The sequence below is a fragment of the Pseudarthrobacter sp. CC4 genome (genome assembly GCF_048957775.1).
GTDB lineage: Bacteria > Actinomycetota > Actinomycetes > Actinomycetales > Micrococcaceae > Arthrobacter.
Genome location: NZ_JARCCZ010000005.1, coordinates 57,052 through 113,944 on the forward strand (window position 1 = coordinate 57,052; position 56,893 = coordinate 113,944).

Genomic DNA, 56,893 nt, shown 5'->3' on the forward strand with positions numbered 1-56,893 from the left:
TCCATGTCGTAGCCGAACCGGCCGGGTTCGGGCCAGTCCACGATGCCGTGCAGGTAGGGGCCGGAACCGCCGCCCAGCCGGGTGACCAGTCCCGCCGTCGGACCATCTGCCGGAATGTACCGCAGCGCGTAGTCCGCGGTGTTGCGGCAGTGCGGCAGCAGTTCCCGGATCAGGGCGAGGTCCCCGGTGCGCAGATGGTACTCCTCGGCCCACTCGGGAATCATGAGGGAGAAATCCGGGATGTCGCGCTTGCCGTCCCCATTGGGGTATACCGCGTTGTAGCGGCCGCGGTCTTCGCCGTCTGTCCAGTACCGGGCCGCCGACCAGCCGAACTCCCGCAGCGCCTGGGCGGTATAGGCATGTTCCCCGAAGAGCGCCATCGTGGCGTAGGAGATGTTCACGGCGTCCGCCAGGAACTGGCCCTTCTCCCGCGTAGGGGTGTCCACGAACTGCTCCTGGACGCCGAACAGTGCTGAGTCCCGCAGCAGCTTGAAGACATCATTCAGGGCGGGATCCGAACTGCTGAAGCTCGCCTCGCCCGGGTGCCGGCCGTGCACCACCAGTGCGCCCAACCGGTTCACCTCTGCGGTGTCCACGCCGGGAAGCTCAAGGTAGCGGAAGCCCAGGTGCACCGTGGCCCGGAACTGCTGCGGGCCCGCCGACTGCGTATACGGGAAGGACATGTCCGTGTTCTGGCTTGCCGTCCTTCCGGTGTCCACCCGTCCGTCGGACCGGAGGGTGTAGCCGGTACGGATCATCAGGGTGCGGCCGGGAACGCCGTCCAGGAAGTCCACTTCGGGGCGCCCGGGAAGGACCTGGCCGAAGTCCGCCACCAGCGTGCCGTCGTCAGCCGCCAGAAAGGCCTTGGGCGCGGCGAATTCCTGGGCAAGGAAAGTGCGGCGCGGGTGCAGCCGGGGAAATTCCGGTGCCGGGTGGCCGCCGTAACTGATCGCGGCGGGCAGGTCATCGGCGGCGAAGGGAGCCGCGGCGGCAGCATGCCCGTCCAGGTGTTCCACGGGGTCGCCCTCGTCGTTGCGGTACCCGGACTGCCGGTAGGGCGCCTCGCCTGCGGTCCAGTCCGCTCCGGAGCCGAACACTTCCCGGCGGCCGTCCGTGTACTGCACGCTGATGTGGATCAGCAGGCCGGGCAGTCCGGCGGCGCGGCCTTGGCCCGGGCCGTACCAGTGGAGCAGGGCCGTCAGCGGAACAGCTGTGGCCGGAGGCTGGGCGGCGAGCAGCCCGGTGACGTCTGCGGCGTCGTAGTAGCCTTCGCCCGGATAGCCGAAGGATGTTGTGCTCAAGCAGGCGGTACCGGCCAGGGAGAGCTGCGCGTGGTGGTTCGCGGCCAGGAACACCCGCGCGCGGCGCACTGTACCGGTCAACGTCAGGGTGGTCCGGAACAAGGTCCATTCATCCGGCTGGCGGTGCGCCGTAGTGGAACTCCAGTGGGCCAGGCAGGCGCGGGCGTGGTCCCCGGCGGCGTTGAACTTGTGGTCCAGCAGCAGGGCGCCGGCGGTGGTGATGCGAAGGGACGCGTACTCGGCCTGGGTCCGCGGACCCTGGTGCAGGGCGAGTTTGCCGGCGGACCCGGCAGCGGCCGGCTCATGCACGGCCAAGAGTTCCACACCGTCCAGGGAGACTGTGATGGCCAGCCCGTCATCGGTGACCGCCAGGTCCTGCCACGAGCCGGACGCCAGGTCCTGGCGCGGCAGCCGGGCCGTGGCCAGCTCGGCGGTCTCCGGGGCGCCCGGGGCGGGAATGTCCCATTGCGGTGCATGCCGCAGGACCACCTCGCCCGCCGTGTTGAGTTCCAGCAGCAGGCCTGTGCCGGGTCCGTTGCTCCGCAGGATCAGTCCCGCCCATCCCATGGCCGGCCGGACGCGGGCTTCAAGGCGGAAGCTGCGGACAGGCGGGCAGGGAACCGGCAGGAACGGCGAGCCCGCCACCCGCAGGGCGTTGTCCAGGATTTCCAGGGGTGCGCGGCCGCCGGGCACCCTCCTGATCCAGTCCGCCTGCCAGGAAGGATCGGCAAGCCCGGTGCTGAAAGGCTGCGCCGCGGACCAGGCCCCGGGCATTCCTGTTGCGTCGCGGACCCGCACGCGCCAGGCATAGTCTGTGTCGTCGTCGAGCGCTGGCCCGCGATAGGGGACGCCCCGCTGGGCGGCGGAGGGGACCGGCCCCGAACTCCAAAACTTCACCCCTTGTGAGTCTTCCACCGTGATTTCAAAGCCGGTCTGCAGTGCGCGCGCCGGGTCTGCGCCCTCCTGCTGGGCGAGTTGCCAGCTGAAGGTGGGCCGCGGCGTGGCCGTCAGGCAGGCCGCGAGGCCGTCGGTCAGGAGGTTGACGGCGTGCAGCTGGCCGGTGGCGGTGGCTGGTGCTTTGCGTGCCGGGGCCTTTCCTGCCCACTGCCGGCGCATCAGGAAACCGGCAGGCTGAAGGCGTGAGGGGCACTGGTGGCCCACGGCAGGCCCAGCTCGCTGAACGTGGCATGCCCGCGGCCGGCACGGTCCAGTGCCGGCTCGATGTCAAGGACGACGGCGCGGGCTGCTTCACCTGCCCCCTCCCACCGGACGTGCGCATCACCGATGGGCGCGGGCGGCGGAGCGGTCCGGACCGCTTCCAGGACCAGCATGAATGCGCCGCTGTCCAGCAGCGGGCTGGTCAGCGGGGTTCCGCCGTTCCGGTGCGCCAGGAGGTTCTCGGTGAGGTCGTCGCGGCCATAGGTTTCCTCGGAGGTGCCGGCCGCCGTGGTGACGCTCAGGCGGTCCTCCGTGTAGTGGAACACGGCAGTTCCGGCTGATCCCTGGAGGGTGACGCAGGGCTCCACCGATTCCGTCGCGCAGATGGTGAGGGCGCAGGTGATGGGCAGGCCGGACACCGTGCGGATACGGATCACCGAGGTGTCATCGGACTCGATATCGTTGGCACGGTACAGCTCGGTTTCCACGGACACCACATCAGCCGTGGTCCGTGCCCCGGCGATCCTCAACGCCGTTGCCACGGCATGCGCCAGGGGATTGGTGGCCACACCGTCCACCACGTCCACGCCGTTGATGCTGCGCTTTCCGGCCCACCGTGAGCGTTTGTAGTACGCCCGGTCGCGGACCCAGCGGCCCGTGGCCGAAATGCCCTGGAGCGTGCCGATGGTGCCGTCCGCCAGCAGGTCTTCGATGGCCTGCAGGGCATGCGAACCGAGGCTCTGGAACCCCACCTGGACGCTTCTGCCCGATGCCGCGGCTGCGTCACAGAGCCGGTTGAAGTCCGCCAATGACGCAACGGGAGGCTTCTCCAGATAGAGGTCCGCGTCTGTCCGCAGGGCCGCCAGCGCCAGCGGGGCATGGGTCTGGATGGGGGTTGCCACGATGACCAGGTCCAGCGTCCGGGTGGCGGCGAGCAGCTCGGCCAGCCCCGGATAGACCGCGGCCGACGGCGGGAGGGAACCGGCTTCCGGCGGCTGCGGGTCCGCCACGGCAATGAGTTCGACGGCGCCTGCCGCCTGGAGCCGTTCAAGGTTGCGGAGGTGGTGGGTGCCGAAGCCGTGCACGCCGACGAGGGCCACCCTGGCTGCCCTGCTGCCGTCCATGGCAGGCGCCCAGGCCCCGGCGGACGCTTCGGCGGACGCTTCGGCGGGCGTTTCGGTGGAACGGGTGCCTCCTGGCGTTCCCATGGTTCTCCGTTCTGCCCGGCGGGCACTGGCCGTTGCGCGAGCAGGATTCAGCAAGCGCTTTCCACCAACCAGTGTGCGGGACGGGAAGGGGTGGAGTCCAGTTATGTAACGATTCAAAAATTGGCTTGACCCGACCGCCTCAGGGGGTCTAGATTTTCGAGAAACCGATTACTGGCGTGACGCGGACCACTACCGCCTTCGCCTCTGCAACGATGGAGAAATGGAGGGAGCTGCGCCATGCCGTCTGGATCCTTCAACGCCCGTGCCTACTCGTTCTTTGACACGCTCCTTTGGATCGCCTGCCTGAACCTGCTGTGGATCTTTTTTGCCGTGGCTGGCGCGGGCATCCTCGGTGCCGGTCCGGCCACCGCGGCCGCCCACATCGCAATACGAAAGCGGGTGCGGGGGAATGAGGCTCCGCTGGCTCGGAGCTTTGCTTTCCACTACTTCAGCAACTTCGGCAGAGCCAATGCCATCGCCCTGCCCGTCATGGGTGTGGCGGTAGTCCTGGCCATGAACTGGAACTACTTTTCGCGCTCCGGCGATGTCATTTCGCAGCTCGTTGCGGCAGGAATCTTCGTGGTGGCCATCTTCCTGGCCGGGGCAGCGTGCTACCTCTTTCCCATGTATGCGCGGTATGAGCTGCCCCTGGCCCAGTACCTGCTCACGTCGTCCCGTTTTGCCTTCCGCCATCTGGCTGGAACGGTCATCCTGCTGTTCATCTCCGCTGCCGCGTTCTATGCAAGCAGCACGGTCCCCGGCCTGATCCCGTTCTTCAGCGTCGGCGCCTGGCTGTTCGTTACAGGCTGGCTGTGTGACAGGTTCTTCAGCGCCAATGACGAATCGGTCGCCACGGCGGAAGCGGCCGCCCCCGATGATGCCGTGCCGGTGGCCTCAGTGGCCTGACCCGTCGTACCCGCCAGCAAGTCCTGCGCCGGTGCTCCGTCCCCTTGCCGCCGTCGGCCTCACCGCACTACTGAAACGTATCAAGATCCCTATGCCATGCTCGCCAACCAACCCCGAAGAAGTGGAAAAGGAACAAGATGATTACCAGAAAACTCAGCCTGGCCGCCGCCGTCGTGACCGCCACGGCCCTGACACTGACAGCCTGCGGAGCCGGGGAAACCCAGTCCGCTGACCTGGCCGCCATCAACGTGATGGCCCCCTTCCTCGAGGCGCAGCCGCCCTCCGCGGACGGCGCCGTCCAACAGAAGTTGGAGGAACTCACAGGGAAGGACGTCACCATCGCCTGGACGCCTAACGCCTCCTATGAAGACAAGATGAACATCACGCTGGCTTCGTCCGAGATTCCGCACGTCCTGGTGGTGCAGAGCAAGTCTCCGGGCTTCGTCAAGAACGCCGAAGCGGGTGCCTTCTGGGACCTCACGGATAAGCTCAAGGAGTACCCAAACCTGAAGTCCACCTCCCCGGCGGTGGAGCGGAACGCCAGCATCAACGGCAAGGTCTACGGCGTTTACCGCGCCCGCAACCCGATCCGCTCGGCTGTCATGTTCCGCCAGGACTGGCTGGACAAACTGGGCCTGCAAGCGCCCAAAACCACCGAGGACCTCTACAAGGTGGCCAAGGCCTTCACAGAACAGGACCCGGACGGCAACGGCCAGAACGATACCTGGGGCATCACCATCCCGAAGTGGGGCGCATTGGGGTCCAACAGCCCCTACGACATGATCGAAACCTGGTACGGCGCCGGCAACCGCTGGGCCGAACGTGACGGCAAGCTGGTCCCGAGCTTTGAGACCGAAGAGTTCATCGAAGCCAACCGCTTCGTCAAGAAGATGGTGGATGAGAAGCTCATCAACCCTGACTTTGCCACCTTCGACGGGACCAAGTGGAACGAGCCCTTCTTCAACGGCAAGGGCGGCATCATTATCGACGTCGACTCCCGTGTCAGCGTGCTGATCAACCTGTTCAAGCAGGCCAACCCCAACGACTTTGAAAACAAGGTCGGCTTTGTCGGCGGGCTCGAAGGCCCGGACGGTGAACTGCACACACATCCCACCGACGGTTACTCCGGCTTCCTGGCCATTCCCAAAACCAGCGTCCGGACCGAGGCCGAGCTGAAGACCGTGCTGGAGTTCCTGAACAAGATGAACTCCAAGGAAACCGCTGTCCTGCTGAACAACGGCATCGAGGGCGTGAACTTCACGGTGGAGGACGGCAAGGCCGCCACCATCAAGCCCGAGACCCCTGAGGGCAAGGTGGTCAACACCGATATCAAGAGCTACGCCCAGCTGGGAATGAACGTCACGGGCAACAACTTCTACCCGGTCAAGCAGGCCTCGGGCTACGAGCAGGAGGTCTTCGACAAGCGGGTCGAGGTCATGGCCGAGGACCTCAAGAGCGCGGTCTACAACCCGGCAGCAGCCTTCGTCTCACCCACGTATGTGGCCAAGGGCGCGCAGCTGGACAACATTGTGGCCGATGCCCGGATCAAGTACCTGGCCGGCCAGATTGATGAGCAGGGCCTGAAGGACGCCATCAAGCTGTGGAAGAGCAGCGGCGGCGACAAGGTCCAGGAAGAAATCAACAAGCTCTGGCAGGACAGCAAGTAAATGGCAGCCCCTGTCATTGACGCCCAGGCCGGGGAGCGGGCGCAGCCCGTCTCCGCTCCCCGGCCGCGGGGCAGGTTCTCCGTCCACTTCGCGCACTATAAGTGGCTGTACCTCCTGCTGCTGCCCGGCGTGCTCTATTTCGCCGTCTTCCGCTACGCCCCGATGTACGGGGTGTCGATCGCCTTCAAGGACTACGTCCCGTTCCTCGGGGTGAACGGCAGCCCGTGGGTGGGGTTCCAGCATTTCCAGGACTTCTTCGCCAACCCGGACTTCCCCCGGCTGCTGGGCAACACGCTGATCCTGGCGTTCCTGAACCTGGGTATCGCGTTCCCGCTGACCATCGTGCTGGCGCTGCTGCTGAACGAGGTCCGCCTCTCCATCCTCAAGCGCACCGTCCAGACCCTGGTCTACATCCCGCACTTTCTCTCGTGGACCATCGTGGCGTCGCTGAGTTTCCTGCTGTTCGCGCTGGACTTCGGCCCGCTGTTCCTGTTCCTGAACAACGTGATGGGCACGGACATCGACTTCCTGTCCGACCCTGCCTGGTTCCGGCCGCTGATCGTGCTCCAGGAGATCTGGAAGAACACCGGCTGGGGAACCATCATCTTCCTCGCCGCCCTGGCCACCGTGGACCAGGACCAGTACGAGGCCGCCATCATTGACGGCGCCGGACGGTTCCGCCGGGTATGGCACATCACCCTGCCCGGGATCCGCTCCACCATCATCGTGATGCTCATCCTCGCGATCGGGCAGATGCTCAACACCGGCTTCGAGCAGATCTACCTGATGACCAACGCCCTGAACCGCGATGTCGCTGACGTCTTCGACACCTACGTCTACTTCGTGGGCATCACCCAGGGCGCCTACTCCTATTCCACCGCGGTGGGACTGTTCAAATCCCTGGTGGGCATCGTGCTGATCTTCGGCACCAACGCCCTGGCCAAGCGGTTCAACCAGAGCGGACTGTTCTAATGAAGATTCACAACACCACCGGCGGCCGGATTTTCGACGCCGCCAACTACGTCTTCCTGGCCCTGATCGGCATCATCACCCTGCTGCCGTTCATTTATGTTTTCGCCGGTTCCTTCGCCACCGAAGCCGAGATCACCCGGCGGGCCTTCTTCGTCTGGCCCGAACAGTTTTCCCTGGGCTCCTACGAGTACATCTTCTCCACGCCCGCCTTCATCCGCGCCCTGGTCACCACTGTCCTGGTCACCGCCGTGGGCACCGGGGTCCAGCTGATCCTGACCGTCACCATGGCCTACCCGCTGGCCAAACGGAACCTCCGCGGCCGCAAGCTCATCCTGTCCCTGGTGGTCTTCGCCATGGTCTTCTCCGGCGGCATGATTCCCACTTTCCTGCTGGTCAAGGACCTCGGCCTGCTCAACAGCTACTGGGCCCTGATCCTGCCGGCCGCCATCAACCCGTTCAGCCTGATCATCATCAAGAACTTCTTCCAGGAGCTTCCCGCCGAGCTCGAGGAATCCGCCAAGATGGACGGCGCCACCGAGGTCGGGATCCTTTGGCGCATCCTGCTGCCGCTGTCCAAGCCGGTGCTGGCCACGTTCGCCCTGTTCTACGCCGTGGGCATCTGGAACGACTTCATGTCACCCCTGCTCTACCTGTCCGACAACTCCAAATGGACCCTGCAGATGTACCTGCGCCAGGTCACAGCCTCCTCCGACCTGCTCGGCACCGGCAACGTGGACCCCAACTACATCCCCCCGGAACAGGGCATCAAATTCGCGGTCATCGTGGTGGCAACCCTGCCCATCCTGGTCTTCTACCCGTTCCTGCAAAAACACTTCGCCAAAGGCATGCTCATTGGCTCCGTCAAGGGCTGATGGGGGAGCCGGACTACCAGAAAGCACAGCATGAAAATCCTGCTCGCCGGAGATTCCACGGTGGCCAACTGCCCCACGCATGAGTACCCCATGAGCGGCTGGGGAGCGCAGCTTGCGCCGCATGTCTACAATCGGGCGGCCGTGCACAACTTCGCCAAGGGCGGGGCAAGCACGGAGTCCTTCAGGGAGGAGGGGCTGTGGGGCCGGCTGCTTTCGGAAGCAGCCGAGGGGGACCTGGTGCTGATCCAGTTCGGCCACAACGACCAGAAGAGGCAACACCTCGCGGCCCGCACCGGTTACGCGGCGAACCTGCGCACCATGGCCGGGGACGTGCGGAGCCGCGGGGCGCTTCCCGTCCTGTGCACCCCGGTGGAGCGGCGGCACTTCCTGGACGCGCCGCCGTCGGACGCTGTTGTGGAAGGGATCCTGGAGCCGAGCCTGGAGGACTACCCGGAGGTGGTCCGGGAAATCGGCCTGGAGCTGGGGCTGCCGGTGGTTGACCTGAACGCGTGGACGCGCGGGCTTTACCTTCGCCTGGGACCGGAGGACTCGGCGTCCCTCTTCTGCCACTTTGCGCCGGGCACGCACGCCTACTGGCCGGAAGGGCTGGCGGACAACACCCACTTTTCCCGGCCGGGAGCCGCCCTGGTGGCGGAGCATGTTGCCGCGGAGCTCCAGGAGCTGGGGCTGGTCCCGGACAGTGTGTTAAGTACGACGGCGGGACGCAGCTAAGTGGGCACGCCTGGCTTGGGAACGCCTGGCCCGGGGACGAAGGTGCTCTACAGCAACGCACTGACCGGGCCGGGGGATGTCGCGGACTGGGTGGCGGAAGGGCCGCTGAGCGCGGGCGGGCATGGCGGTGCGCTGGAACTTTCGGGTTCGCTGGACGACGCGGAATTCGGGGACCACGCGCACTGGACGTTCTGGTGCCCGGTGGAGTTCCCGGACGGAGTCCGGATCAGCTGGGAGTTCCTTCCGCTGGAGGAGCCGGGCCCGGCCATGCTCTTCTTCGCCGCCCGGGGGCACGGCGGGCGGGACCTGTTCTCACCCGGGCTCGCACCGCGGACGGGGTACTACCCGCAATACCATTCCGGGGACATCGATGCCCTGCACATCTCCTACTTCCGGCACAAATACGCGTCCGAGCGGGCGTTCCGCACCTGCAACCTGCGCAAGAGCGCGGGTTTTGAGCTCGTGGCGCAGGGTGCCGATCCGTTGCCGCCTGCCGGGGACGCGATGGACTTCTACCGCCTGGAGGTGGTGAAGGACGGGCCACGCGTGGCTTTTTCCATCAACGGGTTGCCGCTGCTTGAGTGGCAGGATCCGTCCGGCAAGGTGCTTGGGGCCGGCCACCTGGGCTTCCGGCACATGGCCCCGCTCCGGGCGGCCTACCGCAACCTGGTGGTGGAGGAACTCTAGCTAGGGAGCGGGATCCGCCTTGTGTTTCGTCGGCCGGTAGCCGGCGAGTTCGGCGCGGACGTCACCTTCCTCGTGCTGGCCCTTCTCCTTGCCGAACGGCAGGGCCTTCAGCAGCGGGTGCAGGACGGCCATCACGGCGAGGCCCCACACGAGTCCCAGGACGGCTGAGCACAGGGTGTTCACGAGCCAGGCCAGGAGCCCGCCAATGCCCGCGATTCCGGCGACCGGGGCCTCAAGGGCATGGACCAGGTCATACGGAAGGTGCCAGCCGAGGTCGTAGGCCCCCTGCAGCATGATGTGGCCGCCAACCCACAGCATGGCGACTGTCCCGATCAGGGTGATTGCAGCCAGCACGGCGGGCATCCCCTTGACCAGCAGCTCGCCGAAGCGTTGCGAGCCCGCAGATTCCTTGGCGGCCAGGTGCAGGCCAATGTCGTCCATCTTGACGATCAGTGCCACCGCACCGTACACGAGCACCGTGATGGCGAGGGCCACGACCACCAGGATGACAGCCCGCGCCCAGATGGATTCGGCGGCCACCTCGTTCATCGAGATGACCATGATCTCGCAGGACAGGATGAAGTCTGTGGTGATGGCGCCCTTGACCACCTTCGCTTCCGCCTCCGGACCCCGCTGGACCGCCGGCGCTTTTTCGTCCGAGTGGTCACGGCGGAGCTTGTGCCAGACCTTCTCGGCACCTTCGAAGCACAGGTACGTGCCGCCCAGCATGAGGATGAACGGGATGGCCCACGGGAGGAAGGCGCTGATGAGCAGCAGGGCCGGGAGGATGATCAGCAGCTTGTTCCGGAGCGAGCCCCAGAAGATTCGCTTGATCATCGGCAGTTCGCGGGACGGGTCAGCCCCGGACACGTACTGCGGGGTTACAGCGGCGTCGTCGATGACCACACCGGCGGCCTTGGCTCCCGCCTTGGCGGCTCCGGCTGCGACGTCGTCCACCGACGCGGCGGCGATGCGGGCCAGGGCCGCGACGTCGTCCAGCAGGGCGACGAGGCCGCCGCTCACAGACCGCTCCCGCAGTGTTCGCGTTCCGTCGGCTGGGCGTGGCTGCCTGGGTGCAGGCGGGTGATCGGCATGCTGAGATTATACGGGGGCCGGGCAGCCGTACCGGCCCGGCTCCGCTGCGCACGGCCAGCATTCCTTCGACCTTTGTCCCCAACCGCGGCCGGTCAGGCCCCGGCGACCGGGAGCACCATCAGGTAACCGGTGGGCAGTTCGCTGCTCCAGCGCCGCGGCTCGCGGACCACGAATTGCGTTGCCAGCTCCTCCGGGGTGAGCAGGCTGTTGGGCGCAGGCGACGGGCCCCACTGCCCGCTGCCGTGCGGGTAGAGGGGATCCTGGACCCGGACGCCGGTGACGGAGAAGTCCTGGAACCGGGCGGGATCGCCGATCGACTCGAAACCGCTCATCACCCATGCGTGGCGGCCGCGCCACATGACCAGCCCCACCGGCCGGCCCGTGGCGGCGATGGCGCGCGCCGCCGTCCGGAGCGCGGTCCCGTAGTCGGCGATGCTGACCACCGTGTACGGCCCCATGCCAACCTCCGTCAGCACCTGCGCCCACCCGAGGGGGTTGGCGCCGTTGAACGAGTTGGACGATCGGGCCCGGGCCATCTCCCAGAGTTCTCCCTGCTGGGTGGAATCCGCCCACGTGCCGCCGCCCGTGTCGTCGACGAGGTTGTGGGCCATCTGGATGCTCGCTGCCACACACCAGTCAAAGGTGTACTGCGGCACGAAGTCGCCCTCCTGGTAAAGGTTGAGGGAGAACGGCTGGGGTTCCGGCGGTGCCGCGGGTACCGGCGACGGGGCGGGCGGAGCCGCTGACGCCGGTGGCGGGGCGGTCAGCGCGGCCGATGCCGGCGCCGGGGAGGCCGGGCTCGCTTGCCCGGTAACGGCGTCGTTGATGCCGACGGCGGGCGTGCAGGCCCCGAGGAAGGCTGCCAGGACGAGGAGCCAGGCCAAGAGACGGGGGCGGGCGCCGGTCATGCTTCAGTCTAGCGCCGCGCGGCGGGGCAGGCCCTGGCCCGAGGCCCGGTTCGCGCCCCGACGCCGGCCAGGAACCCGGACCCTCAGAAGGCGTACCGGATGCGGCAGTATGGTGCGATCCTCCCAACCAGGGCGGTCAGTTGCCGCACGTAGCCGGCCTTGGTTCCGGAGCGGTAGCGGACGTTGGTGAAGCCGTTGAATGAGACCTTTGCCTCTTGGAGGTCCGGGCGCCACAGCACGCTCTCGGCCTGCGGATGCCAGCCGAGGTTGACCTCGTGGAGCCGTTCATTGTGCGTCAGGAAGATGACTTCCGCCGCCAGCTGGGACTTCGCAGCGGCACTCAGCGTCGCGTCGAGTTGGCAGAGCAGCTCCTCCCAGTCGCTGAGCCAGGTGTCCGTAATGATGACCGGGGAAAAGTTCACATGCACCTCATAGCCGGCAGCGACGAAGTCGTTGATGGCCGCCATGCGTTCGCCCACCGGCGAGGTCCTGACGTCGATCGACTTCGCCAAAGCCGCGGGCATAAGGGAAAAGCGGATCCGGGTGTGGCCGCCGTGGTCCCAGCCCAGCATCGCCGGGTTGACGTACTTGGTGGCAAAGGACAGCTTGGCGGTAGGCAGGTCGCGGAAGAGCGTGACCAGATCTTCCACGTTGTCGCTGACAAGGGCGTCCACGGAGCAGTCGCTGTTCTCACCGATGTCGTAGACCCAGAGCTCCGGATCGCACTGGTTAGGCTCAAGCTTGATGCCTTGGCGCGTAACGTGGCGCTCCAGTGACCCCGCGATCTGGTCGATGTTCGCGAACACCGTGACGGGATTGCTGTACCCCTTGTGCCGGGGCACGTAGCAGTACGCGCACGCCATGGCGCAGCCGTTCGCGGTTGAGGGCGCAATGAAGTCTGCGGACCTGCCGTTCGGCTTGACGGTCAGCGCTTTCTTGACCCCGAGGACCAACGCCTCCGTTTTGATCCGGGACCAGCGCGGCACGTTCGTTTCATCACCGTGCACAGCCGGGATGTTCCAGTGGTTGTCGACAAGCACGACGTCGGCGTCCGGCCACCGTTCCACGATGTCCCTGCCCCGGGGCAGCTCCAGTGCGGCAGGCTGCGCGTAGATGCGGCGGATCTGCAGCAGCCGGTTGAAGTCCATGATGGCCATTCTTGCAAGTCGAGGGGATGGCCGCGGGCAGTTAAGCCCAGGGCCTCGCCAGGCTATGGTGTCCAGCGCCAGTTCCTCAACAGCCACGGCAAATCCATCCATGTCGAACCAGTCAACGGGCAATGCCTCCTGCGTTGGCACAAGGCCGGCCGCCGCCTCGGAGGCATACGGCAAGATAGGAAGATCATGGGAGTGCGCCTAGGGAGGGAGGCAGGTTATGGAGCCTGTAATTGTCGACGGCGGCAAGGGAACGGTGGAGCTCCGCTCCGACGGCATCATCCACCTGATCTGGGAACCCAGGGTCCGGATAGAACTGCAGGACGCACGGGCAGCCATGGCTGCCGTCAACCAGATAGCGGGGGACAGCACTTACCCGATGCTGGTGGACATGGCCACCACCGAGGACGTCACCAGGGCAGCCCGTGCTGTCTTTTCCATCCCGTGCGCTGCCAACCGGATCGCGCTGCTGGGAGCAAGCCCGGTAGACCGGATCATCGCAAACTTCTTCCTGGGCGTGCACATCCCGCCCTGCCCCACCCGTTTCTTCACCTCCCGGACAGAGTCCATGAAATGGCTGCAGGAAGGTGACTGACCGGGCGTTGCCTGCCAACCGGGCAATGCCTACTTAACCGGACGGTGCCATATCAGCCGCCGGCGGAAGTCCCCGTGCTCTGCCGGACCACCAGTTCCGGCGTGAAGACCACCGAACGGTGCGTGGGGTTCCGGGACCCCACTTCTTCGGCGAGAAGTTCGATTGCCGTGCGCCCCAGCGCCTCCGTGGGCTGCCGGATGGAGGACAGCGGAACCACGGCCGAGACGGCGAAGTCAATGTCGTCATAGCCAATCAGCGCAACGTCCTCGGGGATGCGGAACGTGTGGGTCATGGTCAGGGACTGCATGACCCCCAGCGCCAGGAGGTCGTTGGCGCAGAAGATGCCGTCCGGCAGCTTTTCCCGGCCCCGCTCCACCAGTGCGTTCCCCACGCTTCGCCCGGCCAGGACCGTCATGGCGTCCGATGCCAGAACCTCCAGCGACGCGTCGGGTTCTTCCTTGACGGCACGCTGCGCGCCCTGCAGGCGGTCCGCCACCTGCCGGATGGAGGTGGGGCCGCCCACAAAGGCCAGCCGACGGCGGCCGGTGTCCAGCAGGTGCCGCGCGGCAAGGTACCCCCCGGCGTCGTCGTCCACTGCTACGGAGCTGAACTTTGCCTCGTCAGCCAGCCGGTCCACCAGCACGGTGGGCACGCCGCGCTCGCGGAGGAGGTCAAGGCGCTCCGTCACGTCACCCACCGGCGAGATCAGCAGTCCCTGGACACGCTGTTCCTGGAAAAGATCGATGTAATTGGCCTCCCGGCCGGCGTCGTGGCCGCTGTCCCCAAGCAGCACCGCACTGCCGTGCAGGGCAGCGGCGTCCTCGGCCGCACGCACCACGGAGGTGAAGAACGGGTTGCCTACGTCCAGGACGATCAGGCCGATGGTGCGGCTGTGGCCGGCGCGCAATTGGCGGGCTGCGTCGTTACGGACGAACCCCAACTCATCGATCGCCTTGAGCACCCGGTCCTTGGTCCGCTGCGAGACCCTGTCAGGGTAATTCAGCACGTTGGAGACCGTGCCCACCGCCACGCTGGCATGGTTGGCGACGTCCTTGATACTGGCTGAGCGGTTCATGATTCTCCGTGCTGCTGCGCGATGTGCCAGGCGTCCGGGCCGCCCCGTGGACGGCTTGTCCGGAATGCTTGACACCTACTCCAGTTCAAGAGTACTTTGAATCGTAACAATGAAACGATTCAAAGTTTCCGCGAGTTTAGGAGGGTCCAACATGAGGGTGTGTTTCCGCTCCTCGATACAGCCAGCGCTGATTGACGAATACCGGCGGCGGCATGCGGCCGTGTGGCCGGAGATGCTGCGCGCCCTCAAGGCCGCGGGCTGGAACAACTACTCCCTGTTCCTGGCCGGGGACGGGCTCCTGGTTGGCTACGTGGAATGCGACGATTTCGATGCCGCCCGCGCCCGCATGGCCCTGACCGAGGTCAACGCCCGGTGGCAGGCGGAAATGGCAGCGCTTTTTGAAAACTCTGGCCAGGCTCCCGATGAAGGGTTCCAGGTCCTGGAGGAAGTCTTCAACCTTGACAGCCAGCTGGCCGCGGCACAGGCCTCCACCTCCTAAAGCCGGCGGGCCGGCAAACAACAGGCTCCAGCAGCGGGGCGGCATCCAGCAGACCAACAGCATCACAAGACACCGGAAAGAACCATCATGAATGACGTAGCAACGGCGCTGGGCAGGCTCGGGGAGCTTGCCATCGAGGTCCCTTCGTGGGCATATGGAAATTCGGGTACGCGGTTCAGGGTGTTCGGCACGCCCGGCACCCCGCGCACTGTGCAGGAGAAGCTGGCGGACGCCGCAAAGGTCCATGAACTGACCGGCCTCGCGCCCACAGTGGCGCTGCACATCCCGTGGGACAAGGTGGATGACTACTCGGCTTTGAAAGAGTACGCGGCCGGCCTGGGTGTTGGCCTGGGCACCATCAACTCCAACACGTTCCAGGATGATGAGTACAAGTTCGGTTCGCTGACCTCGTCCAATGAGTCCGTGCGCCGCAGGGCCATCGACCATCACCTGGACTGCATTGGGATCATGCACGCCACGGGTTCCAAGGACCTGAAGATCTGGCTGGCGGACGGCACCAACTACCCGGGCCAGGACGATATGCGTGGCCGCCAGGACCGCCTGGCCGAGTCCCTGCAGGAGATCTACGCGGCCCTCGGGGACGGGCAGCGCCTGGTGCTGGAGTACAAGTTCTTCGAGCCGGCTTTCTATCACACCGATGTTCCGGACTGGGGCACCTCTTACGCCCAGACCCTCGCGCTCGGGGAGAAGGCGTTTGTGTGCCTGGACACCGGCCACCACGCCCCGGGCACCAATATCGAGTTCATCGTGATGCAACTGCTGCGCCTGGGCAAGCTTGGCTCGTTCGACTTCAACTCCCGCTTCTACGCGGATGATGACCTGATCGTGGGCGCGGCGGACCCGTTCCAGCTGTTCCGCATCATGCATGAGGTGATCCACGGCGGCGGGTTCGGCAAGGACTCTGGAGTTGCGCTGATGCTGGACCAGTGCCACAACCTGGAGGAGAAGATCCCGGGCCAGATCCGCTCGGTCCTGAACGTCCAGGAAATGACCGCCCGCGCCCTGCTCGTGGACACCGAGGCCCTGGCCGAGGCCCAGCGTGCCGGAGATGTGCTGGCCGCCAACGGCATCTTCAATGATGCGTTCTACACCGACGTCCGGCCGGTCCTGGCCGAGTGGCGTGAATCCCGCGGCCTGCCCGCGGACCCGCTGGCCGCGTTCAAGGCCAGCGGTTACCAGAAGAAGATCAACGAGGACCGCGTGGGCGGCCAGCAAGCCGGATGGGGCGCCTGAAAGGCATGAACATGCAGAACACAGCCAAGACTGTTGAAGACCTGATTTCCCGTTCGAACCGCCTGGGTGCGGATAAGCGGAACACTAACTTTGCCGGGGGCAACACGTCGGCGAAGGGCACGGAGAAGGACCCGGTGACGGGTGAGGACGTCCAGCTGCTGTGGGTCAAGGGTTCCGGCGGGGACCTGGGTACTTTGAGGGCCGAGAACCTTGCGGTGCTGCGCCTTGACCGGCTGAACGCTTTGAAGAACGTGTACCCGGGCGTTGAGCGTGAAGACGAGATGGTGGCCGCGTTCGATTACTGCCTGCACGGCAAAGGCGGCGCGGCCCCCTCGATTGACACGGCGATGCACGGGCTGGTGGATGCGGCGCACGTGGACCATCTGCACCCGGACTCCGGGATTGCCATTGCGACGGCGGCAGAGGGTGAGGCGCTGACGGCGAAGATTTTCGGGAACAAGGTGGTGTGGGTGCCATGGCGCCGTCCGGGATTCCAGCTGGGCCTGGACATCGCGGCGATCAAGGACGCAAACCCGCAGGCCATCGGCACCATCCTGGGCGGGCACGGCATCACCGCGTGGGGCGCCACCTCCGAAGAGGCGGAACAGAACTCGCTGTGGATCATCGACCAGGCCGAGAAGTACATCAGGGAAAACGGCAAGGCCGAGCCGTTCGGTGCGAAGCTGCCCGGCTACGGCGCCCTGCCCGAGGCCGAGCGGCGCGCCAAAGCCGGGGCCCTGGCGCCGGTGATCCGCGGCCTGGCCTCCACGGACAAGCCGGTCCTGGGGCACTTCAGTGATGACGCCGTCGTGCTGGACTTCCTGGAAGCCGCCGGGCACCCGCGCCTGGGTGCGCTGGGCACGTCCTGCCCGGACCATTTCCTTCGGACCAAGGTCAAGCCGCTGATCCTTGACCTGCCCGCGGATGCCTCGGTGGAGGACTCGATCGCCCGGCTGCAGGAACTCCACGGCGAGTACCGGAAGGACTACCAGTCCTACTACGACCGCCATGCGACCCCGGATTCCCCGGCACTGCGCGGCGCGGACCCGGCCATCGTGCTGGTCCCCGGCGTGGGCATGTTCTCGTACGGGGCGAACAAGCAGACCGCCCGGGTGGCCGGCGAGTTCTACCTCAACGCGATCAACGTGATGCGCGGCGCCGAGGCCATCTCCAGCTACGCCCCGATCGAGGAATCGGAGAAGTTCCGGATCGAGTACTGGGCGCTGGAGGAAGCCAAGCTGGCACGGATGCCCAAGCCCAAGTCCCACGCCACCCGGATCGCCCTGGTGACCGGCGCGGCGTCCGGGATCGGCAAGGCCATCGCCACCCGCCTCGCCGCCGAAGGCGCCTGCGTGGTCATCGCGGACCTCAACCTCGAGAACGCGCAGAAGGTGGCCGAAGAGCTCGGCGGGCCCGATGTCGCCGTCGGCGTCCAGGCCGACGTCACGGACGAGGCCCAGGTCGCCGCTGCCATCGACGCCGCGGTGCTGGCGTTCGGCGGGCTGGACCTGGTGGTCAACAACGCCGGCCTGTCCATCTCCAAGCCGCTGCTGGAAACCACCGAAAAGGACTGGGACCTGCAGCACAACGTGATGGCCAAGGGCTCCTTCCTGGTGGCAAAGGCCGCGGCAAAGGTCATGATCGCCCAGGGCATGGGCGGGGACATCATCTACATCTCCTCCAAGAACTCCGTGTTCGCCGGCCCGAACAACATCGCCTACTCCGCCACCAAGGCCGACCAGGCCCACCAGGTCCGCCTCCTCGCCGCGGAACTGGGCGAGCACGGCATCCGCGTCAACGGCATCAACCCCGACGGCGTGGTCCGCGGCTCCGGGATCTTCGCCGGCGGCTGGGGCGCCAAACGCGCCGCCGTTTACGGCGTGGACGAGACGGAACTGGGCAAGTACTACGCCCAGCGCACCCTGCTCAAACGCGAAGTCCTCCCCGAACACGTCGCCAACGCCGCCGCCGTCCTCACCGGCAACGAACTGTCCCACACCACCGGCCTGCACATCCCCGTGGACGCCGGAGTGGCCGCAGCCTTCCTCCGATGAACACGCCTGTGTTTGCCGCCGTCGATATTGGCGCTTCCTCCGGCCGGGTCATCCTGGGCCGGATCGCAGGAAGCGGCGTGGAGCTGGAGGTGGTCCACCGTTTCTCCAACGGCGTGGTGGAGATCGACGGCGGCCTCCGCTGGGACTTCGACGCCCTCTTCGCGGAGGTGCTGAAGGGCCTGACGGCCGCGGCCACGGTTGCCGCCGTGCAGGGCGAGCGGATCCTCAGCATCGGCATCGACACCTGGGCTGTGGACTACGGCCTGGTCAACGCCGCGGGTGAGCTGACGGCTCCGCCGTTCAGCTACCGCGACGACCGCAGCCGCGCCGCCGTCGAACCCGTGCACCGGAAACTGGACCCCGCCCGCCTCTACGCCACCACCGGGCTGCAGTTCCTGCAGTTCAACACGATCTACCAGCTGGCCAGCGAACCGGACCTGGACGGGCTGCAGGCCCTGCTGATCCCGGACCTCATCGCGTTCCTGCTCACCGGGCAGCGGCGGACCGAGGCCACCAACGCCTCCACCACCGGCCTGTTCGATGCCGTGGCGGGGGAGTGGGCCACCGAGTTCTTCACCGCCCTGGGCCTGCGGAAGGACCTGTTCCCGCCGCTGATCCAGCCCGGTGAAGCGATAGGCACCCTGCTGCCGGAGATCGCCGCCCGGTCGGGACTGCCGCGGGATACAAAGGTGGTGGCGGTCGGCTCGCACGACACCGCATCCGCCGTCGCCGCAGTCCCCGCCAAAGCGGAAGACGGCGAGGAAAACTTCGCGTACATCTCCTCGGGAACCTGGTCCCTGGTGGGGCTGGAACTGAAACACCCCGTCCTCACCGAAGCCAGCCGCGCGGCGAACTTCACCAACGAACGGGGCGTGGACGGCACCATCCGGTACCTCCGGAACATGGGCGGGCTCTGGCTGCTCAGCGAATGCCAGCGGACCTGGGCACAGGAAGGGGTCCGTCCCGAACTGACGGCGCTGCTCACCGCGGCGGCCGCGCTGCCGGCCGGCGGGCCGCAGATCAACCCGGACGACCCCTACTTCATCGCCCCGGACCACATGCCCGAACGCATCCGGGGTGCCGTTCGCCGCACCGGAGAGGTGCTGCCCAACGATCCAGCAGCCATCACACGGTGCATCATGGACAGCCTCGCGGCCGGCTACGCCCGCACCATCCGCGACGCCGAACGCGTCGCCGACCGGATCGTCGACGTGGTGCACATCGTGGGCGGCGGTTCCCAGAACAGGTTGCTGTGCCAGCTCACGGCAGACGCCACGGGCAGGAAAGTGGTGGCAGGACCCGTGGAAGCCACCGCACTGGGCAATGTGCTGGTGCAGGCACGGGCGGCCGGTGCCGTCTGCGGCGGGCTGGCTGAGCTCCGCGCCCTGGTGGTGCAGGGCCATGACCTGCAGGCGTTCGCGCCGGAACTCTCCCGGCTGTAGCCTGACCGCACTGCGACACGTCAACACAGGACAGGATTCGATAACCATGCCGCTCTTCGATCTCCCGCTCGCCCAGCTCCGTACCTACACCTCGGACGTGACGCCGCCGGAGGACCTGCGCGAATTCTGGGACGCAACCATCGCGGAAGCACGGGAGTTCCCCCTGGACCCCGGCTTTGAACCCGTGGAGAACTACCTTTCCGTCATCGACACCTTCGACGTGACCTTTGCCGGCTACGGCGGCGCTCCGGTCAAGGGGTGGCTGCACCTCCCTGCGCACCGGGAACCCGATGCGGCGCTGCCCGTGGTGGTCCAGTACGTCGGATATTCCGGCGGCCGCGGGCTGGTCAACCAGGACACCCGGTGGGCGCAGGCCGGATACGCGCACTTCATCATGGACACCCGGGGCCAGGGCTACGGCGGCTCTCTGGGGGAGACGCCGGACCCGCACCCTTCCGCCGGGGACGTGGCCCACGCCGGCCGTATGACCCGCGGCATCGCCAACCGGGACGGTTATTACTACCGCCGGGTCTACGTGGACGCCTTCCGGGCCGTGGAAGCTGCCCGGTCCCACCCCGCCGTCGACCCGTCCCGCGTGGTGCTGGCCGGCGTCAGCCAGGGCGGCGGCATCGTTGTGGCCGTCGCCGGGCTGATGGCCGGAAGGCTCGACGGCGTCATCGCCGCCCTGCCCGACGTCCCCTTCCTGCAGGACTTCCCCCGCGCCATCGACATCACCCCGCGCGGGCCGTACCCGGAGATAGCGCAGTTCCTGGCCCGGCACCGGGACCGGTACGACGCCGCCCTCGCGGTGCTGCGCTATTTCGACGGCGTCAACCTGGCACGCTGGGCAACCGCGCCGGCGCTGTATTCGGCGGCGCAGATGGATGACATCTGCCCGCCCTCCACTGTTTTTGCCAGTTTCAACGCGTACGGATGCGGGACGCCCGGCGTTCCGGCCACCGGTGCTGCGAAAGAGATCGAGGTGTACAGGTTCAACAACCACGAGGGCGGCCAGGAGCACCACTGGATCAGGCAGCTGCTTTTCCTGCGGAAGCTGCTGGGGTAGGCCGCCCGTCCCGCGATGCGGCGTAACACTTTGCGGGGGGCAACAGGTTGCGGTTATGGTTCAAGGCATGACAAACCGTTGGTATGCGTATTTTTCGTTGGCTCTGGAGGGGCCCGCGTCTAACTGACACGCATCCAACTTTCCTTCAGAGCCAACAGGGCAGAGATTATTCTCTGCCCTTCGCCGTTTCTCCGGCGGGTTCTGATCCGGGCCCGCTTCCCATCTGGAACAGGACCCGAACATGAGCACCGCAACAGCAGAAGCATCCGCCACAGCCCAGACCGCCGCCGGCGCCGAAGCCGCAAAATCGACGTCCAACCTTCGTGTCAGCGAATTCACCGCGCTGCCCACGCCCCAGGAAGTCATCGCGGAACTGCCGCTGGACGCACGGGCGGCGGACGTCGTCGAACGCGGACGCGACGAAGTCCGCGCCATCATGGACGGTGTGGACGACCGCCTGCTGGTGATCGTGGGACCCTGCTCCATCCATGATCCGAAGGCGGGACTGGAGTACGCGCGGCGGCTGGTCAGCCAGGCCGAGAAGCACCGGGAAGACCTGCTCATCGTCATGCGGACCTACTTCGAGAAGCCCCGCACCACGGTGGGCTGGAAGGGCCTGATCAACGACCCGCGGCTGGACGGCAGCCACGACATGGTCACCGGCCTGCGGACCGCGCGGCGCTTCCTGCAGCAGGTCACCGCGCTGGGGCTGCCCACGGCCACGGAATTCCTCGAGCCGATCAGCCCGCAGTACATGGCGGATTTGATTTCCTGGGGCGCCATCGGGGCCCGCACCACCGAAAGCCAGATCCACCGGCAGCTTGCCTCGGGCCTGTCCATGCCCATCGGCTTCAAGAACGGGACCGACGGCGACCTCCAGGTAGCCATCGACGCCTGCGGCGCGGCGGCGGCCGCCCAGGCCTTCCTCGGCATTGATGGCGACGGCCGGGCCGCGCTGGTGTCCACCGCCGGAAACCCGGACGCCCATGTCATCCTCCGCGGCGGGCGCAAGGGACCGAACTACTCTGCCGCCGACGTGGAGGCTGCCTCGGCAAAGCTGGCAGGCAAGCAGCTGAACCCCCGCCTCATCGTCGACGCCAGCCACGCCAACAGCGGCAAGAGCCACCACCGCCAGGCCGAAGTGGCCATGGAGATCGGCGCCCAGCTGGAAGACGGCGGCACTTCGGCCCAGGCGATTGCCGGTGTCATGCTGGAAAGCTTCCTGGTGGGCGGCGCACAGAACCTCGATGTTGCCGGGCACGCCGCGGGACGACCGGAGCTGGTGTACGGGCAGAGCGTCACGGACGCCTGCATGGAGTGGGATGTTTCGGTCTCTGTCCTGGACCAGCTGGCCGCCTCCGCCCGCAAGCGGAGGGAGTCGGCTCTCACTAAATAGGGGATGAAATAGGGGACCGTACTACTTTCACTTCTGCCACAGGAACATCTAGAGTATCTAGATAGGTGGTTGGTGGATGGCTCAGCATCGGAACACCGCATTGGCATGAACATGGGGTCACTGTTGTCCATCCGTCAGCAAAGGAATATGGGAAATGTCGCCAGAACAGAACTTCTCAAACGCGAAGTTCCTCACCGTGGCTGAAGTCGCCCAGGTTATGCGGGTCTCCAAGATGACCGTGTACCGGCTGGTCCACTCCGGCGAAATGCCGGCAGTGCGCTTCGGACGCTCCTACCGCGTCCCGGAGCAGGCGGTGGAGCAGTACCTCAAAGGTGCTGTGGTGGACGGCCACACCGAGACCGCCTGACAAGCTTGTCCATAGCCGCCTCCTGGAAGCGGTACCCTGTTAAGGAACGTTTTACGTCATTGTAAGAATCTGTCAGTTGTTCAGTTCGTAGCTCTGTCCACGAACCTTTTCCATCAGACAGGTACTGCATCTAGTTTGTGAGGAACTTTCGTGGGTTCAGTTATTAAGAAGCGTCGCAAGCGTATGGCCAAGAAGAAGCACCGCAAGTTGCTTCGCAAGACCCGTCACCAGCGCCGCAACAAGAAGTAGCAGTACTTCGAACTGCGTGGAAATGCCCGCCGCCTTCCGAGGTGGCGGGCATTTCTGTTGGCGCTGCCTAGACGCGGGGGCCACGGATGCGGGCGAACCCCTTCCAGAGACCGTAGACGGCGCCGCAGGCCGTTGCCGCTTTGAGCCCGAGCGTGGCTGCGCGGCGGCCTGCACGGAAGTCGTAGACGGGCCAGTTGTTGTCCCGGGCGTGCCGGCGCAGACGGGCGTCCGGGTTAATGGCCACGGGGTGGCCCACCAGGGTCAGCAGGGGGATGTCGTTGTAGGAGTCGCTGTAGGCCCAGCAGCGCATCAGGTCCAGCTCTTCGGCGTCGGCAATGGCCCGGACGGCAACGGCCTTGGCGGAGCCGTGCAGGATGTCCCCCACCAGCCGGCCCGTGTACATGCCGTCATGTATTTCGCCCACCGTTCCCAGGGCCCCGGTCAGTCCCAGCCGGGTGGAAATCACGGTGGCCACTTCGATGGGTGTGGCGGTCACCAGCCACACCCGGCGGCCAACCCGCAGGTGCTGCTCCGCCAAGGCCTTGGCGCCGGGCCAGATCCTCGAGGCGATCATCTCGTCGTAGACCTCTTCGCCCAAGGCCTTTACGTCGTCGACCGTGATCCCCGCGGCGAGGGTCAGGGCGGAGTCGCGCACCGCATGGACGTCGTCGATGTTCTCGCCGCGGGCCACGAACTTGAACTGCTTCCAGGCAAAGCCGGCAGCCTGGGTCATGGTGAAGGCGCCGCGCTGGTGCATCTTCCGTGCAACGTGGAAGAGGCTGGCGCCGCGCATCAGGGTGTTGTCCACATCGAAGAACGCCGCCTCGCCGGGCTGCGGCGCAGCAACCGGCTTGGTGACTACGGCGACGTATTTCTCAACGGGCATGCAGTTGAGTCTAGTCAATCCACTCTTCATTCCACTGCGGTGTCACGCCGGACGTCGCCGCGCCCGGGCAACGGGGATACCGTTAAGGCATGGCCTCACCGCGCGTCCTCCTCATCACCAAAGCAGACTGCCACCTTTGCGAAGACGCGCGCGACGCCGTCGGGCGGGTTACCGCGTCGCTGGGACTTGAGTGGGACGAGGAGTTGGTGGACCACCAGCCGGAACTCCGTGAACGCTATGCGGAAGAAATCCCCGTGGTGCTGGTGGACGGGGTGCAGCGCGATTTCTGGAAGATCGACGAAGCCCGCCTTGAACGCGTGCTCCGGCAGGCAATGGGGCAGTAGGGAGCAGCACCTTGTGATGATGCGGACATCGGCGTCACCTGCTTTGTTGGCAATGCTGATGGGGCTCTAGAGTGGTGTCACAACGCAATGCGAGGGAGGAGCTGGTGGCTTCGCTGGATTCAACTCCCCAGGCTGTCCCGGACCTGCCGGGAGCCACGGGCACGGCGGGTAAACAGATTCCGCCCGCTGCGGTGGCACGGCTGACCCTTTACCTGCGCGCCCTCAACACCCTGCTCTCCGAGGGGGTGGAGCGGGTCTCCTCAGAATCCCTCGCTGAGGCCTCGGGCGTCAGCTCCGCAACCCTGCGCAAAGACCTCTCCCACGTTGGTTCGTATGGAACCCGCGGTGTGGGCTACGAGGTGCAGTACTTGAGCCGGCACATCGCGGCCGCCCTGGGACTTACGCACGACTGGAAAGTGGCGATCGTGGGGGCCGGCAACCTGGGCAAGGCCCTGGCCCGGTACGGCGGCTTTGAATCCCGTGGCTTCGACGTAGTTGCCATTTTTGACGCGGACCAGATGGTGGTGGGCAACGAAGTGGGCTGGCTGCGGGTCAGCGACGTGGCCGACCTGGAAGCGGTATTGCACCGGACCGGGGCCAACATGGTGGTGCTGGCACTGCCGGCCGCCGTGGCCCAGGATGTTTGCGACCGCGTGGTGGCGGCCGGCGTCCGCAGCGTCCTGAGTTTCGCCCCCGTGATGCTCCAGGTGCCGGAGGGGGTCAACCTCCGCAAGGTGGACATGGCAACGGAGCTGCAGATCCTGGCCTACCACGCACAGCGGGCGCAGGCCCCGGGCCAGACCGCCTAGGTTCCTTCGCGGTTCCGGCTGCTTTTTCGGGACCCACGCCCGCAGGGTGGTTGGTGCCTGGACTACCGGCCGTACGGGTTGCCCATGTTGCCGCCGTACGGATTGGCGAACGGCTGCTGCCGCCGGAAATACGGAGCGGCACCAGGCAGGTAGAGCAGCACAATGGCCGCGATCCCCAACAACGTGCCGATGGTCGCGAAACTGGGAGGGCCGAAGAGGCCCAGGACGGAAAGTGCCGCGAAGACGGTGCCCAGGATGCGTGCCCAGTTCTTGCCCTTGCGGACAAAGAATGCCACCAACAAGTACAGCGCCAGGCCGATGATGGTGAAAACCACCAGGGTGCCGGCGATGACACCCTTCATATCCTCGTACGTGACTCCGGCGCCGGTGCCCTGGACCTGGCTGTCGAAGACATCGCGGAACCGGGGATCATCCAGCGTGGTGAGGCCGGCAAGCGCGGAGGCAACGAAGATGGCGGCAGAGGCGATCAGCAACCAGAACGAAATGTTGACCAGCTGGGGAACGCCCGTGCTTCCGGACGGCTGCGGCTGCTCCGACGGGTACTGCGCGTAGGGTGACTGCCCGTACGGCTGCTGCCCGTAGCCCGGAGCCGCCGGCGGGTTCTGGCCGTACTGCGGCGCGTTTTGCCCGTACTGCGGGGCGCCGGACTGCTGGCCGTACTGCGGGGCGTTCTGCCCGTACTGGGGCGCGCCGGACTGCTGCCCGTACTGGGGCGCGCCGGACTGCTGCCCGTACTGCGGGGCGTTCTGCCCGTACTGGGGTGCGTTCTGGCCGTACTGCGGGGCGCCGGACTGGGGTGCGTTCTGGCCGTAGCGGGGACCCTGCGTGCCAGGCTCGGAGCCCGACTCGGGATCGTTTGGAACGGGAGGCGGGACAGGGGGAGTACTCATGGGCGTTCCTTTTGCATGTCGGGTTCCAGGTAGGCTGCCGGGAATGGTCCTGTGCCCTACCCCCAGCATGGCTTAAGTCCACCGTACTCCGGGGCGGGCGGCTTGTGGGTCATTCGGAAGAGGTATTCCCGTGCCGTCCTGCTGCGGCAAAGAAGGCCTGCGAACGGGGCAGCCAGAGAAGGACGGTGGCGGCCAGGCTGATGAGGAAGGCAGCCCAGTTGCCAGCCTGGCCCACGCCCACGGCCCCGTTGGCGACGGCCAGGACCAGGGTGATGCCGGTGAGTGCAGTCAGGCCCAGCCGTGCCCGGGGCTTCCCCTCTTTCATGGCGAGGGCGAACACGATCTGGGCCGCCCCCACGCTGGCCGCCAGCAGCATGGGCAGCAGCACCTGGGTTGCGGCTCCCGGCGCAGCAGCGAAGAGCACCAGGGAGGCCAGCATGCCGAGGAGTCCCCCCAGCAGGCCCAGGATGCCGCCCACGAACCAGATCCAGAACGAAACCTTGAGTTCGGCGGGAAGGGCCGCCACCGCGAAGATCCGGGCGAAACCGGTCCGGGGCGCGCTGGGAGAGTTGCTCATGGCCCTCACTGTAAACCCCTCCGGCGAGGGGGAGTGGAGTCGGGAGTTAAAAGGAGGCACCCCGGCACCGGACTGAGGACGTCCAGTGCCGGGGTGCCGGCGGGAAAGGCGATTACGCTGCGGGAGCGATGAAAGCCAGTTCCAGGTTGATGGCCACCTTGTCGCTCACCAGGACGCCGCCGGTCTCCAGGAGAGCGTTCCAGGTCAGGCCGAAGTCCTTGCGGCTGATGGTGGTCTCAGCGGAAACGCCGGCGCGGGTGTTGCCGAACGGGTCCACGGCCACGCCGTTGAACTCGGTGTCCAGCGTGACGGGGCGGGTGACGCCCTTGATGGTCAGGTCCCCGGTCAGCTCGTAGCTGTTGCCCTTGGCTACCAGGCCGTTGGAGACGAAGGAGATCTCGGGGAACTTCTCCACGTCGAAGAAGTCCTCGCCCTTGACGTGGCCGTCGCGGTTGGCATCGCCGGAATCGAAGCTGGCCGTGTTGATGGTGGCGTTGATCTTCGCGCCGGCCACATCCTCAGGGAGGTCCAGGGTTGCTGCGGCTTCCTTGAACTGGCCGCGGACCTTGCTGATGCCCGCGTGGCGGACGGTGAAGCCGATCTCGCTGTGGGAGTTGTCCAGGGTCCAGGTGCCGGTGGTGACGTCTGCGGGAAGTGCCATGATTTTGCTCCTTGTGTGTGCTGTGAGGGTTCTGCTATTGAAGCTTCATCTGTTGAAGTATCAACTAACTGCTGCATCCAGTATAAACATGCATTTGCATGTTTCATTCCCCTCTTCGGAACATTTCTTCAAAAACTTCAGTTCTACTCTGTGTAGAAGATTTCGGATCGCACGCCATCTTTGAGAAACTGGTAAACATGCCCCAAGCCACTGTCCATTTGCTCCGCCACGGCGAGGTCCACAACCCTGACGGCGTTCTGTACGGAAGGCTGCCCGAATTCCACCTCTCCGAGCTGGGGCAGGAGATGGCGCGCATGCTCGCCGAGCACTTCCGCCGCCGCGCCGCAGCCGGCGCCCGCATCACCTACCTGGCAGCGTCGCCGCTGGACCGTGCGCAGGAAACTGCACGGCCGACGTCGGACGCCCTGCACCTGGAAATCCACACGGACGAGCGGATCATCGAGGCGGAGAACTACTTCGAGGGCATGAAGGTCACCAAGGCGGAGCTTCGCCGGCCCAAGCACTGGCCCAGGCTGGTCAACCCGCTGCGGCCCTCGTGGGGCGAGCCCTACAGGAACCAGGCCTCCCGGGTGATGGAAGCGGTGCAGGATGCAAGGCTGCGCGCCATCGAACTGGCAGCCGGGGACTTCGGAACGGACGGGCCTGAAGCGATCATGGTCAGCCACCAGCTCCCCATCTGGGCCACCCGGCTGAGCGCCGAGGGCAGGCCCCTGTGGCACGACCCCCGGAAGCGTGAATGCACGCTGACATCCATCACGTCGCTGGTGTTCGACGACGGCGGCGCGCTCCTGCGCGTGCAGTACAGCGAACCGGCGGCATCCCTACTTCCGGGTGCGGCAAGCACCCCTGGAGCCTAGTAGTGACCGACAGTAATGAAAGGAACGGGCTGCCCCCTGCGCCCGTCACCTCCCGCCGCAGCCTGCTTGCTGCCGGCGGCCTCGCCCTGACCGCCCTGGCCCTGGGGCTGTCCGGCTGTGCGCAGGAGGACGCCCTGGCGCAGCAGGCCAAAGCGGGGGACAACAAGAACTATGTGGCCGGGGACGGGTCCGTCACGGAGTTCGCCGCCGGAGACCGCAAGTCCGCCATCCAGGTCAACGGCACCCTGTTTAACGGCACCGCGGTTGCGCCCGCCGACTTCCAGGGCAAAGTGACAGTCCTGAACTTCTGGTTCGCGGCCTGCGCCCCCTGCCGGGTGGAAGCGCCCATCCTGGAAGAGCTCCACCAGGAATTCAAGGACCAGGGCGTGCAGTTCTTCGGCGTCAACCTCCGGGACGAGAAAGCCACGGCAGAGGCGTTCGAGAAGAACTTCAACCTGACCTATCCGAGCTTCGACGACAAGGACGGCGGCGTCCTCCTGGCCGTCTCCGGGCTGGTTCCGCCCGGCGCGGTTCCCACCACCCTGGTGCTGGACAAGCAGGGCCGCGTGGCCTCCCGTGTCCTGGGCGAAGTCCAAAAGGGCACCCTGAAGGCCCTCATCGCTGCCGCCGTGGCAGAGTAGCGGCGGCCCGGACCGTGAACAGCCCCTTCGCCGAAGCCATCCTGAACGGCTCGCTCCTCCTTGCCATTCCCGTGGCACTGCTGGCCGGACTGGTTTCCTTCCTCTCGCCCTGCGTCCTGCCCCTGGTTCCCGGGTACCTGGGTTACGTCACCGGGCTGAGCGGCGTGGACCTGGAAAAGCAGAAGCGCGGCCGGATGCTGCTGGGCATTGGACTGTTCGTGCTCGGCTTCTCCGTGATCTTCGTCCTGCTGGGCGGTGCCTTCGGCCAGCTGGGAACCCTCATCACTGGCACGCAGAATGCCTGGATCACCCAGCTCCTGGGCATCCTGGTGATCGTCATGGGCGTGGTGTTCATGGGCGGCTTCAGCTGGCTGCAGCGCGACGCCAAGATCCACGCCAAGCCGCCGGCCGGGCTCTGGGGCGCGCCGCTGTTGGGCCTGACCTTCGGGCTGGGCTGGGCGCCGTGCATCGGCCCCACCTACTCCGCCGTCCAGCTGCTGAGCCTCTCCGGCGGCTCCTCCGCCGCCAAGGGCGCCTTCCTGGCCTTTGTCTACAGCCTGGGCCTGGGCATTCCCTTCCTGCTGATCGCTTTGGCACTCCGCCGCGGCATGGGTGTGATGGCGTTCTTCCGCAAGCACCGCCTGGCCATCCAGCGCACCGGCGGGGGCATCCTGGTGGTGCTGGGCCTGCTGATGGCCAGCGGCGTCTGGGGCGCCTGGGTGACCGAACTCCAGTACTGGTTCCAAACCGATGTGAAGTTGCCGATCTGATGAGCGAGCGCGTGAACGTAGACAAGAAATCTTCCGCCCCGGTCACTGGCGCCGGTGCGCCAGGTTCCAAGGCGGACGCCGCGCTGCCGGCCCTGGGCCCCAAAGAGATGCTGCGCTGGGCGTGGACCCAGCTGACCAGCATGCGCACGGCGCTTTTCCTGCTGCTGCTCCTGGCCGTCGCGGCCGTGCCGGGCTCGCTGTTCCCGCAGCGCCCGGCCAATCCCGCCGTCGTCACCCAGTACATCAAGGACAACCCGGACTACGGAAAGCTGCTGGACACCCTGCAGCTGTACGACGTCTACTCTTCGGCCTGGTTCTCGGCCATCTACCTGCTGCTGTTCATCTCGCTGATCGGCTGCGTGGTGCCCCGCGCCATTGCCCACTACAGGGCCATGCGGTCCCAGCCGCCGCGGACCCCCAAACGCCTGTCCCGCCTTCCCGAGTACGGCACCCTGGTCATACCGGCCGACGCCGGGATTCCGGCGCCCGCGGCCATCCACAGTGCCGCCGGGCTGCTGAGGAAGCGCGGCTACCGCGTTGAAGTGAGGGACGACGACGGCGCGCGGCCGTCTTTGGGCGCCGAGCGCGGCTTCCTGAAGGAAGTGGGAAACCTTGTCTTCCACACTTCCCTCATTGGCGTGCTGGTGTCCGTGGCCGCTGGCGGCCTGTTCGGCTACAGCGGCCAGCGCATCCTGGTGGAGGGCGACACCTTCGTGAACACCCTGGTGGGCTATGACCAGTTCAACCCCGGCACCAACTTCCAGTCCAGCCAGCTGCAGCCCTACTCCATCCAGCTGGACAAGTTCGACATCACCTTCGACCGCGAATCCCGGGGCAAGTTCGGCCAGCCCATCGATTTCTCCGCCGCCGTCACCACCAAGGAAAACCCGGACGCACCCGCGCGCCAGGAAACCCTGAAGGTCAACGATCCCATCACCCTCGGTGGCACCAGCATCTACCTGACCGGCAACGGCTACGCTCCCGTGGTGACCATCCGGGACGGCGCCGGCAACGTGGCCATGCAGGGACCCGTGGTGGCCAAGCTGCAGGGGGACAACTACTACTCCTCCGTGGTGATCAAGGTTCCCGACGCCAAGCCAGACCAGCTGGGGTTCGCGGGCTTCTTCCTGCCCACCGCCTTCGTCTCCAACGAGGGGGTCTCCTTCAGCGGGGACCCGGAACTGTTCAACCCGCAGCTGACGCTCAACTCCTACTACGGGGATCTCGGCCTGGATGACGGGGCTCCGCAGAACGTCTTCGAACTGGACGTCAAGGACCTCACACCGCTGAACGCACGGAACCTGGACGCCGGCGGCATTACCCTGGCCCCCGGGACCAGCTACACGCTGCCGGACGGTAAAGGCACCATCAGCTTCGACGGCGTCAAGCGCTACATCGGCGTGGACATCCACCACAACCCCGGGCAGGCCTACGCCCTGGTGTTTGCGCTCCTGGCCGTGGCCGGACTGATCCTCTCGCTTTACGTCAACCGCCGCCGGGTGTGGATCCGCACGGGCACCCACGAGGACGGCCGCACCATGGTTGAGTACGGACTCCTGGCCCGCGGCGAGGACCACCGGCTTGCTGCCGAAGCCGCCGCCCTCCGTCAACTGCTCGGCGGTGAGTGGCAGCTGGACCCCGGGCCGGACACTGCACAGCCGGGGGATTCCCAGCAAACACCCAGCAGCGTGCGCGAGAATAGCGCCGGCGCTGCCGCAACCGCAGGCCCAGCCACCACCCCAGCCGGCCCCCCAGGGCCCGAAAAGGACCAGTAATGCCGTTTGGAATCAACGAAACCATGGGCCAGTACAGCGAGCTGTTCATGCTCCTGGCGGCCGGCACATACACGGTGGCCTTCATCGCCTTCGCCTGGGACCTGGCCAAGAGCAGCAAGGCCCTGCGCACCATCGACCTGAAGGCTGCGCAGGCCGGCCTCGACGGCCACACCCGGGAGGCAGCCAAGGTTCCGGTGGCGGCCGGGGCGGGGGAGCGCGCTGAAACGCACCTGGCCGGACCTGCCGGCAGGGCCGAGCGGCCGTCGTCGTCCACTGCCAGGACCGCAGGGGCAGGGGCCGGAGGCGTGGCCACCGCCGACGCTGACATGCGGTACGCCGCTGAACGCCGCGCCCCCGCCCGGGTAGCCGTGGCCCTGACCGTCCTCGGCGCACTGATCCATGGTGCCGGTGTCGTGACCCGGGCGCTGGGTGCGGGACGCGTGCCCTGGGGCAACATGTACGAATTCCTCACCACCGGCGCCTTCGTGGCGGTGGCGGTTTTCCTGCTGGTCCTGGTCCGCCGCGACCTCCGCTTCCTGGGTACCTTCGTGGTGGGCCTGGCCATCATCATGCTGGTGGCCGCGTCCGTGGCCTACTGGACCCCGGTGGGCCACCTGGTTCCCGCCCTGCAGAGCTACTGGCTGATCATCCACGTGTCCATCGCCGTACTGTCCTCTGCGCTGTTCACCCTGACGTTCGCCATGTCCGCGCTCCAGCTGGTCCAATCGCACCGGCAGAAATCGGTGGCTGCCGGTGGCGCTGACAAGCTCGGCTTCATGCGCCTGGTGCCGTCCGCGCTGAGCCTGGAGAACCTGTCCTACCGCATCAATGCCATCGCTTTCATCGGCTGGACCTTCACCCTCATGTTCGGCGCCATCTGGGCCGAGAAGGCGTGGGGACGGTTCTGGGGCTGGGACACCAAGGAGGTGTGGACCTTCGTCATCTGGGTGGTCTACGCAGGCTACCTCCACGCGCGCGCAACGCGCGGGTGGACGGGCACGCGGGCTGCCTGGCTGTCGATCGTGGGCTACCTTTGCGTCATCTTCAATTTCACCATCGTGAACCAATTCTTCAACGGCCTCCACTCCTATTCAGGGCTCTGAGCAGGGGTTTCTTCCGGAGGCCAAGGCGCCGGGCAGGGAAATAACAATTCGTTTTAGCAATGGGGGTGTTCCCGGTCCGGCCGTAATGCTACCTTGGTGACGTTCGCCAGTGATGAAGCTTGCAGGCGAAACGACAGTATTCCCTGAGGTACCCCATGAGCTACGTTCTCGCCATCGATGTCGGGACCAGCTTCACCGCTGCTGCCGTTGCACGCTTCGATCACGGTACCTCCTCTTCTCCTGAGTGCCTCCCGCTGGGAATCCGCGGAACCTCAGTACCCTCTGTGCTGTTTTACCCGGAGGAAGGCCCCGTCCTGGTGGGGGAAGCCGCGGAACGCCGCGGGCTTGATTCCCCGGGCCGGGTGGTACGGGAATTCAAGCGCCGGATGGGCGACGCCGTGCCGATCTCCGTGGGCACGCTCTCCCTGCCCGCCGAGGACGTCTTCGCCACCATGGCCCGCTGGGTGGCCGACCGCGCGGAGGAACGCGAGGGGGCGCCGCCGTCGGAGATCATCCTGACCCACCCGGCCGCCTGGGGGAGCCACCGCACCTCGCTCCTCAGGGAAGCCCTGGCCGCCAGGAGCCTGCAGAACGTTGCCCTGGTGACGGAACCGGAGGCCGCAGCCCTGCATTACGCCTCCCAGGTGCGCGTGGAAGAGGGAAGCACCATTGCCGTCTACGACCTTGGCGGCGGAACCTTCGACACGGCCGTCCTACGGAAGGCCGGCAACAACCGGTTTGAGCTGCTGGGCCGCCCGGAAGGCATCGAAAACCTTGGGGGAGCCGACTTTGATGCGGCGGTCCTGCGCTACGTGGCCAGTAACACCGGCGGCGTCCTCTCCAGCCTCGATACCTCCGATCCCGGGGCCCGCGCTGCGCTGGCGAGGCTGCAGCGCGAATGCGTGGAAGCCAAGGAGGCGCTCTCCGCGGACAGCGAAGCCAGCATCTCCGTCCTGCTGCCGGGATTCCACCAGCAGGTGCGCCTGGTCCGTTCCGAATTCGAGGCACTGATCAACGAGCCCATCCGGGACACGGTGGACGCGCTGGAACAGTCCCTGGCCAGCCTGAGGCTGGAACCGGCGGACCTTTCCGCCGTGCTGCTCATTGGCGGATCATCGAGGATCCCCCTGGTTGCGCAGGTGATCTCCGAACAGCTGGACCGGCCCATCGCCGTCGACGCTGATCCCAAGTCCTCCATTTGCCTCGGTGCTGCCGCCGCGGCTGTCCTGGCGCGCGAGGCAGCCGCCGCCGAGGTTGCGGCGCAGGCTGCCGCTGCGGCGGAAGCCGGCCGTGCCGCCGCGGCCCGTGATGCGGCCGCACCGGGTTACGCGCCCGGACGGCTGGCGAGCTGGTCGCGGAAGAGCACGACGGCGGCAGGCGCGATGGCTGGAATCGCAGCCCAGGGTGCCGGGCATGGCCAGCACGGACACCGGGGCGGCGCCCATGCGCCGAAACCTACGGTTCGGCTGACCGCCATCGCGGCAGCTGCGGCCGCGTTCACGGTCCTTTCGGCTACCGCTGCCCAGAGCCCCGAGGGCCTCAGCAGCCTGACATCCATCTTCACCCCCAAGGCGGACGCCGCCCCCGAGAAGGGTTCTTCCTTAGGCGGCTCGGGCGGCGGCGGAGGAGTCGGCGGGGCGGCAGCGGCCGGTGCCGGTGCGGAAGCGCAGGAACCTGCGAGGGGCATCGAAGCCAGTGCCAGCACGAAGGACTCCGCCCCGGGCGGCGCGGGCCTGGACGTGGCCGCCTCACCCACCAGCAGGCCGACGTCCAGCGCCGCCGCGGAGCAGGCTGCCGCGGACTCCGGCGGAACGGGCGCTCTTGACACCGGTACCGGTACAGCTGACTCCGCCGGAACCGGTGCCGGCGGAGTTACGGAGCCCGTCGGCACACCCACTGTCCCTGCCGGAACGGTTGATCCTGCGCCGGGTACAAGCGAACCAGTGCCGGTTGAGACGGGAACGGGGAGCCCTGTCCCCGTGGACCCGCCGCCGACGACTGAGGAGCCGCCCGCGACCGAGGAGCCTCCGCCAGTGACCGAGGAGCCCCCGCCAGCTACTGAGGAGCCTCCGCCCCCGGTGACGGAGGAGCCCACGCCGCCGGCAACCGAGGAGCCGCCGCCTTCCGCGCCCGAACCCACCGCGTCCACGGCCACGGAGTCCGCTCCGGCCACCGATCCGGCCACGGCCACGGAGGCCGCTCCGGCCACCGATCCGGCCACGGCCGCTGAACCGGCGGCTTGAGCATGACCGGGAATGAGATCCGGCCGGTGACCCTGTTGCCCGAGCTGAACCACCACGTGCAGGAGCCCGGTGCCGCAGAACAGATGGCCCGGCAGCTCAAAGGCGAGAACGCTGCCATGCGTGAATTGCTGCTGGCCCTTTCCGTCGGCTTCGTCCTGCCTGGACCACTGCCAGCGGACCTGCAGCGCAGACTTGACACTGGCGACGTGCAAAGCCTTGGCGCCCTTGTGGAACGGGCAGAAGCTGCAGGACTCCTGACGGCAGACGGGACCGTGGCGGGGCCGGCGCAGCAAGCCCTGCTTGCCGTCGTCCCCGCCGCCAAGGTCCATGCGCTTCAGCGCGAGCTCGTTACGGTGTACGCCAGGGACGGCGTGCCCCTCGGCGACGTCGCCCGCGAACTGGCGCGCGGAGGCCTGGCAGATTCCCGCGTGGCGGCTGAACTGGAGCATGCGGCCGACAAGGCTCTTGACCATGATCCTGCGCTGGCGTCCCAACTCTATGGGGAAGCCCTGCTGGCAGGGGCCGACGAAGCAGCGACCGCCGCCCGCCGCGCGCAGGCCGCAGCAGCGAACGGCGACCTGGACGCAGCTACGCGGATCATCGACTCGCTGCTCGTGTGCGACGATCCGCCGGACGTGCGCCGGGGCGTGGACGTGGCCGCAGCAGTCTGGGCCCAGAGAGGCATGCTGGCGCGGGCAGCGGACGTGTACAGCTGGCTGGGTGCCAGCCGGATTGGACCATCAGCCCCCCTCGCGGCAGTGGCCATGATCGGGTGCGGCAACCGGGCCGGCGCGGAAGCACTTTTCCAGCCGGCCGCGCCGCCCGCTTCTCCCACCCTCCTGGCTGCCACGCTGGTCGAGACAGGGAAGGGCATCTACGGATCAGTAAGCGCGGACCCGCAGCAGGCACTCCCTGTGCTGATCCATGCCTCGGACATGTTCAATGCGGCAAACGCGGCGCTTCCCCTTCCGGAGACGCCGGCCGCAATGGCTGCCCTCCTGGCACTGCACAGCGGAGAGCCGCGGCTGGCGGAAACCGTGTGCCGGTCTGCCACCGCTGCCGGCCAGGGCGGCAATGCCGCGAAGCCCAGGCTTTTCCTGCTTCAGGCGTGGTCTGCCATGCAGCAGGACAAACTCGAGGATGCCCGGCTCGCGATCAACGAGGCCTCCAAAGCGAACCACTGGCCGCTCGTGCCCAGGGACGAGTTCCTGCGCGCAGCCCTGGAAGTTGGCCTGGCCAGGCGGAACGGCGACGTGCCGGAACTCATCATGGCGTGGGAGCGGGCCCGGGAAGCCATGCTGCACACGTCCGTGGACCTCTACAGCCTCCTGCCATGGGGCGAGCTCATGATCACGGCCGCCCGCCTCAGGGAGACCCGGCGGGTGGCGCACTACCTCACCGAAGCGTGGCAGCTTCTTGACCGGCTGGGCGATCCGCCGCTGTGGGCCGTTCCCTTCCACTGGGCGGCGGTCCAAGCAGCGTTGCTGAGCGAAGACCCCGCGGGCCTCGCGCCCCATGCGGCGGCGCTGGCACGGGCGGCGCGTGACAGCCACCTCGCCGCGGTGCTTGCCGCAGCGGGCAAAGCCTGGGTGTCGGTCCTGGCCGGGAGGATGACGCCCGCTGATGTGGAGGCCGCTGCCCGGGGCCTGGGCAGGGTGGGCATGCCCTGGGAGGGCGCCAGGCTGGCCGGGCATGCAGCGGCGCGGGCAGAGGAGCGTAAGGACATGGTGCGGCTGCTGTCCTGTGCCAGGGACCTGCATCCCCAGGTGAGCCCGGCAGTCAACGGCTCATCCGGCCCCGCGGCCCGCAGCACCCCTGCCGCCGCTGAGGCGGCCGGCAGCCTGCAGCCGGACGGTCCGGGGCTGAGCGAAAGGGAAAAGGAAGTGGCCCGCCTGGTGCTCGAGGGCAAGACGTACCGCGAGATCGGCGAGGCCATCTACATCTCCCCGCGGACCGCTGAACACCACATCGCCAGGATGCGCCGCCGCCTTGGCGCTGAAAACCGCTCCGACCTGCTGGCCCGGCTCCGCCTAGCCTTGGGCCCCGAGGACCCTATGCAGGAATAACCCCCTAACGCCCTAACGGCACGGGGCCCGATTCCCCGGCGGAAAGCCATCCGGTAGGGGGAATCGGCCCGATGCCCGGTCCTTGGCCCGAACCATACGTTTGATGCAAGCCCGGTTACGACGCCGAGCGATCCGCAACTCAGAGAAGATTGAGGACAAATCAAATGACGCTCGCAAACGACCTCGTCCAGTTCCTGATGCACCTCTTCGGCAACCGCCAGGCCGCACAGGACTTCCTGGACAATCCCGAGAAGGTTCTGGAAGACCACGGCTTCGGTGAAGTCTGCTCCGCAGATGTGGATGCCGCAATGCCGGTAGTCCTGGACTACGCACCAGTCACCACCTCCCGGTTCGACCGCGAGTACAACACCGGCGGCAACACGTCCTGGACCGGCCACATCGGCGGCGGCGGCGGGGGCGCGGGCGGCACCGGACACACTCCTCCTGCAGGTGGCGGAAGCGGCGGCGGACACCACGACCACGATGACCACGCCCACGCGGTCCAGCAGCTCCACCACGTGGTGAACAATTACTCCTACACCTCAACGGTGGATGACCGGGACAACATCGTTGACCAGTCCGTCAACCAGAACATCTGGGCCGAGGGCGACGTTGAGCAGTGGTTCGACAATGACTCCGTCATCGCCTCGGGGGACCGCTCCGTCGCAGCCGGCGACGACGCATACGTCCGGGACTCCAACAACATCAGCGATTCCAACAACACGGACAATTCCGCGGACAACTCCACGGACAACTCGGTCCACGCCGGCGGCGACGTCAACATCGGCAACGAGAAGACGGACATCGACGACTCCTTCAACACAGACCTGGATGTTGACGTGGCTGATTCGTTCAACGACAACTCGGACAACTCCGTGAACCACGATATGGATGTCGCCGTCGAGGATTCCTTCAACGACAACTCCGACAACTCGGACAACTCGGACAACAGCGTGGACAACACGGACAACTCCACGGACGTTGCCATTGAAGATTCCTTCAACGAAGACAGCTCCACCAACACCGACGTGGACGTCGCACTGGAGGATTCGTTCAACGACAACTCCACCACGGAGACCAACACCACCGAGGTTGCGATCGAGGACTCGTTCCAGGACAACTCCACCGCGGAGACCAACACCACCGAGGTTGCGATCGAGGACTCGTTCCAGGACAACTCCGAGACCGAGATGACCCACACCGAGGACAACTCCACCAACACCGACGTGTACGTGGAAGACATCGAGGTCAACACGGCCATAGACGATTCAGTCGCCGGCTAGGCGGCCCCGGGGGCAGCGGAAGTGCCCGGCAGGAGGTTTCTCCCTCCTGCCGGGCTTTTCGGGGCTCACCCCCCGTTCCATTTCCGAGAATTGAGGCAAAGGACAGACCGTGGCAGAAGCAGGAACGGCAGGACAGCCAACGCCGGCAAGCGCGGGGCAGCTCATCAAGCTGGTGGAGCAAGGCCTTCAGCTGGTGGGCACGGGGGACAGGGCGGATCTCCGCAAACGCCTGCACCAAACCCTGGCAAGGCTGAAGGACCCGAGCATCCGGGTGATCGTCGTCGGCGAATTCAAGCAAGGCAAGAGCAAGCTCATCAATGCCCTGGTTAATGCCCCTGTGTGCCCGGTGGATGACGACATCGCCACCTCCGTCCCCACGGTGGTCCGCTACGGCGATCCCGCCTCGGCGAGCATCCTGGTGCCAAAAGACGGCACGGACGCCCCGGACGAATCCAACGTGGAGCGGCAGCCAGTCAACATTGCCGAACTTGCCGCCTTCGTTTCAGAACGCGGCAACCCTGGCAACAGCAAGAAACTTGTGGCCGCCGAGGTCTGCCTTCCCCGCAGGATACTGACCGGCGGACTCACCGTTATCGACTCCCCGGGCGTTGGCGGCATGGGATCCTCACACACCCTGACCACCCTCACCGCACTGCCCACAGCGGATGCCATGCTGCTGGTCAGCGACGCCTCGCAGGAATACACCGAACCGGAACTGCGCTTCCTCCGGCAGGCCATGCGGATCACCCCCAGTGTGGTGGGGGTCCTGTCCAAGACCGACCTCTACCCGGAATGGCGTCGCGTCGAGGAGCTGGACCGGGCCCACCTGGCCCAGGTTGCGCCGGACATCCCGCTCTACCCCGTCTCCTCCGACCTGCGCCTGGAGGCTTCCCGGCTCCAGGATGCCGAGCTAAACGCCGAATCCGGCTTCCCGGGGCTGATCACGCACCTCCGGAACGAGATCCTGGGCAAGGCGCAGCGCCTCCAGCGGCGTTCGGTGAGCCAGGACCTGCTGTCAGTTACGGAAAACCTGCGGCTCTCGCTGCAGTCCGAGCTTGAAGCCCTCGAGAACCCGCAGGGTACGCCCCAGATGATCGCGGGGCTGGAGCTGGCCAAGGCCGAGGCGGACGACCTGCGGAAACGCTCCGCGCGGTGGCAGGTCACCCTCAACGACGGCATCAGCGACCTGATCGCGGACATGGAATACGACCTCCGGGACCGGCTGCGGCGGATCCAGCGGGAAGCCGAGACAGCCATAGACCAGGGCGACCCGGGACCCACGTGGCCGCAGTTCTCCAAGTGGCTCGAGGAATGCGCGGCGGCCGCCATTTCGGACACGTTCGTATGGACCAGTGAACGGGCCCAGTGGCTGGCGGCGCAGGTGGCAGAACACTTCGCTGCCGATGAAGTCACCCTGCCGGTGTTCCGCGTCTCCGACACCGGGGATGCCCTGGACCCCGTGGACGAAATGCCAACGCTCGACGACGGACGCATCAAGCCGGTGCAGAAGGTCCTGATCGGCATGCGCGGATCCTACGGCGGTGTGCTGATGTTTGGCCTCCTGACGGGGATCTTTGGGATGGCTTTGATCAATCCCCTCTCCGTGGGGGCCGGGCTGTTGCTGGGACGCAAGGCATTCCGGGAAGACCAGGAAGCGCGGCTCAAGCGCCGGCAGGCCGAAGCCAAGGCGCTGGTACGGCGCCAGCTGGACGATGTCACGTTCCAGGTAGGCAAGCAGCTGAAGGACCGGCTGCGGCTGGTTCAGCGCTCCATCCGTGACCACTTCACGGAGATCGCGGACGAGCACCACCGTTCGCTGACGGACTCTGTAGCGGCAGCGCAACAGGCAGCCACCACATACGCCCTCGAAAAGGACGCCCGCATCCGGGAGATCAAGGCGGAGCTTAAGAAGGTTGACGCGGTGTCCCGCGCCGCCGCAGCTGTTGCCGCAGAGGTATCTGCGGCAACGCCCCGCCAGGCGGGCGGAGGCCAGGACACTGCCCGGCCTTCAGCCGGCCGGCCGGCGGGGGCTTCAACCGTGGCGGCCGTGGGATGAAGAACCCTACGATGGCCGGTGCCAAGGAGCTGGTTGCCGCCGCCCTGGAAGTGTACGGGGATGATCCTGCTGCCTCCGACGCGCTCAAGGGCTATGGGCGCAGGCTGTCCGAGCCCCTGCGGATCGCCATCGCCGGAATGGTGAAAGCCGGAAAGTCCACGCTGCTGAACGCGATTATCGGGGAAGAGATAGCTCCCACGGATACCGGCGAATGCACCCGGATCATCACGTGGTACCGGCACGGGCACACGCCCCGCATCACGCTATACCCGGTGCAGGGCGAACCCAGGAGCCTGCCCCTCAAACGCGTGGACGGGCGGCTGGTGTTCGTCTTGGGGGACGTGCGGGCGGAGGACGTGGAGCGCCTGGACGTCCAGTGGCCCGCGCCGGGCCTGAAAGACATGACGCTGATCGATACCCCCGGCATAGCCTCGCTCTCGGGGGACATATCTGCACGGTCCACCAGCTTCCTGACCCCCTCGGATACCCCGTCGGAGGCTGATGCCATCATCTACCTGATGCGGCACATGCACGCCTCGGACCTAAGGTTCCTGGAATCCTTTGCCGACACCGCCGTGGGCCGCTCAGGCACCGTGAATGCCATTGCCGTCCTGTCCCGGGCCGACGAGGTGGGCGCAGGACGGATCGATTCCCTCCTGTCCGCCGGAGACATCGCCGAAAGGTACCGTCGCGACCACAACCTGAGGAAGCTGGCGCTGGGTGTGGTACCCGTTGCCGGCCTCCTGGCGCAAAGTGCCCGGACCATGCGCCAGCCGGACTTCCGCGCGCTTGAACTGCTGGCCGGCATGGACCGCGCGGCCAGGGAAAGGATGATGCTCTCGGCGGACCGGTTCCTCCGCGCAACGGATCCGGAAGGCATGACGGCTGAGGCCCGGGCCTCGCTGCTGGAGAGATACGGCCTTTTTGGCATCCGCCTGGCGGTGGTCCTGCTCCGGAATGGATTCGACCAGCCAACGCCACTGGCCCACGAGCTTGCCCGGCGCAGCGGCCTGGACCCGCTGCTGGAGACGGTGGGCCGGCAGTTCCAGGCACGGGCAGATGCGTTGAAGGCCCGGACAGCCTTGGCGGGGGTGGAAGCCCTGCTCCGCGCTTCTCCCCGCAAGGGGACCGAGCACCTCGCCGAGGCCTTGGAGAAGCTGCAGGCCAACGCCCATGAGTTCCGGGAACTGCGGCTGTTGTCGACGCTGCGGACCACCGGCGTCGGACTGAACCCCGAGTTTGCCGCCGAAGCAGAGGCACTCATCGGGGGCCTGGGTGCTGCCTCCCATGTACGGCTCGGGCTGGGCCCGGATGCCACCCCCGAACAGTTGGCTGACGAGGCACGGCGTTTGCTGTCCCGCTGGCGTGCACTGGCGGAGAACCCGCTGACGGACCGGGCGGCCCAGGACGCCTGCCGGGTGGTGATCCGCAGCTGCGAAGGCATCGTGGCGGAATGTTCAGTGCGCGAATTCCAGCGTCAGCTCGCCCAACACTCGTCGCGCCAGGCCAAACCGTTACCGGCCTGACCTGAGCCAGGCGGCAGCGGACGGGAAGAAGAACAGGACGAGCCCGATGAATGCCAGCAGGATCTCGATGCCCCAGAGGATGGCCACATAGCTGCCGGCGTCGCCCGGGGGCACCAGGAACGTGGCCGTCACCACCATGACCAGCACGTGCCCCGCCAGCAGCGGGACCAGTGCCAACCGGGCCCAGCCCTGCCGGCCTGCCACCACGCCGAGCATTGCCGCCTCGAGGAGCATTACCAGCAGCAGCGCACCGATGCTTCCCCAAAAGACGATGGCGGTGGCCGTGGTTATGGCGGTCTCGTCGCCGCCGGGAGCCGTTTCCTGCACCACGCTTCGCAGCCGTTCCAAGTGGGAGTCCCGGGTAAGGAAGGAGCCCACCAGGACCGCCAACCCGGCCACGAAGCTGAACAGCCAGAGGTTCCTGGCCACCCGGACGCTCCCCGGTGCCGGCGGGACCACCACGATCGGTGCCGGGGACGAATAGGACAGCCCGGGCCGCGGAGGCGGCGCGGGCTGTGTGCGGGGTGGCCCGTCTGGCGGCGAGGCTGCACCGGCAGGGTTCCGCAGCCGGTCTTCTCCGTCAGCGTCGCGGGCCATCAGACTGGTCCCCTACTTCAGTCCGTCGGTGTCGTGTTCGTCGGTCTCGTGCTTGTCTTTCCCGCCGTCGTCGGTCTTTGCCTTGGCGTCCAGCTCATCCTTGAGCTTCTTCAGGCGTGCGGCCTCGGCTTCCTGCCGGCGGCGCACCTCCAGGTTGCGGAGGAAGTCCGGATCGTCGTCCGGGGCGGTGGGGTGGCTGTAGTTCTGGCGCTGCGGGGGAGCGCCGCGCGGCCGGCCGATCAGGAGCCAGAGGACCGCCCCGATCACCGGCAGGACGATCATGACCACGATCCAGGCAGGTTTGGAGATCCCGCGGGTGAGGCGCGCGTCGGTGCGGATCACGTCGACGAGCCCGTACACGAAGATGGCGAGGACTGCGACGGCCAAAACCACACGGAGGAGCATGCCATTAAGTCTATCGTCAGGAGGCGCAGGGGCCGTGGGCGGGAGGCGGCTAAACTTGAATAGTGGCCTTTTTGAAATATTCCCTGATCCGCCTGGCGCTGTTCGCACCCCTGTTCGTGCTTTTCACCTTCCTGGGCCTGGGTGCCCTGATGTCCGTCATCTGCGCGGCCCTGATTGCCTTCGCCGTGAGCTACCTGTTCTTCCAGAAGCAGCGGGACGAAGCAGCGGCAGCACTGCAGCACCGTTTCTCCGGCAAGGCCAAACCGCTGCGTTCGGCCGGCGAGGTCCAGGACGCCCGCGCCGAGGACGCCCTCCTGGACGCCAACCCGGACGTGGCCATCAGCAACGACGCCAAGGACCGCAAGCGCGCTTAGGGCTAGAACCCGTGGCTGAGGACCAGGCCCAGTGAGAACAGCAGGCTGTAGCCGAGGTTGATCAGGCCGGTCTGCTTCAGGACCGGGATCAGGCTCTTGCGCTTGCGGCCGTTGATCATCAGCCATGCCGGCATCAGGCAGGCCGGAATCAGCAGCAGCACAATCAGCATCCACGGCCGGCCGGGAGCCAGGATGACCACCAGCAGGATGGCCACGGCCAGCATCAGCACATAGCTTTCCCGGGCGTGCTTGTCGCCCAGCCGGACCGCCAGGGTCTTCTTGCCGGCCTGCATGTCCGTGGGAATGTCCCGGACGTTGTTGGCCATGAGCAGGGCGGTGGCGATGAGGCCGGTGCCGATCGCGCCGATGATGGAGGGCAGGTTGATCTGCCCGGCCTGGGTGTAGGTGGTGCCCAGGGTTGCCACCAGTCCGAAGAACACAAACACGAAAACATCGCCCAGGCCCATGTAGCCGTAGGGGTTCTTGCCTCCGGTGTAACCCCAGGCGGCCATGACGCAGCCCAGTCCCACCAGGATGAGCCACCAGCTCTGGGTGATCACCACCAGGACCAGCCCGAAGACCATGGCTGCGGCGAACGCGCCGAAGGCGGCCCGCTTGACGTGCTCCGGGCTTGCCGCCCCTGATCCCACAAGCCGCAGCGGGCCCACCCGGTCATCGTCGGTGCCGCGGATGCCGTCCGAGTAGTCGTTGGCGAAGTTCACGCCCACCTGCAGCAGGAGTGCCACGAGCGCCGCGAGGATGGCGTTGAACAGGAGGAACGAATCCATCTCGTAGGCGGCGGCGGAGCCGATCAGCACCGGCGCAATCGCGGCGGGCAGCGTCCGGAGTCGGGCGCCTTGGATCCATTGTGCGGCTGTAGCCACGGTCAGTACCTCGTGTGTGGTTGGGGAGGGCGGCAGGAGGGGGGCCTGCCGGATGGTGCAGGTCTACTTTACTTTCCCTCGTGGAGGGCATTCAGTTCGGCTGTCATGGCCAGCCGGTCCGGTTTGCCGTTCGGCAGCAGCGGCAGCGACGATGCGGCCAGGACCGTTTTGGGTGCCAGGATCCCCAATGTCCGGCGCCATTCCTGCTGAAGGACGACGGCGTGGTCCCGGCTGCGCAGGGCGTCGTCGGCTTCGGCGCCCCGTGCGGACTCTGCCAGCGCCACGTAGGCGGCCACGGCCTGGCCCCATTCCGCGGAGGGCACGCCCGCCACGAAAGCCGCCGCGACGCCGTCGGACTTCACCAGCTCGTCCTGGACGTGCGCCGCGGAAACCTTCATCCCCCCGGTGATGATCACGTCGTCCGCGCGGCCCAGGACGGTCAGGCGGCCGTCCTCGCCGATGCGGCCCAGGTCGCTGGTGCGGTACCAGCGCACGCCGTCCTCCTCGAAGAACGTCTCGGTGCTTTCAGGGGCCTCAAGGTACCCCGCAGCGATGGTGTCACCGCCGAGCAGGATCCGGCCGTCCCCCTCAACCCGGAGGGACACTCCCTCCAGGGGGAAGCCGTCGTAGACGCACCCGCCGGACGTCTCGGCGGAGCCGTAGGTGGTGATGACCCGGACGCCGGCGTCGCGGGCGGCGGCCAGCAGTGAGGCGGGGGCCGGGGCGCCGCCCAGCAGGACGGCGTTGAAGCGGCGGAGCACGGCCAGGGTTTCCGGAGACGGTTCGTCGAGGAGGCGCTGGAGCTGGGTGGGAACGAGGGAGGTGAACCTGATCCTGTCCGTCAGTTCCAGGGCAGCCTCGGTGAAGGCTTCGGGCGTGAAACCCCGGGACATGTCCATGACCCACGGGCGGGTGCCGGCGAACAGGGAACGGACCAGGACCTGGATGCCCGCCACGTACTCCACCGGAAGGGCCAGGAGCCACTGGCCTTCGCCCTTGAGCGCCAGAGCCGTAGCCATGGAGGAGGCAGCCAGAGATTCCACCGTCAACACCGTCGCCTTGGGGGCGCCGGTGGAGCCGGACGTGCGCACCACGGCCACCGCGTCATCGCAGCCGGGAGTTTCCACATGTCCCACCAGCAGGGCGCCGTCGCTCCCGACGGAGAGTTCGACGGCGGGGCCCTCGCCGTGGAGGGCGGCCGCGAGGGCCTTGAGGGCGGGCTCTACATTGAGTGGGCCGCTGTTCATATGCCGCTCCTGGCTAGAAGTAGTACGGGAAGGAGGACCAGTCGGGTTCGCGTTTTTGCAGGAAGGCTTCCTTGCCCTCCACCGCCTCGTCCGTCATGTACGCCAGCCGCGTGGCCTCGCCGGCGAACACCTGCTGGCCGGCCAGGCCGTCGTCGGCAAGGTTGAAGGCGAACTTGAGCATGCGGATGGCCTGCGGCGACTGCCGGGCAATATCAGCTGCGTACTCCAAGGCAACCTCTTCCAGGCGTTCGTGGTCCACGGCCTCGTTCACCGCACCCATCCGCACCATGTCCCCGGCGGAATATTCGCGGGCCAGGAAGAAGATCTCGCGCGCTGCCTTCTGCCCGATCTGCCGTGCGAGCAGGGCGGAGCCGTAGCCGGCGTCGAAGCTGCCCACGGTGGCATCCGTCTGCTTGAACTTGCCGTGCTGGCGGGAGGCGATGGTCAGGTCCGCCACGACGTGCAGCGAGTGCCCGCCGCCGGCCGCCCAGCCGTTGACGACGGCGATGACCACCTTCGGCATGGTCCGCATCAGCCGCTGGACTTCCAGGATGTGCAGCCTGCCGGCGCGGGCGGGGTCGATGGTTTCCTGCGACTCGCCGTCTGCTGTGTCTTGTACTACGTACCGATAGCCGTCCCGGCCCCTGATCCGCTGGTCCCCGCCGGAGCAGAAGGAGTGGCCGCCGTCCTTGGGGGAGGGGCCGTTGCCGGTGAGCAGCACGGTGGCAACGTCCGGGGTCATGCGGGCGTGGTCCATGGCACGGTAGAGCTCGTCGACAGTGCCGGGCCGGAACGCGTTCCGCACTTCCGGCCGGTTGAAGGCGATCCGCACCGCGGGCAGGTCACGCACCCACCCGCCGTCGGAATCCCTTTCCACCTGCCGGTGGTACGTCATGTCCTGGAAGTCCTCGAAACCGGCCACGGTCCGCCAGCGGATGGGGTCGAAGACGTCTGACACTTGGGCGGGAATCTGTTTGCTCACTGTCCAAGTCTAGTAATCGGTCTTAGCTGATGCAGAACTCGTTGCCTTCCGGATCTGCCATGGTGTGCCAGGAGTGCGGACCCTGGCTGGCGGTCCAGAGGAAAGTGGCGCCCCTGGCCTCAAGCTCCCGGCGGACCTCATCCTTGTCCCGGCCGGCCAGGTTCACGTCCCAGTGCACGCGGTTCTTCACGGTTTTCCCCTCGGGTGCCGTCTGGAAGAGGACACGCCTTGCGGGTTGTTTGGACTCCAGTTCATCCGGCGGCCGGATGGCGCAGCCCTCACGCCAGACCAAGTTGCCCCGGTGCGTCATGGTCTGGTCCTCCGTGGCGAAGCCCTGCTCGATCATGGAGCGGATGAACGCGGCGTCCTGGGGCTCCACGGACCACTGCAGGGTTTCAGCCCACCAGTCCGCGAGCTCGTGCGGCTTGCTGCAATCGACGACGATCTGGATGTTCAGTCCCATCCCACCAAGGTACGGGGAGTCGATGGGGCCGCGGTAGGGCCTACGGCTGCACCTGCTGGAGCTGTTCGAAGACCTCCGGCGGGATGGCATAGATGAACACCACGGCCAGCAGGTTCTTCGCAGCATGGACGAAGTAGGAAAACATCAGGTTCTTCCCTGTCCAGACGTACACGAAGACCAGGGTGGCGCCCATGGCCAGGTAGGGGAGCAGGGCAGCCAGGGTGATGGCTTCCCGGCCCACGATGTGCATGGCGGCGAACAGGACCACCGAAACGGCGCAGCAGATCCAGATGTTCACCCGCCGGCTCAGCTTGCCTATGAGCAGGTGGCGGAAGATGTACTCCTCCACGAACGGTCCCACCACTACCACCAGCGGAACCATGAGCCAGGCCGGCACCTGCTGCATCAGTTCCTGCAGGCCCGCCTGGTTCTCTGACGTCTGTGCCTCGCCGCCGGCGGCCACCACGATGGCGGTCAGGATCAGCATGGCAATCACCGCGGCGGGCACCATCATGAGCGTGAACCACGGACGCGTGGCGAGGACCTTCAGGTCGCGGCCCACCACCTTCCGGGCCGCCAGGAGCGCCAGGATGCCCACCGTGGCGTAAAAAAGCAGGTTCGCCGCGTAGGAAGCCGCCGCCGGGGAAGGAGCAACCTGCCGCAGGAACGGGGCCAGGAGTTCCCCCGCCACGGCGAAGAACCCGGCGATGGCCACGTACACAATCAGGGTTGCCCCGTCCAACGGCGAGAAGCGGTACAGCTGCGGCTGCGGAGCAGGGGGTATTCGGTGGGCGGTCGCCATGGCTTCAGCCTATCCCCCAACTAGGTAGCGCTAAGTGTCGTTCTGGGGCTCCAAAACGACACTTAGCGCTACCTAGTTGGGCGGGAACGGGGGGAGGTGGGCCGGCTGCGTTGCTGGGGGAAACGCGCGTCCCCTAGAATATTCGGTATGCCTAAATTTACGTTTCGGTGCGCCAAAGAAGCTGCCCCGACCGGTGCCCGCAGGACCGTGCGCTTCAGGGCGGCGGCCGCTGCCGCCGTCGTGCTTTCCCTTGTGCTGACCGCCTGCGGCGGCGGGGCTTCGGGGAACGGGGACAGCAAGCCCGTGGTGCTGACCACGTTCACGGTGCTGGCGGATATCGCCCGGAACGTCGCGGGGGACAAGCTCACCGTGGAATCCATCACAAAGGCCGGCGCGGAAATCCACGGCTACGAACCCACTCCCGGCGACATCCGGAAAGCCTCCAAGGCCGACCTCATCCTGGACAACGGCCTGAACCTGGAAGCCTGGTTCGCGCAGTTCGTGGACGGGCTGGACGTGCCCCACGCCGTGGTGAGCGAGGGCGTTGAGCCGATGCCCATCAGCGAGGACTCCTACCAGGGCAAGCCCAACCCGCACGCCTGGATGTCACCGGTGAACGTCCAGGCCTACGTGGACAACATGGTGCGGGCCTTCAGCGACCTTGACCCCGGCAACGCCGCTGCCTTCAAAGCCAACGGGGAGGCCTACAAAGCCGAACTCCAGGCCGTGCAGGACCAGATGACCACCAGCCTTGCCGCGGTTCCGGAAGCCCAGCGGGCCCTGGTGACCTGCGAAGGCGCGTTCTCCTACCTGGCCCGCGACACCGGGCTCAAGGAGGTGTACATCTGGGCCGTGAACGCCGAACAGCAGGCCACGCCCCAGCAGATCACCCGTGCCATCGAGTACGTGAAGGCCAACAAAGTCCCGGCCGTCTTCTGCGAATCCACGGTTTCCAACGCCCCCATGCAGCAGGTGGTGGAAGCCACGGGCGCACGGTTCGGCGGCACCCTGTACGTGGACTCCCTTTCCGAAGCGGACGGGCCCGTCCCCACCTACCTGGACCTGATCAGGCACGACGCCGACATCATCACCAAAGCACTCACAGCAGGGGTGGGGCAATGACCTCCCCGGCCATCCAGGTGGACAACGTCACCGTCCACTACGGCGAAGTCCTGGCACTCGACTCGGCGTCGCTGTCCCTTGACCCGGCGCGGATCTGCGGCCTGGTGGGCATGAACGGCTCCGGGAAGTCCACGCTGTTCAAGGTGATCATGGGCATGATTAAGCCCGACGCCGGCACGGTGCGGATCGGAGGAGAGCCACCTTCCAAGGCGCGCAGGGAAGGGGGCATCGGCTACGTGCCGCAAAGCGAGGAAGTGGACTGGCAGTTCCCGCTGTCCGTGCGCGACGTGGTGATGATGGGCCGCTACGGCCACCAGGGCTTCACCCGCCGGGCATCGAAGGCCGACCGGGCTGCCGTGGACGAGGCACTGGACCGGGTGGAACTGGGGGAGTACGCCGGGCGGCAGATCGGCCAACTCTCCGGCGGGCAGAAGAAGCGTGCCTTTGTTGCCCGCGGGATAGCGCAGGGTGCCACCACCATGCTGCTGGACGAACCATTCGCCGGCGTGGACAAGAGGTCGGAAGCCACCATCACCAGGCTCCTGCGCGAGCTCGCCGCGGACGGCTGCACCATCCTGGTCTCCACCCACGACCTGCACGCGCTCCCGCAGCTCTGCGACGAAGCCGTGCTGCTGATGCACCGGGTCCTCATGCACGGCCCGCCGCAGGTGGTGCTGCAGCCCGAAAACCTGGCCATGGCGTTCGGCCTGGACGTGCTCAACCGGGAAGGGCGGAGCTGACCCGTGGAACTCCTCCTCGAACCCCTCAGCTACGACTTCATGGTCCGGGCCATCGTCACCACGGCGCTCGCCGCCGTCGTCTGCGCCGTCCTCAGCTGCTGGCTGGTGCTGATCGGCTGGTCCCTCATGGGCGACGCCGTCTCCCACGCGGTGCTGCCCGGCGTCGTCCTGGCCTACATTGTGGGCGCCCCCTTCGCGCTCGGCGCTCTGGTGTTCGCCCTGATCGCCGTGACCCTGATCGGGGTGGTCCGCAATACCAGCCGGGTGAAGGAGGACGCGGCGATCGGCATCGTGTTCTCCTCGCTGTTCGCCCTTGGCCTGGTGCTGATTTCCGTGACGCCCAGCCAGACGGACCTGAACCACATCATCTTCGGCAACCTGCTGGGCGTCAGCATTCCGGACCTCATCCAGGTGCTGGTGCTGGGCGTGGTGGCCTTCGCCATCCTGATTCTCAAGCGCCGCGACCTCACGCTCTACGCCTTCGATCCCACGCATGCGCACGCCATCGGACTGTCCCCGCGGAGGCTCGGGGCGCTGCTGCTGGGCCTCCTGGCCCTGACGTCGGTGGTGGCGCTGCAGACCGTGGGCGTTGTCCTGGTGGTGGCCATGCTCATCATCCCCGGCGCCACGGCCTACCTGCTCACGGACCGGTTCTCCCGGATGCTGGTGATCGCCCCGGTGGTCTCGGCGCTCTGTTCGATCACCGGCATCTACGTCAGCTACTACCTGGACACGGCCTCGGGCGCCATGGTGGTGCTGACGCAGGGAGTGGTGTTCGCCGTCGTCTACCTTTTCAGCCCGCGCCAGGGCCTGATCGGCACCCGCCTGGCGAAGGCCCGGCGCAGGAAGGCGGCGGCCCTCGCTGCAGCTTGACTCGTGGCTTCACGCGGGGCAGTCTGGAGCGATGAAGTCCTGACCAGCAGCCCCGGCCCTGCGCCAGGCTGTTCTCCCAAACCAAGGCCGCCGTCGAGCGCTGGATGAAACGTCCCGTTCAGCTCCGGCGGCCACACTGCGGAACTTTGCGAGGACTTCCCTTGACTGAACACCTTAACCTTTCGGACGTCTCCCATGGCTATGGCGACCGCCGGCTGCTGGAGCGCATCAGCCTGGTGATTACGGCCGGCGAGCACGTTGCCGTGGTGGGCGAAAACGGTGCCGGCAAATCCACCCTGCTCCGGATCCTGGCCGGCCTCGAAGCGCCTGACGAAGGCGCCGTGGTGATCCAAGGCAGGGTGGGCTACCTGGCCCAGACCCATGGCCTGCCCGAGTCCTTCACCGTGGGCGCCGCCGTCGACGCTTCCCTTGCCTCGCTGCGTGCCCTCGAAGCGGAGCTTGACCGGCTGGAAACCAACCTCGCCGACGCCGGGGACGACGAACTGGACACCTACGGCCGGCTGCAGACGGAGTACCAGCTGCGCGAAGGCTACGCCGCGGAACACCGGGTGGAGGCCGCCCTGGACCGGCTGGGCCTGGGCGGCCTGGACCGGAACCGGGTGCTGGGATCCCTGTCCGGCGGGGAACAGGAACGCGTGGCCTTGGCCTGTGTCCTGGCCGATCCGGCGGACATCCTGCTCCTGGACGAACCCACCAACCATCTGGACGCCCGCGGAACCGCCTGGCTGGAGGACCGGCTGGCGGCCCACCGCGGCACGGTGGTGGTGGTGTCCCACGACCGCGTGCTCCTCCGCAAGGTGGCGGCCACCATCATTGAGGTGGATGCCGAGCGCCGCGCCGTGACCCGTTACGGCAACGGCTACGACGGCTACCTCCGGGAGAAGGCAGCCGAACGCGCGCGCTGGGTCCAGCAGTACCACACCTGGATTGATGCAATGGAGTCCGAAAAGCGGCAGGCAGAAACTGTTGCCGGGACCATGGGCTACGGCCGCAAGCGCGACGGCGACAAGATGGGCTTCGACTTCAAGGCCGGCACCTGGCAGAAGGCCGCCAGCAGCCAGGTCCGGAACGCCCAGGAGCGGCTGCGCCGGCTCGAAGCCAGCCCCGTGGACCGGCCGCCGGTACCCCTGCGGCTGAACGTCGATCTGGCCGCGGACTCAGGTGCCGCGCCTTCCGGGGCAGCGCAGGAGGGTACGCCGGTGCTGGCACTGCGCGGGGTGAGCGTGCCCGGCAGGCTGGAAACCACAGACTTCCAGGCGGGCGCCGGCGAGAAGATCCTGATCACCGGGCCCAACGGCGCGGGCAAGTCCACGCTGCTCTCCATCCTTGCCGGAACCCTGGAACCAGCTGCCGGCTCCGTCACGCGGCCCGAACGCGTCGGCTACCTGCAGCAGGAACTGGAGCTGCCGCAACGGCCCGCCTTGCGCCTGCTGCCGGCCTTCGCCGCGGGCCTCGGCGGCAACATCGACGAGCACGCCGAGGCCCTCCTCCGCCTCGGCCTCTTCCGCACCAGCGAGTTCCACGTGCCCGTCGGCAGCCTGTCCGCCGGCCAGCAACGCAGGCTTGCCCTGGCCCGGCTGCTGTTGGGCGGCTACGGCACCCTGGTGGTGGACGAGCCGACCAACCACTTGGCGCCCGTGCTGGTGGAACAGCTGGAGGCGGCGCTGGCGGACTTTGCCGGGACCCTGGTGATGGTCAGCCATGACAGGGCGCTTCGGGAGTGGTTCGCGGCGTGCGCGCGGCGGAGCAGCGGTGGGGCCGGCGCCCTGGAAGGCACCCGGGCCGGGAACACCGCCGTCGGACGTTGGACCCGGTATTCCATGGACAAGGGCGTGCTCGCACCGGTTTAGGGGATTGCCTGGGGCAACCAAGGGGCAATCCCGACCGGAATGCGTCACTTTTGGCCCCGCAGCGGCGCAGTTGGTCCGGATTGGCAGGCTTTCCTCCCGCCTGGCAGGGCATAAGTTACGCATTTGGGGCATCAGCCTGGCCCTGAAACCGGTGAGATTCGCGTAAAGCAGTCTTTACCGGGGGACCGGCGGCCGGAAACATCGGCGGCGGAAAATGGGGCCCATGCCCGTCTTTCCGCCGGCCGAAAGGATCTGTCCGTGATCGCCAAGAACCTTTTCCTGCAAGGCATCTACCACTTCCAGGGCGTGGGACTGGAGAAGCCCGTCCCGCTGCACAGCGAGCTCTCGCACTATGTCCCGGACGGCGTGATCAACCAGGCGCTGTACTTCCGCGGCGGTAACTCGAGCAGTGAGCTGATCGCCGTCGTGCTCATGCGCAACGGGGTTCCCATGCGCTACTTCCCCATCGGCGCCAAGAGCGAGGTCCATGTTCCGCTGCGCGTGGTGGAGGATATCGACGGCGGCTCGGTGATCGAGCTGTACCTGGCGGCTCCGGAGGGCCTCAACGGGTCTGTGGTGATCGACCTGGGGATGGTGGAACACTGATGGGCAGCGTGGCGGAGCAGATGCAAGCCGGGGCCCAGGCCAGGCCGCGCTCCCGGTCCGGCGGCCGGGACAGCCGGCGGCGCCTCGTGGTCATCGGCAATGGCATGGCCGGCGCCCGGGCGGTCGAGGAGATCCTGGCCCGGGGCGGTGCGGAGCAGTTCAGCATCACCATGTTCGGGGACGAGCCGTACGGAAACTACAACCGGATCATGCTCAGCCACGTCCTTTCGGGTGAGGAGAGCGACGCAGACATCTTCCTCAACCCCCTGTCCTGGTACCAGGACAACGGCATCACGCTGCACGCGGGCGTCCGGGCGGACCGGATCGACCGGTTCGCCAAACACGTGTTTTCCAGCGACGGCCGGGTGACGCCCTACGACACGCTGATCATCGCCACGGGAAGCCGCTCCCACCTTCCTCCCATGGACGGCCTCTACACCCCCGGCGGGTCGGTCAAGCCGGGCGTCTTCGGCTTCCGCACCATCGACGACACCCGCAAAATGGCTGCCCACGCGCAGCAGGAACACCACCGGCACGCCGTGGTGATCGGCGGGGGCCTGCTGGGGCTGGAGGCCGCTGCCGGGCTGCGCAGCTTCGGGCTGGGCGTGGACGTGGTCCACTCCGGCGGCCACCTGATGAGCGCACAGATGGGGCCCGACGGCGGTGCGGTGCTCCGCCGGAGCGTAGAGGCACTGGGCATCGGGGTACTGACCGGCTGCCGGACCACGGCCGTCCTTGGCAGGGACAGGGTGACCGGCGTCAGCCTCCGCGGCCGGCCGGACATCGGGTGCGACATGGTGGTGGTGGCGGCCGGGATCCGTCCCAACGTGGACCTGGCCGTCCTCAGCGGGCTCCCGGTGGAGCGGGCCATTGTGGTGGATGACAGCCTGCGGGTCCAGGACGAGGACGACATCTACGCGGTGGGGGAGTGCGTCCAGCACCGCGGCGAGGTGTACGGGCTGGTGGCCCCGCTGTGGGAGCAGGCGGTGGTGCTGGCCAACCATGTGACGGGCACGGACACCGGCTCCGCGTACCTGGGCTCGCGCACGGCCACCAAACTCAAGGTGGCCGGCGTCGAAGTGGCCTCCATGGGCCTGCACGGGCCGGAACTTGAGACGGACGAACACATCGTCTTTTCGGAACCCAGCCGCGGGATCTTCAAGTCCATCGTGGTCCGTGACAACAAGATGGTGGGCGCCACCCTCCTGGGGGACAGCCGCAAGGTGGCCTACCTGACCCAGGCGTTCGACCGCGGGCTGCCGCTGCCCGAGGAACGGCTCGGGCTGATGTTCGATCTCGGCACGCCGGCGGAGGAGACCGGGGTTGCCGAGCTCGACGACGAGGCACAGGTCTGCAACTGCAACGGCGTCAGCAAGAAGGACCTGGTGGGGGCGGTGAAGGGCGGCTGCAGCTCGGTATCCGGGGCCATGGACGCCACCCGTGCCGGCAAAGGGTGCGGCTCCTGCAAGCTCCTGGTGAAACAGGTGGTGGAGTGGGCGGCGGACGGGGCCGTGGAGGAGGATCCGGCTGCCGCTTACTACGTCCCCGGCATTCCACTGGACAAGCAGGCTCTGATGGCAGAAATCCGGGCCCGCGGCCTGCGGTCGGTTTCGGCGGTGTTCCAGGCGCTGGCCCCGGGCGGCGCCGAGGACGCAAAGTCCAAGATGGGGCTCGCCTCGCTGCTCAAGATGATGCTGGGGGACCACTACATCGACGAACGCGACGCGCGCTTCATCAACGACCGCGTCCACGCCAACATCCAGCGGGACGGCACCTTTTCCGTGGTGCCCCAGATGAAGGGCGGCGTGACGTCGGTCCAGCAGCTGCGCCGGATCGCTGACGTGGCGGAGAAGCACAACGTCCCGCTGATCAAGCTCACCGGGGGGCAGCGCATCGACCTGCTGGGGATCCGCAAGGAGGACCTGCCGCAGGTCTGGGCGGACCTGGACATGCCCTCCGGCTATGCCTACGGCAAGAGCTTCCGGACGGTGAAGACGTGCGTGGGAAAGGACTTTTGCCGCTACGGCACCGGTGACTCCACCAAGCTGGGGATCGAGATCGAATCCCGTTTCCAGGGCCTTGAGGCGCCGGCCAAACTGAAGCTCGCGGTCTCGGGGTGTCCGCGGAACTGCGCCGAATCGCTGGTGAAGGATGTGGGCGTGGTGGCCGTGGAGGGCGGCCGCTGGGAGATCTACGTGGGCGGAGCCGCCGGTGCCCACATCCGCAAGGGAGACCTGCTGGCCACCGTGGACGATCCGGACGAGGTGAAAGTACTCACCGGCCGGTTCATGCAGTACTACCGCGAACAGGCCAACTGGCTGGAACGGACCTACGCCTTCGTCCCGCGGGTGGGCATCGAGCACCTGCGGGCCGTGATCGTGGAGGATTCGGAGGGGATCGCGGGCCGGCTGGACGAGGCGATGCAGGCCTCCGTGGACAGCTACGTTGACCCGTGGCGGGAACGCGGTGACCCGCAAACGCCCGGGCAGTTCAGGACGTCGCTGCCCCTGACCGTCCTCCCGCAGGTGCCGGTCCGATGAGCAGCACCGGAACACATGCCAACGCCCACGTCCTGGGCCCGGTGGACCAGATCCCGCTGGGCGAGGGGCGGGCCTTCGGGGTCGGCGGCGAGCAGGTGGCCGTCTTCCGGCTGCGGGACGGTTCACTGCGGGCGGTCTCCGGCGTCTGTACCCACCGCGGCGGGCCGGTTGCGGACGGCACCGTGGACCGGCAGGTGGTCATTTGTCCGCTGCACCAGCACGCTTTTGACCTCACCTCGGGGTGCTCCACTACCGGTGCGGAACCCCTGCGGACCTACCGGATTTCCCTGGACGGGGAGCAGAATATGGTGCTTGAGACGGCCGCTGTGTAGCGCGCGTCACGTAGCACCCCTCAGCGTCTTGTAGGATGGACGAGCCGCGCGAAGCTTCGGCTTTACGGAGGATTGCGCTCACAAACGGTCGCCCCAACGGCGTAAGCCCGAATTTTGTGAGCTGGATCATGCTGTAGTCCGGATGCGGCCAACCCCCAACCCACAAGGAATCGTTGTGCCTCAAATTACCCCCACAGATCTCGAGAACCGTACGGCCCCATCCGTCGCCGTCGACCCCACCCTCAGCGCCGAGGGCTACAGCAAGACCCTGGGCCGGCGCCATGTCACCATGATCGCCATGGGCGGCGCCATCGGCGTCGGCCTCTTCATGGGTGCCGGCGGCCGGCTGGCCTCCACCGGCCCGGCCCTGATCTTCTCCTACGCCATCGCGGGCGTCATCGCCTACCTGCTCATGCGGGCCCTGGGCGAACTCATCATGTACCGCCAGACCTCCGGCTCCTTCGTGAGCTACGCCGGCGAAATGTTCGGCAAGAAGGGCGCGTTCCTGTCCGGCTGGATGTACTTCATCAACTGGGGCATGACCGGCATCGCCGAACTGATTGCCATCGGCCTGTACTTCCAGTTCTTCTTCCCCAATGTCCCCGTGGAAGCCTCGGCCATCGCCGCCCTGGCCATCCTGGTGGCAGTGAACCTGCTCAGCGTCAAGGCGTTCGGCGAGTTCGAATTCTGGGCCTCCTGCCTCAAGGTGGGCGCCATCCTGATCTTCCTGGCGGTGGGCACCTTCATGGTGGTCACCAACGCCCGGGTGGGCGACGGCAACGCCTCGGTTGCCAACCTCTTCGCGGCCGAAGGCGGCATGTTCCCCAAGGGCGCCCTGGTGATGGTCCTGGTGCTCAACGCCGTCATCTTCGCCTACAACGGCATCGAACTGGTGGGCATCACCGCCGGTGAAATGCAGGACCCGGAACGCGAAGTGCCCAAGGCGATCCGCGCCGTCGTCCTCCGCATTGTGGTGTTCTACGTCGGTTCCGTGACCCTGCTCGCCATGCTGCTGCCGTCCGACCAGTACGTTGCCGGAACGTCCCCGTTCGTCACCGTCTTCGGCCAGATGGGCCTCGCCTGGGTGGGCGACGTGATGAACATGATCGTCATCACCGCCGCGCTGTCCTCCTGCAACTCCGGCCTGTACTCGATCGGCCGCGTGTTCCGCACCATGGCCAACAACGGCCACGCCCCGCAGTGGCTCACCAAGATGTCCAAGCGGCACGTCCCGTACGCGGCCATCCTGGCCATCGCTGCCTTCTACGCGGTAGGCATCCTGCTGAACATCTGGCTGGGCGGATCGCACGCGTTCGACCTCGCCCTCAACACCGCCTCCATCGGCGTGATCTTCTGCTGGGGCTCCATCTTCGCCAGCCAGATCGTGCTGCGCCGCCGCAAGGGCGTCACCTCCGGCCTGCCGATGCCCGGTTCGCCGTGGACCAGCTGGGCCGGACTGGTGGGCCTGCTGGCCATCACCGTCCTGATCGGCTTCGACACCATGACCAGCAAGAGCGGTGAGGTGTTCTACCTGGGCCTCTGGACCCTGGCCACCATCCCGTTCTTCGCCGTGGTCCTGTGGCTGGGCTGGCAGAAAATCAAGAACAACGAGCCGAAGAGCGCGCTCTACAGCTAACGGCTCACCCAAGCAGTACGTACGACGGCGGGACGCCCCTTGGGAGGGAGTCCCGCCGTCGGCGTTTCCCTGCATCGATTGCTCCGCAACTGCCGTTTTGGGGCCTCAAAAGGACCGCTACGGAGCAATCGATGGTGCCGGAGCGGTGGTGCGGAGCGCGCCGCCGGGGCAGACTGGGGCTTGTGGGCGAACCCTGGGTGCTGCATGTGGACCTTGACCAGTTCATCGCGGCC

Annotated in this window: 54 protein-coding genes (2 of these 54 running past the window's edge); 37 read left to right on the top strand and 17 right to left on the bottom strand. The window is 66.9% G+C overall.

Annotated features, from left to right (window positions below; all coding sequences use genetic code 11):
- Positions 1-2,417, bottom strand: the 5' portion of a protein-coding gene (locus PV768_RS05690) for a family 78 glycoside hydrolase catalytic domain (protein ID WP_421092499.1). It extends 904 nt beyond the left edge of the window; only the first 2,417 of its 3,321 coding nucleotides appear in the window; it begins with the start codon at positions 2,415-2,417; the stop codon falls past the left edge of the window.
- Positions 2,417-3,667 carry a Gfo/Idh/MocA family protein gene (locus PV768_RS05695; RefSeq protein ID WP_421092500.1) on the bottom strand — a complete coding sequence of 417 codons (1,251 nt, stop codon included), beginning with the start codon at positions 3,665-3,667 and terminating at the stop codon, positions 2,417-2,419. Before PV768_RS05695 ends, PV768_RS05690 begins: the two co-directional genes overlap by 1 nt.
- 237 nt (positions 3,668-3,904) lie before the next feature.
- On the opposite strand from PV768_RS05695, the gene PV768_RS05700 reads away from it, so the two are divergent.
- The 6 genes from PV768_RS05700 (at position 3,905) to PV768_RS05725 (ending at position 9,503) form a co-directional block, all read left to right on the top strand.
- Positions 3,905-4,573 (top strand): YesL family protein, encoded by a 669-nt coding sequence (locus tag PV768_RS05700; protein ID WP_421092501.1) that lies wholly within the window; start codon positions 3,905-3,907, stop codon positions 4,571-4,573.
- Positions 4,574-4,710: 137 nt separating this feature from the next.
- The gene (locus tag PV768_RS05705) at positions 4,711-6,240 is read left to right on the top strand and encodes an extracellular solute-binding protein (RefSeq protein WP_421092502.1); all 1,530 of its coding nucleotides are present in this window, start codon (positions 4,711-4,713) and stop codon (positions 6,238-6,240) included.
- On the top strand, positions 6,241-7,212 hold the full coding sequence (locus PV768_RS05710; RefSeq protein WP_157241212.1) for an ABC transporter permease: 972 nt from the start codon (positions 6,241-6,243) through the stop codon (positions 7,210-7,212). It abuts the gene before it with no gap.
- Positions 7,212-8,084, top strand: a complete 873-nt coding sequence (locus tag PV768_RS05715; protein WP_157241214.1) for a carbohydrate ABC transporter permease — start codon at positions 7,212-7,214, stop codon at positions 8,082-8,084. The genes PV768_RS05710 and PV768_RS05715 overlap by 1 nt, the downstream gene beginning before the upstream one ends.
- Positions 8,085-8,114: 30 nt before the next feature.
- Complete coding sequence (locus PV768_RS05720) at positions 8,115-8,816, top strand: rhamnogalacturonan acetylesterase (RefSeq protein ID WP_323056741.1); 702 nt, start codon at positions 8,115-8,117, stop codon at positions 8,814-8,816.
- Positions 8,817-8,858: 42 nt separating this feature from the next.
- Positions 8,859-9,503 carry a DUF1961 family protein gene (locus tag PV768_RS05725; RefSeq protein WP_421092503.1) on the top strand — a complete coding sequence of 215 codons (645 nt, stop codon included), beginning with the start codon at positions 8,859-8,861 and terminating at the stop codon, positions 9,501-9,503.
- Here the strand turns inward: PV768_RS05725 and PV768_RS05730 are convergent, their stop codons facing one another.
- From PV768_RS05730 to PV768_RS05740, 3 genes are all read right to left on the bottom strand, one after another.
- Complete coding sequence (locus PV768_RS05730) at positions 9,504-10,526, bottom strand: DUF808 domain-containing protein (protein ID WP_321214349.1); 1,023 nt, start codon at positions 10,524-10,526, stop codon at positions 9,504-9,506.
- 164 nt (positions 10,527-10,690) lie between these two features.
- Positions 10,691-11,506 carry a hypothetical protein gene (locus PV768_RS05735; RefSeq protein ID WP_323056743.1) on the bottom strand — a complete coding sequence of 272 codons (816 nt, stop codon included), beginning with the start codon at positions 11,504-11,506 and terminating at the stop codon, positions 10,691-10,693.
- Positions 11,507-11,589: 83 nt separating this feature from the next.
- Positions 11,590-12,654: a spore photoproduct lyase family protein gene (locus tag PV768_RS05740; protein WP_421092504.1), complete on the bottom strand. Its 1,065-nt coding sequence runs from the start codon at positions 12,652-12,654 to the stop codon at positions 11,590-11,592.
- A gap of 226 nt (positions 12,655-12,880) precedes the next feature.
- Between PV768_RS05740 and PV768_RS05745 the strand changes: the two genes are divergently transcribed.
- Complete coding sequence (locus PV768_RS05745; RefSeq protein WP_157241224.1) at positions 12,881-13,255, top strand: STAS/SEC14 domain-containing protein; 375 nt, start codon at positions 12,881-12,883, stop codon at positions 13,253-13,255.
- A gap of 52 nt (positions 13,256-13,307) precedes the next feature.
- Here PV768_RS05745 and PV768_RS05750 read toward each other — a convergent pair whose 3' ends face one another.
- Positions 13,308-14,330 (bottom strand): LacI family DNA-binding transcriptional regulator, encoded by a 1,023-nt coding sequence (locus tag PV768_RS05750; RefSeq protein WP_321214347.1) that lies wholly within the window; start codon positions 14,328-14,330, stop codon positions 13,308-13,310.
- 151 nt (positions 14,331-14,481) lie between these two features.
- Between PV768_RS05750 and PV768_RS05755 the strand changes: the two genes are divergently transcribed.
- The 8 genes from PV768_RS05755 (at position 14,482) to PV768_RS05790 (ending at position 22,657) form a co-directional block, all read left to right on the top strand.
- On the top strand, positions 14,482-14,829 hold the full coding sequence (locus PV768_RS05755) for an L-rhamnose mutarotase (RefSeq protein ID WP_157242947.1): 348 nt from the start codon (positions 14,482-14,484) through the stop codon (positions 14,827-14,829).
- Positions 14,830-14,916: 87 nt separating this feature from the next.
- A complete protein-coding gene (gene rhaI / locus PV768_RS05760) occupies positions 14,917-16,083 on the top strand; it encodes an L-rhamnose isomerase (protein ID WP_421092505.1) in 1,167 nt (388 codons plus the stop codon).
- A gap of 11 nt (positions 16,084-16,094) precedes the next feature.
- The gene (locus PV768_RS05765; protein WP_421092506.1) at positions 16,095-18,137 is read left to right on the top strand and encodes a bifunctional aldolase/short-chain dehydrogenase; all 2,043 of its coding nucleotides are present in this window, start codon (positions 16,095-16,097) and stop codon (positions 18,135-18,137) included.
- Positions 18,134-19,579, top strand: coding sequence for a rhamnulokinase (locus PV768_RS05770; protein ID WP_157241230.1), 1,446 nt, complete (start codon positions 18,134-18,136; stop codon positions 19,577-19,579). Before PV768_RS05765 ends, PV768_RS05770 begins: the two co-directional genes overlap by 4 nt.
- Positions 19,580-19,625: 46 nt before the next feature.
- Positions 19,626-20,645 carry an acetylxylan esterase gene (locus tag PV768_RS05775; protein WP_421092507.1) on the top strand — a complete coding sequence of 340 codons (1,020 nt, stop codon included), beginning with the start codon at positions 19,626-19,628 and terminating at the stop codon, positions 20,643-20,645.
- A 241-nt stretch (positions 20,646-20,886) separates the two neighbouring features.
- Positions 20,887-22,041 carry a 3-deoxy-7-phosphoheptulonate synthase gene (locus tag PV768_RS05780; RefSeq protein WP_321214342.1) on the top strand — a complete coding sequence of 385 codons (1,155 nt, stop codon included), beginning with the start codon at positions 20,887-20,889 and terminating at the stop codon, positions 22,039-22,041.
- A gap of 154 nt (positions 22,042-22,195) precedes the next feature.
- On the top strand, positions 22,196-22,408 hold the full coding sequence (locus PV768_RS05785; protein ID WP_104998964.1) for a helix-turn-helix domain-containing protein: 213 nt from the start codon (positions 22,196-22,198) through the stop codon (positions 22,406-22,408).
- Positions 22,409-22,558: 150 nt separating this feature from the next.
- On the top strand, positions 22,559-22,657 hold the full coding sequence (locus PV768_RS05790) for a 30S ribosomal protein bS22 (protein WP_003792170.1): 99 nt from the start codon (positions 22,559-22,561) through the stop codon (positions 22,655-22,657).
- Between the two features lie 67 nt (positions 22,658-22,724).
- On the opposite strand, the gene PV768_RS05795 is transcribed toward PV768_RS05790, so the two are convergent.
- Positions 22,725-23,543: an HAD family hydrolase gene (locus PV768_RS05795; protein WP_157241235.1), complete on the bottom strand. Its 819-nt coding sequence runs from the start codon at positions 23,541-23,543 to the stop codon at positions 22,725-22,727.
- Between the two features lie 89 nt (positions 23,544-23,632).
- Here PV768_RS05795 and PV768_RS05800 point away from each other — a divergent pair, with 89 nt between their 5' ends.
- On the top strand, positions 23,633-23,887 hold the full coding sequence (locus PV768_RS05800) for a glutaredoxin family protein (RefSeq protein WP_421092508.1): 255 nt from the start codon (positions 23,633-23,635) through the stop codon (positions 23,885-23,887).
- Positions 23,888-23,991: 104 nt separating this feature from the next.
- Positions 23,992-24,696: a redox-sensing transcriptional repressor Rex gene (locus PV768_RS05805; protein ID WP_321214341.1), complete on the top strand. Its 705-nt coding sequence runs from the start codon at positions 23,992-23,994 to the stop codon at positions 24,694-24,696.
- 62 nt (positions 24,697-24,758) lie between these two features.
- Here the strand turns inward: PV768_RS05805 and PV768_RS05810 are convergent, their stop codons facing one another.
- From PV768_RS05810 to PV768_RS05820, 3 genes are all read right to left on the bottom strand, one after another.
- Positions 24,759-25,607 carry a hypothetical protein gene (locus PV768_RS05810; protein ID WP_421092509.1) on the bottom strand — a complete coding sequence of 283 codons (849 nt, stop codon included), beginning with the start codon at positions 25,605-25,607 and terminating at the stop codon, positions 24,759-24,761.
- 109 nt (positions 25,608-25,716) lie between these two features.
- Positions 25,717-26,184, bottom strand: coding sequence for a hypothetical protein (locus PV768_RS05815; RefSeq protein WP_421092510.1), 468 nt, complete (start codon positions 26,182-26,184; stop codon positions 25,717-25,719).
- A 112-nt stretch (positions 26,185-26,296) separates the two neighbouring features.
- Positions 26,297-26,845 (bottom strand): YceI family protein, encoded by a 549-nt coding sequence (locus PV768_RS05820; RefSeq protein ID WP_421092511.1) that lies wholly within the window; start codon positions 26,843-26,845, stop codon positions 26,297-26,299.
- Positions 26,846-27,042: 197 nt separating this feature from the next.
- Between PV768_RS05820 and PV768_RS05825 the strand changes: the two genes are divergently transcribed.
- The 10 genes from PV768_RS05825 to PV768_RS05870 all read left to right on the top strand — a co-directional run bounded on the left by PV768_RS05825 (position 27,043) and on the right by PV768_RS05870 (position 41,186).
- Positions 27,043-27,723 carry a histidine phosphatase family protein gene (locus PV768_RS05825; RefSeq protein ID WP_157241245.1) on the top strand — a complete coding sequence of 227 codons (681 nt, stop codon included), beginning with the start codon at positions 27,043-27,045 and terminating at the stop codon, positions 27,721-27,723.
- A 2-nt stretch (positions 27,724-27,725) separates the two neighbouring features.
- Positions 27,726-28,364, top strand: a complete 639-nt coding sequence (locus tag PV768_RS05830; RefSeq protein WP_421092512.1) for a TlpA family protein disulfide reductase — start codon at positions 27,726-27,728, stop codon at positions 28,362-28,364.
- A gap of 14 nt (positions 28,365-28,378) precedes the next feature.
- A complete protein-coding gene (locus PV768_RS05835; RefSeq protein ID WP_321214338.1) occupies positions 28,379-29,134 on the top strand; it encodes a cytochrome c biogenesis CcdA family protein in 756 nt (251 codons plus the stop codon).
- Complete coding sequence (resB, locus tag PV768_RS05840; RefSeq protein ID WP_323056751.1) at positions 29,134-30,909, top strand: cytochrome c biogenesis protein ResB; 1,776 nt, start codon at positions 29,134-29,136, stop codon at positions 30,907-30,909. Before PV768_RS05835 ends, resB begins: the two co-directional genes overlap by 1 nt.
- A complete protein-coding gene (gene ccsB / locus PV768_RS05845; protein ID WP_421092513.1) occupies positions 30,909-32,012 on the top strand; it encodes a c-type cytochrome biogenesis protein CcsB in 1,104 nt (367 codons plus the stop codon). Before resB ends, ccsB begins: the two co-directional genes overlap by 1 nt.
- Positions 32,013-32,167: 155 nt before the next feature.
- Complete coding sequence (locus tag PV768_RS05850; protein ID WP_421092514.1) at positions 32,168-34,255, top strand: Hsp70 family protein; 2,088 nt, start codon at positions 32,168-32,170, stop codon at positions 34,253-34,255.
- Positions 34,256-34,257: 2 nt separating this feature from the next.
- The gene (locus PV768_RS05855; RefSeq protein WP_421092515.1) at positions 34,258-36,321 is read left to right on the top strand and encodes a LuxR C-terminal-related transcriptional regulator; all 2,064 of its coding nucleotides are present in this window, start codon (positions 34,258-34,260) and stop codon (positions 36,319-36,321) included.
- Positions 36,322-36,485: 164 nt separating this feature from the next.
- Entirely contained in the window at positions 36,486-37,604 is a 1,119-nt protein-coding gene (locus tag PV768_RS05860) for an IniB N-terminal domain-containing protein (RefSeq protein WP_157241254.1), read from the top strand.
- A 109-nt stretch (positions 37,605-37,713) separates the two neighbouring features.
- Positions 37,714-39,660, top strand: coding sequence for a dynamin family protein (locus PV768_RS05865; RefSeq protein WP_370460586.1), 1,947 nt, complete (start codon positions 37,714-37,716; stop codon positions 39,658-39,660).
- On the top strand, positions 39,657-41,186 hold the full coding sequence (locus tag PV768_RS05870) for a dynamin family protein (RefSeq protein ID WP_421092516.1): 1,530 nt from the start codon (positions 39,657-39,659) through the stop codon (positions 41,184-41,186). Before PV768_RS05865 ends, PV768_RS05870 begins: the two co-directional genes overlap by 4 nt.
- Here PV768_RS05870 and PV768_RS05875 read toward each other — a convergent pair.
- Together PV768_RS05875 and PV768_RS05880 are read right to left on the bottom strand one after the other, a co-directional pair.
- Positions 41,175-41,783, bottom strand: a complete 609-nt coding sequence (locus tag PV768_RS05875; protein ID WP_321214330.1) for a hypothetical protein — start codon at positions 41,781-41,783, stop codon at positions 41,175-41,177. The two genes, PV768_RS05870 and PV768_RS05875, sit on opposite strands and share 12 nt — an antisense overlap.
- 12 nt (positions 41,784-41,795) lie before the next feature.
- Entirely contained in the window at positions 41,796-42,188 is a 393-nt protein-coding gene (locus PV768_RS05880; protein WP_157241258.1) for a PLD nuclease N-terminal domain-containing protein, read from the bottom strand.
- Positions 42,189-42,250: 62 nt separating this feature from the next.
- Between PV768_RS05880 and PV768_RS05885 the strand changes: the two genes are divergently transcribed.
- Positions 42,251-42,562 (top strand): DUF4229 domain-containing protein, encoded by a 312-nt coding sequence (locus PV768_RS05885; RefSeq protein WP_321214329.1) that lies wholly within the window; start codon positions 42,251-42,253, stop codon positions 42,560-42,562.
- A 2-nt stretch (positions 42,563-42,564) separates the two neighbouring features.
- Here the strand turns inward: PV768_RS05885 and PV768_RS05890 are convergent, their stop codons facing one another.
- The 5 genes from PV768_RS05890 to PV768_RS05910 all read right to left on the bottom strand — a co-directional run bounded on the left by PV768_RS05890 (position 42,565) and on the right by PV768_RS05910 (position 46,940).
- Positions 42,565-43,446: a 1,4-dihydroxy-2-naphthoate polyprenyltransferase gene (locus PV768_RS05890; RefSeq protein WP_104998946.1), complete on the bottom strand. Its 882-nt coding sequence runs from the start codon at positions 43,444-43,446 to the stop codon at positions 42,565-42,567.
- 68 nt (positions 43,447-43,514) lie between these two features.
- Positions 43,515-44,693, bottom strand: a complete 1,179-nt coding sequence (locus tag PV768_RS05895; RefSeq protein WP_421092517.1) for an AMP-binding protein — start codon at positions 44,691-44,693, stop codon at positions 43,515-43,517.
- A 13-nt stretch (positions 44,694-44,706) separates the two neighbouring features.
- Complete coding sequence (locus PV768_RS05900) at positions 44,707-45,675, bottom strand: 1,4-dihydroxy-2-naphthoyl-CoA synthase (RefSeq protein ID WP_321214327.1); 969 nt, start codon at positions 45,673-45,675, stop codon at positions 44,707-44,709.
- A 22-nt stretch (positions 45,676-45,697) separates the two neighbouring features.
- A complete protein-coding gene (locus PV768_RS05905) occupies positions 45,698-46,138 on the bottom strand; it encodes a VOC family protein (RefSeq protein WP_421092518.1) in 441 nt (146 codons plus the stop codon).
- A gap of 40 nt (positions 46,139-46,178) precedes the next feature.
- Positions 46,179-46,940, bottom strand: coding sequence for a CPBP family intramembrane glutamic endopeptidase (locus tag PV768_RS05910; RefSeq protein WP_157241264.1), 762 nt, complete (start codon positions 46,938-46,940; stop codon positions 46,179-46,181).
- 147 nt (positions 46,941-47,087) lie between these two features.
- Between PV768_RS05910 and PV768_RS05915 the strand changes: the two genes are divergently transcribed.
- The 9 genes from PV768_RS05915 to PV768_RS05955 all read left to right on the top strand — a co-directional run.
- Positions 47,088-48,062, top strand: a complete 975-nt coding sequence (locus PV768_RS05915; RefSeq protein WP_421092519.1) for a metal ABC transporter substrate-binding protein — start codon at positions 47,088-47,090, stop codon at positions 48,060-48,062.
- A complete protein-coding gene (locus PV768_RS05920) occupies positions 48,059-48,802 on the top strand; it encodes a metal ABC transporter ATP-binding protein (RefSeq protein WP_157241268.1) in 744 nt (247 codons plus the stop codon). Before PV768_RS05915 ends, PV768_RS05920 begins: the two co-directional genes overlap by 4 nt.
- A 3-nt stretch (positions 48,803-48,805) precedes the next feature.
- A complete protein-coding gene (locus tag PV768_RS05925; protein WP_321214323.1) occupies positions 48,806-49,675 on the top strand; it encodes a metal ABC transporter permease in 870 nt (289 codons plus the stop codon).
- Between the two features lie 161 nt (positions 49,676-49,836).
- The gene (locus tag PV768_RS05930; RefSeq protein WP_421092520.1) at positions 49,837-51,546 is read left to right on the top strand and encodes an ABC-F family ATP-binding cassette domain-containing protein; all 1,710 of its coding nucleotides are present in this window, start codon (positions 49,837-49,839) and stop codon (positions 51,544-51,546) included.
- A gap of 258 nt (positions 51,547-51,804) precedes the next feature.
- Positions 51,805-52,152 carry a molybdopterin oxidoreductase gene (locus PV768_RS05935; protein WP_421092521.1) on the top strand — a complete coding sequence of 116 codons (348 nt, stop codon included), beginning with the start codon at positions 51,805-51,807 and terminating at the stop codon, positions 52,150-52,152.
- 20 nt (positions 52,153-52,172) lie between these two features.
- Positions 52,173-54,692, top strand: coding sequence for a nitrite reductase large subunit NirB (gene nirB, locus PV768_RS05940; RefSeq protein ID WP_421092565.1), 2,520 nt, complete (start codon positions 52,173-52,175; stop codon positions 54,690-54,692).
- Positions 54,689-55,024 carry a Rieske (2Fe-2S) protein gene (locus tag PV768_RS05945; RefSeq protein ID WP_321214320.1) on the top strand — a complete coding sequence of 112 codons (336 nt, stop codon included), beginning with the start codon at positions 54,689-54,691 and terminating at the stop codon, positions 55,022-55,024. Before nirB ends, PV768_RS05945 begins: the two co-directional genes overlap by 4 nt.
- Before the next feature lie 175 nt (positions 55,025-55,199).
- Positions 55,200-56,660 carry an amino acid permease gene (locus tag PV768_RS05950; RefSeq protein WP_421092522.1) on the top strand — a complete coding sequence of 487 codons (1,461 nt, stop codon included), beginning with the start codon at positions 55,200-55,202 and terminating at the stop codon, positions 56,658-56,660.
- Positions 56,661-56,857: 197 nt separating this feature from the next.
- A protein-coding gene (locus tag PV768_RS05955) for a DNA polymerase IV (protein WP_421092566.1) crosses the window boundary here: on the top strand, positions 56,858-56,893 show its start. The gene runs 1,020 nt beyond the window's last position; the window shows 36 of its 1,056 coding nt (coding positions 1-36); its start codon is at positions 56,858-56,860; the stop codon falls past the right edge of the window.

What these genes read in the sequence shown, in the direction of transcription:
- PV768_RS05815 (WP_421092510.1), bottom strand. Translation starts at nt 26,184, where the DNA reads ATGAGCAACTCTCCCAGCGCGCCCCGGACCGGTTTCGCCCGGATCTTC.
- PV768_RS05910 (WP_157241264.1), bottom strand. Translation starts at nt 46,940, where the DNA reads ATGGCGACCGCCCACCGAATACCCCCTGCTCCGCAGCCGCAGCTGTAC.
- PV768_RS05810 (WP_421092509.1), bottom strand. Translation starts at nt 25,607, where the DNA reads ATGAGTACTCCCCCTGTCCCGCCTCCCGTTCCAAACGATCCCGAGTCG.
- rhaI (WP_421092505.1), top strand. Translation starts at nt 14,917, where the DNA reads ATGAATGACGTAGCAACGGCGCTGGGCAGGCTCGGGGAGCTTGCCATC.
- PV768_RS05905 (WP_421092518.1), bottom strand. Translation starts at nt 46,138, where the DNA reads ATGGGACTGAACATCCAGATCGTCGTCGATTGCAGCAAGCCGCACGAG.
- PV768_RS05695 (WP_421092500.1), bottom strand. Translation starts at nt 3,667, where the DNA reads ATGGGAACGCCAGGAGGCACCCGTTCCACCGAAACGCCCGCCGAAGCG.
- ccsB (WP_421092513.1), top strand. Translation starts at nt 30,909, where the DNA reads ATGCCGTTTGGAATCAACGAAACCATGGGCCAGTACAGCGAGCTGTTC.
- PV768_RS05710 (WP_157241212.1), top strand. Translation starts at nt 6,241, where the DNA reads ATGGCAGCCCCTGTCATTGACGCCCAGGCCGGGGAGCGGGCGCAGCCC.
- PV768_RS05920 (WP_157241268.1), top strand. Translation starts at nt 48,059, where the DNA reads ATGACCTCCCCGGCCATCCAGGTGGACAACGTCACCGTCCACTACGGC.
- PV768_RS05880 (WP_157241258.1), bottom strand. Translation starts at nt 42,188, where the DNA reads ATGCTCCTCCGTGTGGTTTTGGCCGTCGCAGTCCTCGCCATCTTCGTG.
- PV768_RS05765 (WP_421092506.1), top strand. Translation starts at nt 16,095, where the DNA reads ATGCAGAACACAGCCAAGACTGTTGAAGACCTGATTTCCCGTTCGAAC.
- PV768_RS05800 (WP_421092508.1), top strand. Translation starts at nt 23,633, where the DNA reads ATGGCCTCACCGCGCGTCCTCCTCATCACCAAAGCAGACTGCCACCTT.
- PV768_RS05875 (WP_321214330.1), bottom strand. Translation starts at nt 41,783, where the DNA reads ATGGCCCGCGACGCTGACGGAGAAGACCGGCTGCGGAACCCTGCCGGT.
- PV768_RS05895 (WP_421092517.1), bottom strand. Translation starts at nt 44,693, where the DNA reads ATGAACAGCGGCCCACTCAATGTAGAGCCCGCCCTCAAGGCCCTCGCG.
- PV768_RS05855 (WP_421092515.1), top strand. Translation starts at nt 34,258, where the DNA reads ATGACCGGGAATGAGATCCGGCCGGTGACCCTGTTGCCCGAGCTGAAC.
- PV768_RS05825 (WP_157241245.1), top strand. Translation starts at nt 27,043, where the DNA reads ATGCCCCAAGCCACTGTCCATTTGCTCCGCCACGGCGAGGTCCACAAC.
- PV768_RS05715 (WP_157241214.1), top strand. Translation starts at nt 7,212, where the DNA reads ATGAAGATTCACAACACCACCGGCGGCCGGATTTTCGACGCCGCCAAC.
- PV768_RS05740 (WP_421092504.1), bottom strand. Translation starts at nt 12,654, where the DNA reads ATGGACTTCAACCGGCTGCTGCAGATCCGCCGCATCTACGCGCAGCCT.
- nirB (WP_421092565.1), top strand. Translation starts at nt 52,173, where the DNA reads ATGCAAGCCGGGGCCCAGGCCAGGCCGCGCTCCCGGTCCGGCGGCCGG.
- PV768_RS05720 (WP_323056741.1), top strand. Translation starts at nt 8,115, where the DNA reads ATGAAAATCCTGCTCGCCGGAGATTCCACGGTGGCCAACTGCCCCACG.
- PV768_RS05775 (WP_421092507.1), top strand. Translation starts at nt 19,626, where the DNA reads ATGCCGCTCTTCGATCTCCCGCTCGCCCAGCTCCGTACCTACACCTCG.
- PV768_RS05785 (WP_104998964.1), top strand. Translation starts at nt 22,196, where the DNA reads ATGTCGCCAGAACAGAACTTCTCAAACGCGAAGTTCCTCACCGTGGCT.
- PV768_RS05850 (WP_421092514.1), top strand. Translation starts at nt 32,168, where the DNA reads ATGAGCTACGTTCTCGCCATCGATGTCGGGACCAGCTTCACCGCTGCT.
- resB (WP_323056751.1), top strand. Translation starts at nt 29,134, where the DNA reads ATGAGCGAGCGCGTGAACGTAGACAAGAAATCTTCCGCCCCGGTCACT.
- PV768_RS05755 (WP_157242947.1), top strand. Translation starts at nt 14,482, where the DNA reads ATGAGGGTGTGTTTCCGCTCCTCGATACAGCCAGCGCTGATTGACGAA.
- PV768_RS05870 (WP_421092516.1), top strand. Translation starts at nt 39,657, where the DNA reads ATGAAGAACCCTACGATGGCCGGTGCCAAGGAGCTGGTTGCCGCCGCC.
- PV768_RS05780 (WP_321214342.1), top strand. Translation starts at nt 20,887, where the DNA reads ATGAGCACCGCAACAGCAGAAGCATCCGCCACAGCCCAGACCGCCGCC.
- PV768_RS05735 (WP_323056743.1), bottom strand. Translation starts at nt 11,506, where the DNA reads ATGACCGGCGCCCGCCCCCGTCTCTTGGCCTGGCTCCTCGTCCTGGCA.
- PV768_RS05860 (WP_157241254.1), top strand. Translation starts at nt 36,486, where the DNA reads ATGACGCTCGCAAACGACCTCGTCCAGTTCCTGATGCACCTCTTCGGC.
- PV768_RS05820 (WP_421092511.1), bottom strand. Translation starts at nt 26,845, where the DNA reads ATGGCACTTCCCGCAGACGTCACCACCGGCACCTGGACCCTGGACAAC.
- PV768_RS05795 (WP_157241235.1), bottom strand. Translation starts at nt 23,543, where the DNA reads ATGCCCGTTGAGAAATACGTCGCCGTAGTCACCAAGCCGGTTGCTGCG.
- PV768_RS05945 (WP_321214320.1), top strand. Translation starts at nt 54,689, where the DNA reads ATGAGCAGCACCGGAACACATGCCAACGCCCACGTCCTGGGCCCGGTG.
- PV768_RS05750 (WP_321214347.1), bottom strand. Translation starts at nt 14,330, where the DNA reads ATGAACCGCTCAGCCAGTATCAAGGACGTCGCCAACCATGCCAGCGTG.
- PV768_RS05915 (WP_421092519.1), top strand. Translation starts at nt 47,088, where the DNA reads ATGCCTAAATTTACGTTTCGGTGCGCCAAAGAAGCTGCCCCGACCGGT.
- PV768_RS05705 (WP_421092502.1), top strand. Translation starts at nt 4,711, where the DNA reads ATGATTACCAGAAAACTCAGCCTGGCCGCCGCCGTCGTGACCGCCACG.
- PV768_RS05700 (WP_421092501.1), top strand. Translation starts at nt 3,905, where the DNA reads ATGCCGTCTGGATCCTTCAACGCCCGTGCCTACTCGTTCTTTGACACG.
- PV768_RS05770 (WP_157241230.1), top strand. Translation starts at nt 18,134, where the DNA reads ATGAACACGCCTGTGTTTGCCGCCGTCGATATTGGCGCTTCCTCCGGC.
- PV768_RS05745 (WP_157241224.1), top strand. Translation starts at nt 12,881, where the DNA reads ATGGAGCCTGTAATTGTCGACGGCGGCAAGGGAACGGTGGAGCTCCGC.